Below are 57,671 nucleotides of genomic sequence, written 5' to 3' on the forward strand. Positions count from 1 at the left end.
ACGTTACGGGCATTAACCACCTGCTCCGGTTGAAGCACTTCGTAAATGTCGTCGCCGAACAGTTCGGAGAACTTGTTGAACTCTTCCATGGACAGATCGAGCAGGAATTTACCCTCTTGAATGCAGTAGAGGACCGTCTTGCCGATTACTTCGTGAGCCTGGCGGAACGGCAGTCCTTTGTTAACGAGATAGTCCGCAATGTCCGTGGCGTTGGAAAAATCCTGATTTACCGCCTGACGCATGCGGGCTTTGTTCACTTTCATGGTGGAGATCATCGGTGCGAAGAGCTGTAAGGCGCCTTGAAGGGTGCGGACCGTGTCCAGCATGCCTTCTTTGTCTTCCTGCATGTCCTTGTTATAGGCCAGCGGGAGCGCCTTGAGGACGGTCATGAGACCGAAGAGGTTGCCGTATACGCGGCCGGTTTTGCCGCGGACAAGCTCGGCCACATCCGGGTTTTTCTTCTGCGGCATGATAGAGCTGCCCGTACAGAACGCATCATCCAGTTCGACGAAATTAAATTCGGTGCTGGACCACATAACCAGCTCCTCGCAGAAACGGGACAGATGCATCATGATGAAGGATGCATTGGCGAGAAACTCCAGAATAAAGTCACGGTCGCTGACGGCATCCAGACTGTTCTCGTACACTCCCTCGAAGCCAAGCTGTTCCGCTACGAAATGACGGTCAATCGGGAACGTTGTGCCCGCAAGCGCGCCGGCGCCCAGCGGCAGAACGTTGATCCGCTTGTAGCTATCCTGAAGACGCTCGATATCACGCTGGAACATCGACACGTAGGCCATCAGATGGTGAGCGAACAGGATCGGCTGCGCACGCTGGAGATGCGTGTATCCCGGCACGATTGTATCCAAGTTAGCCTTGGCCTGCGTCAGTAGAGCCTCCTGAAGTTTCTGGAGCAGGCTGACGAATTCCACCACGCGTCCGCGCAGATACAAGTGCATGTCGGTCGCCACCTGGTCGTTACGGCTGCGGCCCGTGTGCAGCTTGCCGCCTACCGGCCCGATCTCATCGATCAGCGTCTTTTCGATATTCATATGAATGTCTTCGTTGGCGATCGTGTATTCCAGCTCGCCGCGGCGGATCATGCCCAGTACGCGATTAAGACCGTCCTTGATCGTTTCGACATCCTCTTGAGGCAGGATGCCGCATTTGCCGAGCATAGTCACGTGGGCAAGACTGCCCTGGATGTCTTCTTCCGCCAGTTCTTTATCGAACGTGATGGAAGCTGTGTATTCTTCTACCAATTGGTCGGTTTGCTTCGTAAACCGGCCGCCCCATAATTTCGACACGTTGCCGCCTCCTTCTATTTTAACGGAACAACGGGCCGCTTCCGGCCCGTTCCCCGTTTCCTGTTTCACAGGTATATAAACAAACGATTGGTTTCCCGCTTATTTCCCGGATTGCTGCTCTACGCCGGAGCTTACTTTCAGACGCAGCGCGTTAAGACGAATGAAACCTGCCGCATCGCCCTGGTCGTAAGCTTGGGTCGGGTCCGCTTCCATCGTCGCGATATTCGGGTTATACAAGCTCACCGGACTCTTCACGCCGGCTGCAATCACGTTGCCTTTGTACAGCTTCATACGAACCGTGCCCGTTACGTTTTTCTGGCTCTCGGTTACAAGCGCTTGAATAGCCAGACGTTCCGGAGCAAACCAGAACCCGTTGTATACGAGTGTGCTGTATTTGGAGATCAGAGAGTCGCGCAGATGCATGACTTCACGGTCCATGGTCAGGGATTCGATGCGGCGGTGAGCCGCAAACAGAATCGTGCCGCCCGGCGTCTCGTACACGCCGCGGCTCTTCATGCCCACGAAACGGTTCTCGACCATGTCGATACGGCCGATGCCGTGCTTGCCGCCAAGCTCATTGAGCGTCTCCATCATTTGCAGCGGGTTCAGCTTCTCGCCGTTGATAGCGACCGCATTGCCCTGCTCAAATTCAAGCTCGATGTATTCCGGCTGATCCGGCGCATCTTCCGGAGATACGCTGAGCACGTACATATCGCGGTTGGAATCGGCGCTTGCGTCGAACCAAGGGTCCTCGAGCATGCCGCTCTCGAAAGAGATGTGCAGCAGGTTGCGGTCCGTCGAATACGGTTTCGACGCGGTCGCCTGCACCTGGATGCCGTGTTTCTCGGCATACGCGATCATTTCGGCGCGGCCCGGGAACTGCTCCCGGAACGCTTCAAGGCGCCATGGGGCGATTACGCTGATTTCCGGCGCAAGCGCAGCGGCCGTCAGCTCAAAGCGCACCTGGTCGTTCCCTTTGCCGGTTGCGCCGTGCGCAATGGCCGTAGCGCCTTCGGCGCGGGCGATCTCGACCATGCGCTTGGCGATCAACGGGCGCGCGATGCTCGTGCCGAGCAGGTACTGCCCTTCGTACAGCGCGCCGGACTGGAACATCGGATAGATGAAGTCGCTCGCGAATTCTTCGCGGAGATCATCGATGTAGACCTTGCTCGCGCCGGTAGCCAGCGCCTTTTCTTCCAGGCCGTCGAGTTCGTCCTTCTGCCCGATATCCGCTGTAAATGCGATAATTTCAGCGTCATATGTTTCTTTAAGCCAAGCCAGAATAACGGACGTATCCAAACCGCCCGAATAGGCCAGCACGATTTTTTCTTTAGCCATGTTTTCCTCACCTTTGCTGCCATAATTTTAGTTACATAATCGAAGCCATAACGGCTTTCTGTGCGTGAAGGCGGTTTTCCGCCTGATCGAATACGAACGAATTCGGTCCGTCGATTACGCCTTCGCTGACCTCTTCTCCCCTGTGTGCGGGGAGGCAGTGCAGGAAGAGGTAATCCTTCTTCGCGTAGCGGGCAAGCTCCTCGTTCACCTGGTAGCCGCTGAAAGCACGCTCGCGCTCCTGCTGCTCCGCTTCGAAGCCCATGCTCGCCCATACGTCCGTATAAATCACGTCCGCATCCGCCACCGCTTCCTTCGGATCCTGAGTAACCAGCACGGAGCCGCCCGCTTGGGAGGCAAATTCCCTGCTGCTGCGGACAAGCTCTTCATCCGGCGTGTACCCTTCCGGAGAAGCGACCGTGATGTTGAGGCCGAGTTTGGCCGCTCCGACAAGCAGGGAGTGGACCATATTGTTGCCGTCGCCGACATAAGCGATTTTAAGCCCTTCCAGGCGGCCTTTATGCTCTTGAATCGTCATATAATCCGTCAGTGCCTGGCATGGATGAGAAAAGTCCGTCAACCCGTTAATAACCGGAATAGTCGCGGCACGCGCCAAATCGACCACATTGCGGTGGGCAAACGTACGGATCATGATGCCGTCCAGGTAGCGGGACAACGTCTGTGCCGTGTCGGAAACCGTTTCTCCGCGTCCGAGCTGGATGTCGTTTTTGCTGAGGAACAAGGCTTGGCCCCCGAGCTGAAACATCCCTACTTCAAAAGAAACACGCGTCCGCGTGGATGATTTCTCGAAAATCATGCCGAGCGTCTTGCCTTTGAGAATCTGATGCGCTTCGCCGGCCTTTTGTTTGGCCTTCAGATCGCGGGCCAGCGTGATCAGGTGATTAAGCTCCGCGGGTGTGTAATCGACCAGCCCCAGGAAATCTCTTCCCTTAAGCTGCTGCTGCAATTCTTCCTGTACCGTGCTGGACATGGGAATCCGTCCTTTCTTCCTGCAAAATGTCGGAGCGTCCGCAGAGCTGCGGGCGACCTTCTTGTCTATTGTACTAAAGCAGAGGCTTTTCTTGCCAGTACGTCGCAAACGACGTCCAGGCCCTTCTGCAAATCTTCTTTCGGAATAACGAGGCTTGGAAGCAGACGCACCACTTGCGGGCCGGCCGATACGACCAGAACGCCCGCTTCATGAATCTCGGCTATAAGCTCCGCTGCGGGATGCTTGCACACGATGCCGATCAAGAGGCCTTCGCCGCGCACTTCTTCGACGATCGGATTGCCCGCAAGCTTCTCACGAAGCGTCTTAACCGTCCATTCGCCAAGCTCCGCCGCACGCTGAGGAATCTTCTCGCTCAGCATATATTCAACCGTTGCTATAGCTGCAGCCGTAGCGATTGGAGTTCCCCCGAACGTGCTGCCGTGGGAACCTGCCGAGAAAGCCGGCGCCACTTTGGCATTCCCCAGCATAGCCCCGATAGGGAAACCGCTGCCGAGGCCTTTGGCCAGAGTAAAGATATCCGGCTCGATGCCGTAATGCTCATAGGCAAACAGCTTGCCGGTGCGGCCCATACCCGTCTGAATTTCATCGACGATGAGAAGCAGGCCGCGCTCCTTGCAAAGTTCGGCCAGAGCCTTCACGAAAGCGGGATCCGCCGGGATTACGCCGCCTTCGGCTTGAACCATTTCGAGCATAACAGCGCACGTACGCTCGCTGATCAGCTTTTCGACGGAAGCAAGGTCGTTATAATCGGCATAGACAAATCCTTCGGGAAGGGGGTGGAAGCCTTCCTGCACCTTCTCTTGTCCGGTTGCGGTCAGGGTAGCCAGCGTACGGCCGTGGAACGACTGATGGAACGTAATGATCTCGTAACGGTTTTCGCCCAGCACCTTCTGCGAATAACGCCGTGCGAGCTTGATAGCCGCCTCGTTGGCTTCGGCACCGGTCGAGCAGAAGAACACGGCGTCCGCACAGCTGTTATCGGTCAGCAGCTTCGCCAGCTTTTCCTGATTCGGGATATGGAACAGATTAGACACGTGCCAAAGCTGATCAAGCTGCGCCACAAGCTTCTCTTTAACAGCTTCCGGAGCATGCCCTAAATTCGTAACGGCAAGACCGGCCATCAAATCGATGTACTCCTTGCCTTGGTCGTCCCACAATCGGCTGCCTTCTCCCTTTACCAGTGTGATTGGAAACCGGGCATATGTCGGAAACAAACTGCTTGCCTGCTGAACCATGTTCTTCACTCCCATCGTTTAATTGTTCAAAATAGCTGCCGCTAGCGGACAATCCGGGTCCCGGCCTGCGCTCCGTCCAGAACGCTGCTGAGAATACCGGGGACGGAACCGTCCACGATCACAACTTCCCGCACGTCCCCTTGGATGCACTGGATCGCCGCCCGTACTTTAGGGATCATGCCCCCGTAGATATCTCCACTCTCGATCATCGCCTCGATATCCGCAATGGTGACGGTCGGAAGCACCCGCTTCACACCGTCCTCCATCTTCATAATACCGGGTACATCGGTCACAACGATGAGCCGGTCCGTACCGATCCGGGATGCGACCGCACCCGCTGCCGTATCGGCATTGATGTTGTAGCGCTGATTCCCGTCGCCGCCGAGACCGATCGGTGCAATAACGGGCATGTAGCCCATCCCGACGACGCCTTGAATCAGCTCCGCGTTCACATCGGTCACGTCGCCTACGAGTCCTACTTCGGAGGCGTTTTCCACCGGGCGAGCCGTAATCAGGCGTCCGTCTACACCGGACAATCCGAGGGCTCTGCCTCCGGACAGCTGGATGCGTCTGACGATTTCTTTATTGATCCGCCCGGCCAGCACCATTTCGACGACGTCGAGGACAGCCTCGCTTGTTTTGCGGAGCCCGCCCACGAACTCACTCGCGATACTGAGCTGATTCAGCGTCTCCGAAATGGCAGGCCCCCCGCCATGCACGATGACAGGGACAATGCCGCGGTCCTGAAGCTGCTTTAAATCCGTGAAAAAAGAATCCGGCAGTGCAGCCAGCGTACTCCCGCCGCACTTCATCACAAAACTTTCCATGTCTCCCCTTGCCTCCGTTCGTCTCCTCAAGCGGGTCCTGGCGGCCTAAGTCCGGTACGCCGCATTGATGCGGACGTAATCATAGGTCAAATCACAGCCCCAAGCAGTCGCTCCGCTCCCGCTCATATTCAAGTGCACGTCAATCTGCACGATATCTCCCTTTAAGTAAGCTTCCGCCCGGTCTTCGTCAAACGCAACCGGTTTGGACTGCTTAAGTACGGCAATGCCTCCAAGACTTACATCCACCGTCTCCGTATTCACCGGCTGGCCCGCGCGTCCGACGGCTGCAATGATCCGCCCCCAGTTGGCATCCGCTCCGAAGCACGCCGTCTTCACAAGACTGGAGCCTACGACGGTTTTGGCAATCGCGCGTGCAGCCTCCTGTGAAACGGCCCCGTGCACGTTGACTTCGATCAGCTTCGTCGCTCCTTCGCCGTCTCTGGCGATCGCTTTCGCCAGATGCTCCGAAACGTAGCGGAAGGCGGCCGCGAAGTCTTCCCAGTCCGCTTGGCCGGGCTGCAGCGCTTCCCCGCCGGCCAGTCCGCTAGCCATCACGACGACCATGTCGTTCGTGCTGGTGTCGCCGTCCACCGTAATCATGTTGAAGGTGGAGTCGGTCGCTTCGCCAAGCAGCTGCTGCAGATGCTTGCTCTCGATGTTCGCGTCGGTGGTGACAAAACCGAGCATCGTCGCCATGTTCGGGTGAATCATCCCCGAACCTTTGGCCGCTCCGGCGATGTGCACCTCGCGCCCGCCGATGTTAACACGCACGCAGATGACTTTCTTCACCAGGTCGGTCGTCAGAATCGCCTGGGAAAAGTCTTCTCCGCCTGCGGCGTGAATCTTCTCCGGCAGCGCTTCTATGCCGGCGAGCACTTTCGGCATCGGCAGCAGTTCGCCGATGACGCCTGTCGAGGTGACGCCGACCAGCTCTTCGGCGATCCCGAGGCGGCGTGCCATGGCATCGCGCATAGCGCGCGCATCCGCGAGTCCCTGCTCGCCCGTGCACGCGTTGGCGTTGCCGCTGTTGACGAGCATCGCCTGGAGCCTGCCGCCTGCGGCTATGCTTTCCTGCGTCACGCGAAGCGGCGCGGCCTGGAACGCGTTAAGCGTGTAAACGGCCGCAACGGCCGCCGGGACGTCGCATACGATCGCTCCGAGATCGTTGCGTTCGGTTTTCTTTAAACCGCAATGCAGGCCGCCAGCGCGGAAGCCTTGAGGTGTAGTCACCGTGCCATCCGGCACGACGGTAAAACGGCCTAGCAGCGTCATGGATGCTCACCTGTCCTTTTTGCCCATTATCCCTGGGATATCTACTATCTGTTAAATCTCTCGTAAGCCGGTAAAATATAACGGCTCCTCAATAGAGCCCCTCTCAATCTATGCAAAGCTGACTATCATTAAAACAGTCGGAACTATTACGGATAAACCGGCGTAAGTTGAAGACCCGTCGTTTCATCCCAGCCAAGCATCAGATTCAAATTCTGCACGGCTTGCCCGGCCGCGCCTTTCATCACGTTGTCGATAACCGAAACGACGGTGACCCGGTTCGTCCTCTCATCTACGGCAAAACCGATATCGCAGTAATTCGAGCCCCATACTTCTTTGGTAGCCGGCCACTTGCCTTCTTCGCGAATCCGTACAAAACGGCGTCCTTCGTAGAAATTACGGTACATTTCAATAAACTCGCGGGTGTCATGCTTTCCGTTCAACTGCGCATAACAGGTCGCCATAATTCCGCGCGTCATCGGCACAAGATGAGTCGAGAAAGTGATGATGACTTCACGTCCCGCGGCATCGCTCAGCACCTGCTCGATTTCGGGAATGTGCTGATGTCGGTTAAGTTTGTATGCCGAGAAATTCTCGTTGGCTTCCGCGTAATGAACGCCGAGGCCCAATCCTCTGCCCGCGCCGGAAATGCCGGATTTGGCATCCACGATAATCGTGGACGGATCGATCCATCCCGCTTTCACAGCCGGAACCAAACCAAGAAGTGTAGCGGTCGGGTAACAGCCTGGGTTGGAAATAAACTCTTTTCCCGGCACCTGCTCTCCGTAAATCTCGCACAAACCGAAAACCGCCTTATCCAAATCTTCCTGGGACGCGCCCTCGCGCTTGTACCACCGGGTATAGATCTCCGGGGTTTTCAAGCGGAAATCTCCGGACAGATCGATCACTTTGAGACCGGCCTCCAGCATTTGAGGCGCCAGCTTGGCAGCCACACCCGCTGGTGTCGCCAGAAAAACGACATCCGCTTTGGACGCGATAAGCGGTACGTCCACAGCATCCAGTGAATCGTGCATAATGCTGTTCAAATGAGGAAATCCGTCCGAAATAGGAGTTCCTGCACTCGAAGAGGAAATTACCGAAGTGATCGCTACAGCAGGATGTCCAAGCAGCAGCCTGATCAGCTCCACTCCTCCGTAACCGGTTGAACCTACAATTGCCGCTCTCACGTGATCCGTCATTGCTTTTTCCCCCAAACGTCCTAAAAATGATATGTATTATTATACAGACACAGGTATAATAATTCAATGACTTTTTTACCTGCCCGAGAGCCTCTCTTCCACAGCATTAAAGCACGCGCAAAAAAACGACTGTCTATAAAGACAGCCGTTCTCTGCTACAGGAGACATGTTTGGAGTTGAGTGTTATTGGAGCGGATCAGTCTCCAAGTCTTTGATCTTTTATGCAGAATGTTTTGTATATATGCAAAGTTATACCGCGCGTTTGAAACCTTCCCCCAGCACCTCGTTCGCATTGCTTAAAATGATAAACGCTTGAGGGTCGATCGACTGTACCAGCGCTTTGAGCTTGCTGACTTCGCTTTGGCTGACGACAACCATAAGCACAAGCCGCGCATCACCCGTGTATCCGCCGGCTCCGGTTAACTGGGTCAGACCACGGTCCAGATCATGAAGAATCGCTTCGCGAAGCTTCTCCGGATCATTAGAAATGATGTAAGCCACCTTCGACGTGTTAAGCCCGACTTGGACGATATCAATGGTTTTCGTGGTCACAAAGAGACCGATCAGCGCGTAAAGAGCTTTTTCGGGACCGAAAAAAAGACCGGCCAGCAAAATGACCATTCCGTCAAAAACGGCAACCGATACACCCAGGCTCAAGCCGGAATACTTATGTAAAATTTGCGAGGAAATGCTGAAGCCTCCGGTTGAACCGCGGCCGCGGAACACAATCCCGATACCAAGTCCCAGCACCATGCCGCCGTAAATCGTTGCAAGCAGAATGTTATGAGTCAGAGTGGGAAGATGACTGGTCAGCATCACGCAGAGCGGCAGAACGATCGAACCCACGACTGCCTTAAGACTGTATGAGCGGTCCAGAAGCCACAAGCCGAGGAGAAATAACGGAATATTCAAGCCCCACTGCGTTAAAGCGGGCTGCCAGCCCAACGTTTGCTGGATAATGGTCGACAGGCCCGATACCCCTCCGGAAGCAACCTGATTGGGATTGAGAAAGACGTTGAAACTGATGGAAATAATCAAACAGCCGATCAGCAGCATCGCATATTCGTACACTTTCTGCTGCGGACTGTTCAGGACAAGACGGGCTTTTCTCCGTTTGCCTTTGGCCATAGCCATGGGCTTTCCTCCTATCTTTTACCGGCTGTTCGCACCGGTTATCTCTAGTTTTGCCTGATGAAGGTCTATTGTTGTATGAGTAAGGTACTGGAATTATTATGGCATCAAAAGAAGAGTTTGCCTACCTCTAATTAACCGTTGGTCAAAAATAATTTCGGAAGCGCTGCAAAGGCTTCCGCAGGGCGCTTTTCGTCAACTGCTGAGGACATACCATATCCCCCGATATACAAAAAATGCGGGGCCGCAGGCACTCGGCCTCCTTCCCCGCACGCTTCTTATTCTTCTTTCTTCTGGATCTGCAGACGAAGATAAGCATCAATGAACGGATCGAGATCGCCGTCCATCACCGCTCCCACATTGCCTGTCTCTTCCGTAGTCCGGTGATCCTTGACCATGCTGTAAGGATGGAAGACGTAGGAACGGATCTGGCTGCCCCACGCAATGTCGGACTGTTCTCCGCGGATTTCCGCGAGATGCTTCTCCTGCTCCTCGATCTTCTTCTCGTAGAGCTTCGATCTCAAGTGCTTCATGGCCCGTTCCCGGTTCTTGATCTGGGAACGTTCCGTCTGGCACGTCACCACGACTCCTGTCGGCAAGTGCGTAATCCGCACGGCCGAATCCGTCGTGTTGATGTGCTGGCCGCCCGCTCCGCTCGCGCGGTACGTGTCGATCTTCAAATCCTCCGTGCGGATATCGACCTCGACGTCGTCTTCGATCTCCGGGACCACGTCGCACGACACGAATGACGTGTGGCGCCGGCCCGAGGCGTCGAACGGCGAGATGCGCACGAGGCGGTGTACGCCCTTCTCCGCTTTAAGGTACCCGTAGGCGTTATGTCCCTTGATGAGGAGCGTAACGCTCTTCACGCCGGCCTCGTCTCCGGGAAGATAATCGAGTACCTCGACCTTGAAGTCCCGTTTCTCGGCCCATCGGCGGTACATCCGCAGCAGCATCTCCGCCCAGTCCTGGGACTCCGTCCCGCCCGCGCCCGGATGCAGCTCGAGAATGGCATTCAGCCGGTCGTACGGCTGATTGAGCAGCAGCTGCAGCTGGAAGTCTTCCAGCTTGCGGAGAACGCCTTTCAGGCCGTCGGCCAGTTCGGCCGCCATGTCCTCATCGTTCTCCTCGTCAGCCAGCTGCGCCATAACTTCCAGGTCTTCATATTCGTTATTCAGCGCCTGGAACTGATCCACAACGCTCTTGATGGCGTTGAGTTCGCCGATAATTTTCTGGGCCTTCTCGTTATCGTCCCAGAAATCCGGCGCCGCCATTTTCACTTCATAATCTCCGATCTCTTCGAGCTTATGATCTAAGTCAAAGAGACCCCCTTAATTCCGTTAGTCGCTTTGCAATTTCGCGCAGGTCTTGTTTTACTTCCGGTTCCAGCATACCAACACCTCGGAGTCCTCATATTTGTTCTAGCAATTAGTTGTACCACCTGGTAGTAAAAAACTGGCCGGTCCCGGCTGCTCTAAGCTTATCATAACCGGACCTGTGCCAGGATATAAGCGAATATGCAAGGCTATGCATGAAAAATGCATGACCTTGCATAAGATACCGCTTATAAAGTCCGGATCGGGTGCGAATTACGCTCCGTGGCACTGCTTATATTTCTTGCCGCTTCCGCAAGGGCAAGGATCGTTGCGGCCGATTTGCTCTTCTTTTACGATCGGCTGTTTGCCTGCGGATTCCACTTTGGGGTCCACGGCTTGGCCTTCGGCCACGGCTTGACGCTCCAGATTGCTTTCGACATGGGCCTTCATGATATAAGTGGCCACTTCTTCCTGGATGCTGTCGACCATTTCGTGGAACATTTCGAAACCTTCGAATTGATACTCACGAAGCGGATCCGTGCCGCCGTATGCACGAAGGTGAATCCCTTGGCGAAGTTGGTCCATCGCGTCGATGTGATCCATCCATTTGGAATCGACCGCACGCAGAACGACGACTTTCTCAAACTCGCGCATAAATTCGGCGCCGATCTGTTCTTCGCGCTCGTTGTATTTTTGTTTGACTTTCTCATCAATAAATTCAATGATTTCGTTGATCTCTTTACCCCAGATATCTTTGCTGACCAGCGCATCTTCGGAAAGGAAGTTGTTATTCACGTAATCGACAACCGCCTGAAGATCCCACTCTTCCGGAATTTGAGATTCGCTGCAGTGGGCGTTCACGATACGCTCAATGCTGGAACGAAGCATCGTTTCGACGATCTCACGGATATTCTCGGACTCCAGCACCTCGCGGCGCTGTTTATAAATAATTTCACGCTGCTGGTTCATAACGTCGTCATATTGGAGGACGACTTTACGCATGTCGAAGTTGTTGCCCTCCACACGCTTCTGAGCGGACTCGATCGCACGCGTGATAAGCTTGCTTTCGATCGGCTGATCCTCTTCCATGCCAAGACGGTCCATCATAGCCATGATGTTCTCGGCGCCGAAACGCTTCATCAGTTCATCGCCAAGCGACAGATAGAACTGGGAGGAACCCGGGTCGCCCTGACGGCCTGCGCGACCGCGAAGCTGGTTATCGATCCGGCGGCTCTCATGGCGCTCCGTACCGATAATATGCAATCCGCCGACTTCGTGGACTTGATCGCCCAGCATAATATCGGTACCGCGGCCCGCCATGTTCGTTGCGATCGTTACCGCGCCGGCTTGTCCCGCGCGGGAGACGATTTCCGCCTCCTCGGCGTGGTACTTCGCGTTAAGCACCTTATGCTGAACGCCTTTTTTCTTCAGCATTTCGGACAGCAGCTCGGAATTCTCGATGGAAACGGTACCGACCAGCACTGGTTGTTTATTTTTATAGCGCTCGACGATTTCTTCCACGACCGCTTTGAATTTACCCATCTCCGTCTTATAAACAACGTCAGGCATATCTTTACGGATCATCGGACGGTTAGTCGGCACAATAATAACGTCCAGACCGTAAATCTTCTTGAACTCTTCTTCCTCCGTCTTCGCCGTACCGGTCATGCCGGCCAGCTTGCGGTACATACGGAAATAGTTCTGGAACGTGATCGTCGCCAGCGTCATGCTTTCGTTCTGCACCTGAAGCTGCTCTTTCGCTTCGATCGCCTGGTGGAGGCCTTCGCTGTAACGGCGGCCTGTCATCAGACGGCCCGTAAATTCGTCGACGATAAGAACTTCATCATCCTGAACGACGTAATCCACGTCACGGCGCATAATGACGCGGGCTTTCAAAGCCTGGGTAACGTGGTGGTTGAGGGTCACGTTCTGATGATCGAACAGGTTCTCGATCCCGAACGCTTTCTCTGCCTTCTCCACACCCTGCTCCGTCAACGATACGGAACGCACCTTGATATCAACGGTATAATCCTTCTCCGCTTCCAGCTTGCTCACAAAACGGTCCGCCGCATAATACAAATCCGTAGATTTGGCAGCTTGTCCCGAAATAATCAGCGGTGTTCTCGCTTCATCGACCAGGATGGAATCCACTTCGTCGATAACGGCAAAATAAAGCGGACGCTGAACCATCTGCTCTTTGTAAAGCACCATATTATCGCGCAAATAGTCAAATCCGTATTCATTGTTCGTGCCGTAGGTTACGTCGCAAGCATAGGCCGCCTGCTTCTGCTCATGCGAAAGATCATGAAGATTGACCCCGACGGTCATCCCCAGGAAATCGTAAATCTGGCCCATTTCGCCGCTGTCACGCTGCGCCAGATAGTCGTTGACGGTAACCACGTGCACGCCTTTGCCCGCCAGCGCATTCAGATAGACGGGAAGCGTACCGACGAGGGTTTTACCTTCACCGGTTCTCATCTCGGCGATTTTGCCTTCGTGGAGCACCATGCCGCCGATTAACTGCACGTCATAGTGACGTTTGCCCAGCACCCGCTTGGAAGCTTCACGCACAACGGCAAATGCTTCCGGCAGCAGGTCGTCCAGGTCTTCGCCCTTGTCCAGACGCTCGCGGAACTCAACTGTTTTGCCTTTTAATTGTTCGTCGGACAGAGCTGAAATTTCCGGCTCCTGCCCATTTATAGCATCGACTGCTTTCAAATATCGCTTGATTTCACGTTCGTTGGAATCACCAAACATTTTTTTGACCAGTCCTAGCATCGGTGAACCCCTTTCCCTTACACTCAGTATCCTTAAATTGTATCAGTTTGCTCGTCAAGCCGCAACAAAACAAGGCTTCAGAGCGGGAACATTTCAGTTTATCAGATGTGCTTCTCTGTAGCAAACCTACTCCTTTACATACGTAAAAGCTCGCGCTTTGTTGCAGTTGTTGTCGGCAAAGCCGCTGAAAAGCCGATTTTCCGTTTCCAAAGTTGGCGAAATTTTACCGGTCGGCTGTCGAACAGACGAGAGCCTTTAGAAGTGTTTTATTATTCGTAAACGAGCGCAAGATCTGTGAGCATCTTTCTACTATTAAAGTGAAGATAACGTAACGGTGGCTTCCACGTCAAACGTTAGCTGTTTTCACCCGATTTTTTGTGCTGGATATTAGCTGTAAACAATTAAAAAGCCTGACCCTGTCGGATCAAGCTTTTGGTTTCATATTTTCAGTTAAAAGTTCGTCTGGCATTTGCGCAATCAGTTGGGGTCAAATAGCCGGTTCGATCAGACCGTATCGGCCATCGTCCCTTTTATAGACCACGTTCACTTGCTCCGTGTCCATGTTGGAAAAAACGAAGAAATCATGACCAACCATGTTCATCTGCAGAATCGCTTCGTCGATATCCATCGGTTTCAGCGTAAACCGCTTCGTCCGGACCAGCTCGTAATCCTCCTCTTCCTCATCCATGGTGAGAACCGGGCTTTCCAGCTTGCTCAATTCGCGTTTGTTGCCTTCCAGGCGGATTTTACGATTCATTTTCGTTTTGTGTTTGCGGATTTGACGTTCCAGCTTGTCGACTACCAGGTCAATTGCCGCATACATGTCTTGATCTTTATTCTCGGCACGGAGCAGGACGCCCTGGAGCGGAATCGTCACTTCCACCGTGTGGATGTTTTTGACTACGCTAAGTGTCACAAATCCTTCCGAGTTGAGGGGGGCTTCAAAGTACTTCTCCAGTCTGCTCAGCTTCTTCTCCACATACTCCCTGAGGGCAGCTGTTATCTCGAGATGATCTCCTCGAACGGTGAATTTCATATAAAACTCCTCCCTTCTGTCTCCATTATACACCAACTATTTTGAATATTCAAAAAATCTTAATATACGTTTTGTGTCCGTTCTGCGGCTAAACCGTGAACTTAGGGCACATGCAAAAAAACACCCCGGATTGCAATCCAGGGTGCTGGTTCAAACATCTTTACCATGTTTTATGAACCGGCCAAAGGGCCGAATAATTACAGCTTGTTTACGTTAGCTGCTTGTGGTCCGCGAGCGCCTTCCACGATGTCAAACTCGACAGCCTGACCTTCTTCTAGTGTTTTGAAACCGTCCGTTTGGATTGCAGAGAAATGTACGAATACGTCTCCGCCGTCCTCGCGCTCAATGAAACCGTAGCCTTTTTCCGCATTGAACCATTTTACTTTACCTTGCATCGGACACATTCCCTTCGTCTTCAAATAAATGTAAGCCTTTGCTTACCTTTTGAATATATCACCACGGAAATAATTGTGTCAATCTGATGACAAGATAATCCTAAATATTTTGAAAATTTAGGTATTCACATTTTCGACAGCATAGGCTTTAAGCCCTAGATCCCTTGTCGAAAGCGGGATTTAAGCACTTATTCACAGAGTTATCAACAAAGTTATACACATTGTCCACAGGGAGAGATTTGTGTTAGTTTTGGAATTCTACCAGAACAAATGGATAAAATTCGAAGGCTGACAGATCCTTTAACGTTGTTTCTACAACTTCGCCTTCTTTGTCCAGCAGCGTGAGACGTGCTCCCCGATTTGTAATTAGATCATTGATCAGATCAAGGAATGGGCCTTCATCCGCTCCAAGCATCGCTTTATTCCATTCGAACGTGATTTTCTTAATCTTCCGGTCTTGTATCAATTTTTTCATCCCCAGAAAAGCATGATACTCTCCGCCCTCGATATCAATCTTAACCAGATCAATCGTATCCAGCTCTTGCAATTCGTTATCTAAGGACACAGCTTCGATGTCCCGGATTGTATAGTGATCGATTAAATTGTCGTCTTTAGGCTTCTCCTTCCACGAAGAATACCCATGAAATCTTTCCGAGCTCCGAAATTGCAGGATCTTATCTTCCGAATAAACCGCTTTGTTTATAACGGTTACGTTCTCCGTAAGCCAGTTCATTGCCAAGTTATCCTTTAAGACAGCAGCCGTGTTAGGGTCCGCTTCATATCCGATAACCTTTCCCGTATTTCCGACTACTTTGGCCGCCAGTACCGTAAAATAACCTATGTTGGCTCCCACATCTACGACCGTATACCCGGGCTTCAGCTGAGTAAGGAAATATTTCGTTAACGGAACTTCAAACATTCCAGTGGTAACTAATGTGGGCATAAGGCTTAGGTCATTAGACGGAATAGTTATTACAGCATTGTAAGCCAGTTTAACCATCATTTTATTGTTCCCTATATAGGTTCCGTGCATCTCATGATCGCTCCCAAAATAATATTATTATCTACCTATAAATTGTTTCTATCAAAAATCCGATGCTCTATATTAGTGAAAAATTCAGGGTATGCAACAGCATCGTCTAATAAAGATATAGCTGTTTGAATCTGAGTTAAATCCTCTTTAGATTTTCCGCTCATCACATTAAGTAAATAATACATATACAAAAGATCACTATTGTCGATACTTCTTTTAAACAAATCATTAAGAATATCTAATGCTTGGGGATCTCTTTGAAGCTCAATCAAGCATAGAACAATCCATTTGACATAAACGCTCTGTGTGCTAATAGAATCAGTTTCATGATAAAATTGAACAAACTGATTTAAAGCTTCCTCATATTGCTCTTCTAGAAAATAAATATAAGCTTGGTAATACGGAAGATGTTGAACACCTCTTCCCTTCACCTTGGTGTAGCATTTCACTTGCTTCAAACCAGAATCATCATTATTCTCATGATTTACACGCTCAGCAGCTATTTCCCACCTCGCAATTTCGTGTCCTTCAATTAGAGGATACAAAACTGGAACTAATATTTCATTTGCAGTTGAATATAAAAGTAGCTTTCGAAATTTTTCCCAATCATCTCTACCTGCAAATTGCTCTTCTCTAAATGAAATGTCCCAGTCAACAAATTCATTATTTGGATGTTGCTCTAGTTTAGCTATATCCTTATAGAACAATAAAAGTTCTGGAATTATTCTATTCCACTTGAAATTACACGCGGTTTCCAAACCATTTAATTTTAATTGCTGATACAAGTCAGGATTGTCTATAAGGCTCTTAATTTTCTGTGCTTGATCATCTGAATCCCCAATTCTCGAAAATAATGAATTCACACTATCAATTGCGTACTCCTTAACCCCCACATTATCAGTAGTTACAAGCGGACACCCACAGGCCATTGCCTCCAAGCCTGGTAAAGAGAAAGACTCATAATGAGAACCCGACACATAAACGAATGCCCCCCTATAAAGCTCAGCAATTTGAGTTTGAGAAGGACTCACGAAAATCCTAGTGATTTCCGGATAATTTCTTGCCGGTTCATAGGGCGTTATCCATATTAGATCTAATTCATAACCAGCATCCTTTAATGTACTATAGGCTTTGATGATATCATTAATTCCCTTGAATTCCTGCTGCTCCCCTCCCATCATTAACAAATACGGAGTATTTGTTTTATAGCTATTTCCATGTAAGGTGAAGATTTCGTCATCCAAAGCGTTGTGAAAAACAACGGAGTCCCGAGAATATACTTTCTTGATATAATCGGCGCTCCTTTCAGAAACGGTTGTTATATACGTGGGTAGCTTAAATAATTTACGTATAGTTTCCAGCTTATCTTCATCGATTTGTGTATGATCAAATAAGTGAAAATCTCCCTGCTCAAAATAAACTACTGGTGCTATTCCTGTATCCATACAGGCTTGAATATGATCCCAGTAAGTAGATACAATAACATCGCAATCAGGGATTCCTTGAGCAGCATCAATCCCGAATGGAACTTTTAAATATTCGGCTTCAATTGGGAACCAATCCGGTTTTACAAAGTGAGAAACGATAGTAACCCGGGCTCCCCATCTTTTTAAGTTATTTGCATGTTCAAAAACAATCTTGGTACCGCCGCACACGCTAACATGAGCCATCACATAAACAATATGAATATTGTCGCTTGGGGTTTGTTCTTTTTCTCTCAAAATCTCCGGAACGGCATATTTCAGATTTCTTATCCTATTTTGATATTCATTAGCGCGAAGTTGTTTAATCATCCCTCTACCCTCTAACTTAAGAAATCTTAATCTTTAACCATTAATGAAATATGAGCTAAGGAATAATAATTATTTCTTTTTAACTCTTCTATTATTGAAGTAATGTAAGTGGCATTATGTTCAATAATCTTAGCAAAAGATTGAATAGTTCTTAAAACAACATCATCATTTAGACCTTGATGTTTACCGGAAACCCCGACAAGATGAACTTTGAGCATAGCATAAATAGTCGAAATGATTGCATAGCCCAGGAACAAAGAGTCATTTTCCTCAGATAACACAGGGAATAATATATTAAATAGATAGTTAACTATATAGTTCTCCATAATATATTCCTTGGTATTCATATATGGAGAATAAAAATTTTTAAAATTTTCTTCATAATTAAATTTGAAAGAGTTTAGTGTGTATTTTTCTTGATCTATTTTCAAGCCTTCCATCATTTCGTTAAATGTTAATTGATATCTTTCACTCGAAATGCCCATTTCTATCCGTGATTTAATTAATTCAAATAATACTTGTAGCTGTAATTCTAAATTAACTTGGATTTTCTCGATAGACCTCAAATAGTCCGTATCTTGCATTTTTTCTTTATACGAATTAATTACATCTGGAATAGTGTCCCCTTTATTTTCATCAATATCTTTTTGTAAGGCGTTTATAAATAACCCCAATAACACCATTCTGTCACCCAGTGATATATGACGATTTTGAACTATTTCAATAGATAACATTCTTATCGGCCAAAAATATTGTGCCAACCCTCTTTCTGAGCTATTCCTTTTTAAAAGTGTCCACTGCTGTTCTATGTCAATCTCAATTTCTTCAAACTCAATTCCTTTGGCTTCAAATAATACTAATCTAGCAATTTCAGGACAAGATACTCTTCCAGATAGCTCATAAACTCCATCCAGTTTGTTCAAGTTTCGGGGATAGGTCGTACATGTTTTGGATAAGGCTTGCTCTCCTATTTCTTTTTGGATCATACACCACTTATCAACTGTAAGCATGGGACAACACAAATCATCTTTTAGAATAAACCTTGCGTAGTACTCCTCTGGGTCTGAATTATCTTTACTTTTAACTCTTTTCATTCCATCTTTTATTTTGTTTCTCAATGTGGGATCAGTGATTTTTTGATAACTTTTAAATGTCTTCTTATCCAATGATACTGTCCAACCTGCGCAACAAGTATCTTCACATTCTCCACCAATACATTTAAATTTCTTCATGTATTCTGGCATTAATGTTATTTGCTTCATCTTTATTACCTCCGCGGATAACCATTTTAAGCTGAAATTATTTTTTCAAGGCGGGCAGCAGCTAACTTGAAATTGTCTGATGCACTAAGACGATATTCAACCACAGCTTTACTTATTTGATGGGTCAACTCATAATATAAGCCCAAATTGTAACGAGCTTTAAAGGAACCTACGCCCTCTACAGTTTCATATTTATTTGAATCAGGTTCGCCCAGTTCAATACACGTCTGAAAGGTTTCTGGAATCAAATACACATATTCCGCTGATTTCATTTCAATGAGTGTACATCCAAATAAATAATACAAGTCCGTATAATCTGGATAAATTTCTATTCCTCTTTGTAGCAAATTAAATAATTCCGAATAATTTTTTTCTTTTAATAATGCCCATCCATAAATTTGAATAACTGTGCTGTAATAAGGCTGATTTAATGGCTCTTCAAGATAAACTTTTTTTAAATAATCAATAGCCTTTTTATTTTCCCCCATTACATAATAAGTTCGGCCAATTTGAAAATTAATATATGAACCATTCCTGGAATTTTTTAGTTCGTTAAATAGCAAAGATAGATTTCGTTCATATTTGTCTTTTGCTATTAAGTTTAAGTTGAGATATCCCTTGTGTTCTAAAGTAATATTCGATTGAAAATAGGTTGTATTGGAGCTTTCACTTTGTATTTGTTCATGAATAGCACCCGCGTAGGAAAAGCCACTACAATTTTTAAAAATTCTAGAGATACTTGATTTTACCGTTTCCTTATTTTCTTGTTCATTTAAAATAATTACCTTGCCAATTTTATCACTATCATCAAATAGCAAATTACATGTATCCCTAAAACACTCTTCTTGATTGGGTAGAACCCGTTCATCTGCATCTATCATCAAAATAATAGGTTGTGTAGCAATTTTAATCATTTCATTTCGTATTATTGAAAAATCATTTTTCCATTCCATGTGATGTACTCGAACATTTTTACTAATGGCTATTTTTACTGTGTCATCTTCAGAACCAGTATCAACTAATATTATTTCTTTCACATAAGGTTTAACCGAATCAATACAAGCACCGATGTTATCTTGTTCATTTTTAGTCATTATGCAAGCGGATATAGGCTGACTCAAGTTGATTCCCCCTGTGATCTAATAAAAAACAGGTGCCTATAAGGCATAGGCACCTGCTCTGACTTACTGATACGTGTACCCACCAGTAAGCGTAACTGTCTGGCCATCAGGATTGATTACTTTAACGTCTACGGGTCCTAGTTTGGCAGAAGAAGGAGCTCTGAATCGGACTTGATTAGCACTTAAAAAAGTAACATCAAATGGAGCTCCATTGTTGAAAGAAACCTTAGCGCCGCTGACAAAATTACTTCCGTTAATATAAGTGAAATCGCCACCTGATTTTGGTCCGCTATTAGGGCTAATCGAGGTTATAGTAGGTGCTGGCTTCATCGGTTTAGGATCAAAAGTAAACCCAGCCTGTAATAATGTCGCTTGTCCATCAGGATTAACTACCTTGATCGAAACAGTCTCAGCTTTACTCCAAACTGGTGCCCTCATTCTAAGTTGTTTGTCGCTTATAAAAGTGGCTACCACTTCCTTATCACCAAAGAAAACCTTAGATCCCGTTTGGAAGTTTGCACCGTCAATTACAACAAACTCATTTGCGTCGATTACCATGTGATTCGGTGTTAAACTCGAAATTATGGCTGGTGGTGGAAGAATATATTCCAGACCGCCTGTACGCGTTACAATTTGTCCATCAACATTCGTTACTGTGATGTCGACTCTTTCTGCTCTAGGCCAAACAGGAACCCGGATTCGAAGCTGCTTGTCTGAGACAAATGTTGTCACAACTTGCTGATTGCCGATTTTAACGACTGACTGAGCTGCAAAGTGTTCTCCGTTGATTGTTACAAAGGTACCGCCAGTTACTAAAACTTGCTCTGGGGTTACACTAGTAATTTCAGGAGCAGGTCCTAGAGCCGGGCGAACATAAGTAAAGGGGCTGCTGACTTCTTGTCCATCCGGATTCACAACTTTAAGATTAATAGTGGCTTCCACTTCCCATTGCGGAGCTCTGACACGCAATTGTGTGGCACCTAGGAAACTAACAGAAACTTCTTTACTTCCAAAAAACACTTTTGCACCATTCTTAAAAGACTGTCCATTAATCGTAACGAAGTACCCGCCTGGCATTTCTCCTGTATCCGGAGATAACGAAGCAATAACCGGGGCTGGGTCAGCAGGTGGATTTATGAAATGAAGGCCCGCTGTCAAGGTACCCGACTGATTATCCGGATTCACTACCTTAACATCGACAAACTCTTCTTTATCCCAACCAGGCGCTCTAAGACGTAATTGCTTGGAATTAATGAAGGAAATAGATGTTATTTTTCTGTCATTTAGCCAAAGAACAGCTCCATCTTGAAAATTGTCCCCGTTTATAAACATAAACTCGCCGCTCGTTCTTACCACTTCTGCTGGATCTACACTGGTGACAACAGGTGCGGGTGGTGGTGGTGGTGCAAGGTATTCATACGCTTCTTTTAACGTAGCCTCACGTTTATACATATCCACAATTTTGACATCGACTTTACCTGTTACCAGTCTTTTTGGTGCAACGATATTAATTTTCTCTGATGAAACCAAAGTAAAGGTAACTTTCGCACCGTCCAGATAAACAGATAGGTTATTATCAAAATTCTTACCTTGGATGCTTATTGTATTTCCTCCTGCAAGTAATCCGCTATTAGGTGCAACAGAAAGCAATTCAAATACTTCAGGGAGGGTATAAGAATAGGCTTCTTTAGCCGTAGCCGATTGGCCATCTGAATTCTTAACAGTAATATCTACTTTCTCTTCTTGCGTCCATTGCGGAGCCCTGACTCTTAAATGCTGCTTGTCTATAAAAGTGAAGGAAACAATTTTATCTTTAAATAGCACTTTGGAATCGGCAAAGAAATTTTCCCCTGTAATATTTACAAAGTCTCCCCCCGCAGCAGGACCCGCATTAGGAGTAACGCTTGTTATTATTGGTGCAGGGTAATTATAGGTGTAGCCTTTACTAAGGACGGCTTCCTGCTTATCTGTATTCATAACCACTACATCAACGTTCTCAGCTTTAGCCCAGGAAGGCGTAGTGATCCTCAGCTCAGTTGCCGACACAAATTCAGTCGGTACCACACTTTGATTAAATTTAACGATAACTCCTGATTTAAAATGTTCCCCTGTAATTGTCACGGTATCTCCACCGGTTGTTAGCCCTGCAGCAGGTTGGATACCAAGCACCACAGGTGCTTCAAGATACTCATAGGCATCCCTGCTGGTTACGCTTGTCCCATCTGGATTAAGAATTGTAACGTCAACAAACCCTGCTGCGGTTCCAGCTGGAGCGGTCACTTTAATTTGTTCATAAGTTGCAGCTTTAACAGTTGCATCGTGCTCACCAAATTTAACACGAGCCCCATTCATGAAGTATTTACCGGTAATCACCACTTCATTGCCGCCAGAAAGCTTGCCTTGTTTAGGGACTATTGAAATAATCTCAGGATTCGCATAGTAATTATAGGAATAATTGGCAAACTGACCATCTGTATTAGTCACCCTAACTTCCGCAATACCCTGTGGTCCAGGAGGAGCAATCACAATTAACTTAGTAGAGTCAATAAATTGCACCGAACTTACTGCAGTATTCCCGAAAGTTACCTTGGGATTAGCCCTAAAATTCGCTCCATGTATAGTTACTGTTTCTCCACCTTGAATCAGGCCCTTATCTTCTACTAGAGAAGTGATCTGGGGTGCTGGATATATCACGTCTATTGAAGGATTGGGTACTTTAGTTTGATGCGGAGTGCCCAAATAGTCTTTGAAGGTAACATCAATATCTGCACTTCCGACGGATAGATGTCCAACTCTCTCTCCAATTTTATGTCTTATCTTGTAATTGAAGGTAAGCGTTTCCTTTTTTAATTCATTAAAGGTCCATGTTAACGTATTTCCGACTACAGTTGGTTGTGGAATATTGTCTTTATAGGATCCCGGAACAATCTCGAATTCAGGGGCAACTGTATCCTTAACGGTAACGTCGTAGGCACTCGCCATCCCTATTTCTTCCACAATAGCCCGATAAATCTCTGCTAATCCTACTGAGCCGAGTACGAAGTGATGATGTTGAGCCGTAGTCGCCATGTCTTTCATTAGCAAATTCGGAGCGCTGGTATTGGGATTCTCGTTCTGTTTTAATAAGGCGATCGTATAAAAAACGATTCCTTCACTTTTTGCCCCATTTGCTTGGTCAAGAGCTAGTTTCCGTGCATTTTCAACTGGGGCCGGTTCAGTAGCTTCTCCGTCTGTAAGTAATAAAATGACCGGTTGTGCCTCGGTTCTATGTCCCCTTAATAATTCACGAGCCTTTTCAATTGCCAGCTTTGTATTGGTACCCCCAGATGCCTTTATCCCATTAATATAACTTTTAACATCTGCCGGGTTTGAGGATAGATCTTTAAATTTCACATCACTCGCAAAGTCTACAACACCCACGCGATGTTTAGTAAAATCCAGTAAATCTATAAATCCAGTAGCAGAATTTTTGGCGTTTGTCATTTTATCTTCGCCATTATTATTCTTAGGATCCATACTACCGGATCTATCAATAATCAAAATGATATCATTGGGCTTAACAACATTAACACTGTCTGATCCTTGTATATTAAGAGTAACCGTCGATTCTCCCCCTTCTAAAATTTGAGTCGGGTTAATTGTTTTCGTTACTCTCACAATCTCATCAGAACTTGCCATTGAACTATAACCAGGCAAAATAGCAAATACTAAGAGTAAAGATAAAAATAAATTGATGGTTCTTACCATCGTTTTTTTCATAGGGCAACCCCCTCGGATTTAGTTTTTAATATCCACAAAAAAAGCATCATTCATGTAAGATGCTTGTTTGATATAAACATTTGAAGCGTTTTTCTTTTTTTCTATCGCCACAATTTGTTTTTCCAGAGTTTTCTTTTCTGATTCTAAGGCTTGCGTAATTTCATCATGCATATTCTTAATTTCTTTCAACTTCAACTTATCTTCGTCCGTGATGCTCCTTTGTTCTAGCGAAGCATATAATTTATTAATTACTTCAGAATATTTTTCATAAACTTCAAAACATGGTGATTTAAGTATGCATGTATAGTTTGCTGAAATTTCCTCAAGTATCTGTCGAGTACTAAGCATTAACATGGCTCCCGCTGGCTTTTAGTGAAAGCATAGCCTGCTTCCATGTATCAACCATTCCTCTAGCGAAATCAAGAACCTCATTTAGCATATTCTCATCTTTTTTAATAATAAATTCAGCAATATACTGATTATAAAACATATACAAACTACTTAAATTTTTAGATATATCATATTTCATATCTAAGGTTACAATTAATTCCCCGAGTATAGTCTTAACCTTATACAAGGACTGGTTCATCTCTTCATACTGATTTTGAGAATACAACTGCTTCGCTTGAAGCAATAATTTGACCATTTCCTGATATAACAGCAAAGTCAATTCTCCCGGGCTTGCCGTCTCAACACGAACTTTCAAATATTGCTGTTGTTTAGCGTTTTGCATTTGTTAACCTCTCTCATCAGTTGTAGTTTGTAAACAATCATTTACCGTAGCTGCGAAGAAATCCACGAACCCTGACTATTTAATTTTTGAAGCGCCTTCTCCATCGCACCAAATTTCTTATAGTATCGATTTTCAACATCTAATAATTTACGTTCTAGATCCGATTCCCTTTTACTAAAATCTTTTAACTGTTTTCCTAGCACACTCTCATCTAATGCTTCGATAGATCCTGAACCAATCTTCTTAGTAAATTTAGTGAGCTGTGCACCTATAGTCTCATACAAACGATCAGCAAAACCTAATTCACTTGTTCGTTTTTTCATATTCTCAGGGGTATCATTGGGCGTATCAGAAGACTTAGTAAACAATACCTTAACTTCATCAAATCTAGTATTAATCGCCTCTTGAAGTTTCTTTTCATCAATCTCAAGCTTACCGTTCTCACGGAAATCATTTATCACATTAATACCAATTTGTGAAAGGAGTCTTAATTGACTATTGGGATCGGATGGGTCAGTAATTCCTTCTAAAGGTATGTTAAGAGCAGATCGCATAGAAGTTAATGTATCTTTGAGTAAACCATCGTTATATAGATCCCCTTCACGGGCCTTTTTCTCCCATAATGTAATCTGGGAATCCGTCATGGCCTCTTTTTCCTCGCTAGTCAACGGTTGATAGGCGCGGTTCTTCTTAGCCGTGGTTGCTTCGGAAAATTTATCAACTATTTCATTGTACTGTTTCACAAAATTTTTTAATTTATCTACTACTGATGAACGATCCGCCATAGCTCCGATAGAAGCCTCACCTTGGCCTCGAAGAGTAACCTGAACTCCATTAATGGTTACACTGTTTGAATTCGCTGTAATATTAGTGCCGTTGACACTATATGCTGAATCTTGCCCTTGTGCATTCAATGGTGTACCTGCTCCGAAAACATTTGCAAATGTACCATTGGCATCTGTGACTTTAACTTTTGAACCAGCGCCAGTTGCCGTAGAATTTAGATACAAAATACCACTGGACCGATCAAAACTAGCCTTTACTCCTGTATTCGCTGATGCATTATTGATATCCTTCACAATAGAATCAATAGTGGAGTCGGCAGTAACTGTAATTTCAACTGACTTAGCCGGATCTGACCCCTCAATAGTAAATGAACCACTAAGGTTTAATTTCTCTGTCGGCAGCTTATTTACTTTTTCGCTAATTATAGAAGCAGAGTTGGCCAGCTGAGTTACCTTAACATTGCTTACGCCGGGATTTGTACCGCTGGATGAAATATCCAGAACAGCTGTATTAGATGATGTTGATTTGACTGTTTCAAATTTACTCTCAAACCTGAGCTCATTCATCGTATTACGCAGAGCAAGCAAAGATGTGTTCATGGAACGATAATCTTCCCTCTGCCATAATGTCATCTGCTTCTTTTTTACCAGATTATTTAGTGGCACTTTCTCAGTATCCATTAATTTTTTGATTATGCCATCTGTATCCAGTTGCCCACTAAAACCTGTTAGCCTTGTTGGTCCGCTGATACCCGCCATTATACCCCTCCATCAAATTTTTCTATCTAAAAAAACTCCCACATTTACACATATGTTATACATCATATCCAACATTTTCTCCGAAGGAATTTCTCTTATAACTTCTTCGGTATCATCATTAACCACAACAACCATAATTGTGTTTGTCTTATCATGAACCTTCACTTTTATGTGTGTATCTGAGTCCGCTAAAACTGTATTTACCTTTTCAACAAGCTGAGGCAGAGTAACGCTTTCTTCTAGCTTGGGATTTGTAGTTGAATCGGCTTCTATCAAGCCGGAGACAGTCGAAGCAGAGATAACGTTTAACAACGGCGCAAGAGAAACAGGTATAGAGCTTTGATTAACCTTCATTTAATACTCTCCTGACGTAAGTATTAAAAAAACCGGCCGGAATCCCGGCCGGCCCTATGCTGGTCTTAACGAAGCAATTGCAGAACGCCTTGCGGCTGTTGGTTAGCCTGAGCAAGCATTGCAGTTGCAGCTTGTTGAAGAATACCATTCTTCGTGAATTCGCTCATTTCTTTAGCCATGTCTACATCACGAATACGGGATTCAGCAGCCTGCAGGTTTTCAGCAGTTGTGCCCAGGTTGTTAATCGTGTGCTCCAGACGGTTCTGAACAGCACCCAGGTTAGAGCGTGTTTCGGATACTTTGTTGATAGCATCTTGTACGGCAGTAACGTTCTTACCTGCGTTTGCGTTGGAATCAAGAGCTGCAAAATCACCCTTGGCTACTTTCAATGTTGCTGCGTCCATTTTCTCTAGAGTCAGAGCAATAGTCTCGCCTTCGTTAGCACCTACTTGGAAGTTTAACGTTGCAGTAGAACCATTCAGCAATTTTTTGGTGTTAAATTGAGTTTGGTCCGCGATGCTAGTAATTTGATCGGACAGAGCGTCTACTTCTGTTTTAATTTTTGCTGTGTCTGCTGTAGTTAAAACTTCGTTAGCTGCTTGTGTAAACAATTCACCCATACGTTGCAACATTGAATGAGTTTCATTCAAAGCGCCCTCAGCTGTTTGAATCAAGGAGATACCATCCAAAGCATTTTTGGAAGCTTGCTCCAGACCACGAATTTGGTTGCGCATTTTCTCAGAGATTGCAAGACCTGCAGCATCATCAGCAGCACGGTTGATACGGAAACCTGAAGACAGTTTCTCCAGAGATTTGCTTTGTGCCGAGTTGTTAGTCGACAGTTGACGTTGTGCATTGTAAGAAGAGATATTGTGGTTAATACGCATAATAAAATTCCTCCTTGAATGTAGGTAGTGATCGCATCCTTGCGTTCACCTAATTGTGGATTCAGCGAGTTTAGTCGGCCGCCAAAGCCCGCTTGCCTCCCATAATATATATATCGGATCACATGGATAGTTACTTTAGAGCTATTTTGATAAAAACGAAAAAAATTATTTGCCTTTAACGGCTTTTAACAAGGATGCCGCATTGAGATCCATTTTAACCGCCGCTTGGTTTTCCGCCTGGATAGCCTTGTAAATCTCTTCACGATGGATCGGAATATCCTTAGGTGCTTCTATTCCGATCCTTACCTGATCTCCGGCAACCTCCAAAACCGTGAGGACGATATCCTGACCGATTATAATTTTCTCACCTTTGAGGCGGGAGAGAATCAGCATATCAGGCTCCCCCCTTGATTAGAGAATATCGGATCGGATAATTCGTGCTTTCCAATATAATCTGGGCCGCTTTATTGCGTTTTTTATTTAAAATGATTGGTGCCTTCAGGTTCATCGTAACATTATCCTTGGCACGCACACTTACAATACCGAATACTTGCGTGTCCCCTTCGTTCTTTAATTCAAGCTGCTCACTGACAGCCTTGGGAAGCTCGAACTCATAGGCAGGCTCAAACAGAAAGGGTTCCGCGATAACAAAGGCCAAATCCGCATCACTCAATGACTGGAGCACGTGGAAAGTGGGATCTTCGTTATCTAATTGCAATAACGCATAGCGGCGGTTAGTCTCAAATCCAAAGATACCTGCTTCAAATGTAATCAACTGTTCATCCGAAACGTCAATTTCACCAAATCTTGTAGATTGTACGATCATTAAATTTTCCTCCTAATAAAAAGAAAGAATAGCTATAAAATTATAGCTATTGTCTCATATGCTTTAAATAGATGCATCCCAATTTCCCCCGACTACTGAAAAAGAAATTGCATTTTTTTGAGTAACATAGGCTTCTAATTTACCGGCTTCATACTGAATACGCGGAGAGTTCAGCTTGGGATCAAATGTAATCTTACCGTCTTGGACGGTTGTATGAATTACACTCGGAGCATAGTTGATATCTACATTATCATAAGAAGGTTCAGCCGTTACCTGCACAAGCCGGTCTTTAAACGCATTTTGACGAGCGATATCCGCAAAGGCGTTGGAATGATTAGTTATCTCCATCATCCGGTCACCGTTCTGGGCAATCTCCGCGATATTCTGCATAGAAATATCAAAAGCGCTTTGTGCGATTAGATCTCTCATTTCAATGAGTTTGGAAGAACCTAAAGCAGACCAAGCCCTTGTGGAGTCAATCTCTAGGTTAGACTTCTCCGTTTCCATGCTAACTTTGGGGTTGTCCTGTTGAAGGTTTAATTCCGCTTTAGGTTGTTCGATAGATAACTTTCCCTCTGTGGTAGAAAGTCCGATTTTGGTGTACTGCTGGCTGATCTGAATACGCGGAATTTGCATATGAGGCTCCTTTTATCTCAGGAAGTCGAGCAAGCTCGGACGAATAATCCGCCCCATCGTATCAAGAGAAGCCTGAAACACGCTCTCCGCAGTCTTTAAATCGGTAATTGTTTTGGGTACATTTACATCTTCGATTTTAGATTGCAGATCGGTGTAGTTTAAAGTTAGATCTTCCAAACGATCGGTTGTAAATTGAAGACGATTTTGGCGGGCACCAACATCTGCTTGTGCGAAGAGAACCTGATCCATAGACGTCTGAATCTCTTTTATACTCTTTTCAATGCCGGCTGTATTATCGCCGTTTAAAGCAGTTTTAAGGTTATCCAGTACTTTAAAAACATTTGCTGCCTTGGTCGGATCAGTCGGGTCTTGAAAAGGACCGAAAACATTCTTTCCCAGAGAATTTACATCGACATAAATTCCTGCACCTATCTGATAACGCATAACGCCTTCGTCAAGGCTGTATGAGGTGTTTGCCGGATCGTCCGAAAATGGCTTCTGATCCGTTGTTTGTCCGTTAAATATATATTTTCCCTTGAATTGAGAATTGCCGATGGCAACCATTTGCTTATAAAGCTCATCAATTTCTTGTCCAAGAATCTTTCTGGCCTCAGGGTTATTGGATTCTGTTGCCCCTTGTACCGCTTTTTCAGAAACCGTCTGTAGGATTTTTACAGCCTCGTTCATCACGGTATCCGAAAAATTCATCCAAGAGTCCGCATCCTTGGCATTTTCGGCAAATTGATCCGTCATGTCAATTTCGCCCCTATAACGAAGCGAGCTGGATATGCCTACGGGATCGTCGGAAGGCCGGTTAATTTTTTGCTGCGTTAACAGCTGTTCCTGATATTTATCCAATCTATTATAGTTCGTTTGGAGATTTTTCATCATCGACGAGCTCATCATATTCTGTGTGATCCGCATTTAGCTATCCCTCCTATCTGCCGACAACGCCGGTCCCGTTAATCAATTTGTCGAGCATTTCGTCTACCACTGTGATAACCCGAGCTGAAGCGTTGTAGGCGTGCTGGAATTTAATTAGGTTGGCTGTTTCCTCATCGGGCGACACGCCGCTGATGGACTGACGCAGGCTGTCTGCATGATCGGTGAGCAGTTCGCCGTTTTCGAGCATTTTCTTGGCATGATCGGTTTGAACGCCCAACTGGCTCATTACCGCTTCATAGTAACCGCCGTACGTAGAGGACGCTGTCAGGGCTGTACCGCCGAAATCAAACGTCTTCTCCGCCAAGCCGCCGATAAGAAGCGCCAGATCGCCGTTGCTTTGCACCACTTTGTTGGTAGGTGCCGCGGGCGGTTTGCTGACGGTTTCAATACGCAGGGAAGCTGCGATCTTCTTCAAATCTTTGGCGATGTCCGGGTTAACCCGGATGTTCTGCGCCGTAAATTTCCCCGATCCGTCGGAAGTAACGAAGAAGTCCTGCCCGTTGGTAGCCGGATCTTCGAGGGTGTATCCGAGCTTATGAAGCCCATTCAAGCCATCGACGGTAACCTTGGCGTCCGCAGCCAGCTTGCGTGGATTGGCCGGATCCATTTTGGCTCCTGCCGGAGGTGTCATGCCATTAGGCAGAATGCTTCCCGCCGGAAGGGTAACCTCGATTTTACCGGTAGCCAGCGTATTGGCCATGAGATCGATTTGTTTGGTATATTCGGCAATGAATGTGTCACGAGACTGTACATAGCCGAAGATCTCACCGGAAGTAACGCCCGCCACATCGGCCTGCACGATAGAATCCGAATTGAGATCGTCGATAACCTGCTTCGTTCCGAACGTGATCTGGTAGGTCTGCGATGTTTCCGTTACTTTCACGTTGCCGAGCTTGGACAATTGATCGACGAGGTAGTCACGTTTATCCCGGAGATCGTTGGCGTTATCTCCACCCGACTCAATGTGCTTAATCTGCTTCGTCAAGTCGGAGATCTCAGACACATAGCTGTTCGCCTCGGATACTTTGATGTTGATTCTTTCCGTGATGTTGTTACCCATCGTCGCAAACTGATTGGCCATGCTGTTAAAAGAATCGGCCATCGCCATCGCCTGCTGAACGACTGCGGAACGGGCGGCCAGATCCTCCGTGCTGGGGTTTTTGCTAAGCGTCTGCCAAGCTTTCCAGAATTCCGTGATGTTCTTAGCCAGACCGTTGTTCGACGGTTCGTTAACGACGCCCTCAATGTTGCCGAGCGTTTCCGAAATAACTTTCGACTCGTTCATCAATGAGTTCTGATTCCGGTATTCCACGTCGAAATAAATGTCCCGGATGCGCTGGATCGCATTGACTTCAACCCCCATGCCCAGCTGGCCGGGAGAGGTGGAGTTGGTCACTGAAGGATATTCGAGCGGACGGGCGGCAACCATTTGAGCTACCTGACGGGAATATCCCGGAGTGTTGGCGTTGGTAATGTTGTGGCCTGTAGTATTCAGCGCGACTTGCTGTGCGATAACACCGCGCTTGCCGAGCTCCAGTCCATGAAATGTAGAACGCATAAATTCACTTCCTTTGCTGTAAGGCCTTAAACGGCCGGAATAGGTGCCGGGCTAAGCCCGTGTATCGAAGTAAGCGTTCTTGCGTTTGGCCTGCCCCTGCTGGGTAGGGTTCGCATAGATCGCGTCCTGCTCGGGTGTTGCCGTTAAGAGATCGAGTGAAAGGTCGATAAATCCCAGTGACTGTTCCACCAGCTGCTGATTTAGAGCATTGAGTTCTTTTAGCTGTCTGATTTCTTTTAAAAGCCGCTCCTGACAATCCATCAGCTGCTGTTTTTCTTCCGCTTTGAACACCAGCTTAACCAATTCTCCGACGGTTATAAAAGGGTTCGTTTTATAGCAGCGTGTTACCATATATTCATTGATCTTGACTACACGGCGCTGATCCAGCTCCTGGATTTCTTTAACGGCCTTGGATTCTTTCTGGACAATAGCCGACAGCTCTTCTATGGAGTTCTGAAGAATCGCTTCTCTCTTCCTTGTCCCAAGTTCCCGAAGTTCCTGGTGGCATTCAATGATGCGATTCAAAACGTTGACGATTTCGGATACGGACACAGCTTTTCACCCGTTTCTGCCGGTCTTATTTAAGGTACGGAAGGAGCTTCTCGGCGATCTTGCCCGCTTCCACATGGTAGGTTCCCGATTTAACCTGCTGCTTCAACTCTTCTATTCTGCGCATTCTATTCTCATCCCCTGCGGCTCCAAGCAGCTCTTTAGCTTCCGTGGAAATTTGAACCTCGTCTTTGGGACGGTTACGTTTATCAGCGGCAGCCGTTTGAAACTGTTCTTTATGCTTGGCATACGGATTTACATTTCCGATACGATGGCTATCATTAATTTTCATAGTTATTCACCTCTTGTTATCTGATGGAGGATCCTCTACTTTCCAAGGCCGCTTTACGGCTCGATTCTACAAAAAAACCGATAATGGTTATTACTATTATCGGCAGAAGGATATGATCTTTTTAGTTAAATAAAGCTTTTCTGATTAGTGCCGGTCTTTTAGGCGGTCCGTAATGCGAAAATGATGAGCGTCTTTTTCCGCGTTTGCGCTGTTTTTGCCCTCATCCATCATCTGATTCACATCTCGTACAAGGCGCTGCCGACAGGAGTCACACATGGTATGTTCACGAATAGGGTTTCCGCAAACTTCGCAGGGATAGGTCAGATTCGGTGAATCCGCTATCGAAATGCGGCCTTCGCGGATAAAACGGATAATCTGGCGCATAGGGACTTCCGTCTCTTCATGCAGCTCCTGAAGATCGCATTTACGATTCTGCCGCAGGTAGTCCGCACATGCAACATACTGAGCCTCGATGTCTTTTACGCAGGCCGGGCAGGTTTCGGCAAATCCTTTCACAAAAAGCTTTCCGCAGCGCGGACAGTTTTGAACGTTCATACTCATTATGATCACCTTATCAAACTTCAAGTATAGTATACGACTAGTGTAACGTATTGGACTTGCGTTGAGAAGGGGCCTTCTGAAAGAGTTGGAAATATGTTTATTTCTCTTCATATCATGCACCTTGGCAGAATTAGCGCGCCCACATCAACCCGTAAACCTCTACCGGTAAAGATTGCGTTATAGTCTGGGCACATTGGTTTAGAGTACTCCCCGTTGTGTAGACATCGTCAAGCAGGAGGACGCGAACCGGCCAGCCTTGACCCGCAATCCCTTCCTGCAGCCGTACAATCGATCCTGCGGCTTCCTCAAGAAGCATGAAGGCTCCCTGCAGATCGTTGAGCCGCTCCCCCCTTGACTTAAAGCTCTGCTTAGCCGTATGCCTTGTCCGCTCGAGCAGGGGCATAACTGGCAGCGAGAGCCGTCTTCCCAGCTCTACGGCCATGGCCTCTGCCTGATTGAAGCCTCTTTCCGCCAGGCGGCTGACATGCATGGGTACGTAACTGATGCAGTGAAAGCCGGAACCTTCGTGCCCCGCCGCCGGCAGTTCTTTGACCAATTGATGATAGGCATGTACCAGCATTCCGGAGAAAAGAGAAAGCAGACGCTCATTGCCCCTGTATTTGTAAGAGGCCAGCCATTCTTTCATCAGGGGGTCATAGCGGACTGCACTTCGGCTGTACCGGAAAAAACACGTCGTTCGTCGGATACAGTCCGGACAATCATCCGGACGGCCGCAAACCGGACAACGTACAGCCATTATCCAAGGAATGGCGTTAAAGCAGGTCATGCAAAGCCCGAGCCCGAGACTCTCTTTGGCGGAGCTTCTGCGCCCGCCGCAGCAAACACAATTAGCCGTTTCTCTATCGCGTTCGTTTATCTCGGCTTCAGGAAGCTGGAACCATCGTTTCACCTTGCTCCACCAGAGCGCAGGCGGCTTGGGGTTGGACAGACCAATCATTCGTTTACCCTTCCTTTCACTAACTTAATTCAATAAATAACCTCTTTTTCGTGCTGTCCGGTTCATTTTTTTGATTTGCCGGATTGCCCCTGTTTGCGAGACGGTATTTTCCAAACCTGCAAAATAGACAAGTCCTCGGGGGTCATCCTTCGATCTTCCGGCGCGGCCTGCCATTTGAACCAAAGCCGCTTCGTTGAACAAACTGGAATCCGCATCGAGGATAAATACGTCCGTTTTAGGAACGGTCACGCCACGCTCCAAAATCGTTGTGGTGACCAGAATGTCCGTAACCTTCCCGCGGAAGTCGGTTACCTTCACCGACCTTTCGTGGTCTTTGGACGATGTGCCGGCGATAGCCTTGTCCGGCCAGAGGCCTTGAAGCAGCCGGACAAGCGGGTCCACCAGCTTGATCTCCGGCACGAACACGAACAGCTGCGCGCCGCGTTCGAGCGAGCCCTCCAGACGCGCACGCAGCGTCTGAGGCAGGGCACCGCTGCGGAGGATACGCCGCAGCGGCGGCACCGGCACCCGCTTGGGCACAGGCAGCGGGTGCCGGTGAAAGCGCACGGGCACGGTGACATGAGGCAGGCGTCCGGACGCCGCCTCGCGCTGCAGTGCCCGCGGGGGCGTCGCCGAGAGGAGGACGTAGCGTCCTCCCGGCGCTAGAGCTTTGCGCGCGGCGAATTCCAGCGCCGCGCTGTTCAGGTACGGGAAAGCGTCGATCTCGTCGATAATCACGGCATCAAAAGCATGCGCGAAGCGCATGAGCTGATGCGTGGTTGCGATCGTGATATCGCCGCTTTCCCAAGTCTGGCTGCCGCCGCCGTACAGCGTCACGATGCTGCAGCCCTCAAATGCGCGCATCAGGCGCGGCTGCAGCTCGAGTACGACGTCCCGGCGGGGTGTGGCAATCGCGATCTTGCGGCCGTGCGCAAGTTCATATTGGAGGAGCGGGAAGATCATTTCGGTCTTTCCCGCTCCCGTGACCGCCCAAATCAGGAAGCTGGGCGCCGTTTTGCCGCCTTTCTCTCCCGCATCCGGGTCTCCGCCGCTTCGCGGCAGCGTAACTTTTCCTGCTGCACCTTTGCTGCCGGGCGAAGTACCGCTTAAAAACGCAAGCGCCTCCTTTGAAGCTGCTGTTTGAGCCGGACTCAGACCCCAAGGGGTTAAATAAACCTCCAAAGTAGGATCGAATGCAGATTCCCTTATGCTATTTTTAGGACAACGGTTCTCCCCTGGGCTTTCTTTTACATCTCCAGGCCACCGGTAAACATCCTCATTGCCCTTGTAGTTTCCCTTAACTCCTTCAATGAGCAAAGTACAGGAGCGCACTCGCCCCATAGTCAGACATTCTTCACAGTAGGCGCAATCCATTCCGCAATGATAACAGGGAGTAAAATGAAGTTTGCCGCTTCCGCATCTTTTGCAGCTATAGGTGGTCTGCCGCCGCCAAAAGGCCGGAAACTTTCTGATCTGGCTGCTCTGTAATCCATTGGTCAAGGTAATATCCCCGTTTAAATAAGCCAATTGGATGTAAGTTTTCCAAACTCCATTTTCCAACAGCTCTGACATTCCAGAATCTTCCAGCAACCGGATGACTTCTTCACTCAAAAGGCTTCTGCCGTTTAGTGCTTCTATAATTCGATCATATGTGATGGAATTGTCAGGAAACGCAGATGGGCCGCAAATAAGCCAGCTGTCATAGTCTATCGAACGGGAAGTAAGCGATTGAACGATTTCCGAAGGAATCGGCGGGGACGTACGCATTAATTTTTCTGGGAGCGTGTTTTTTCTACCGTTAGACGGCGGAGAAGGGTTTAAATCTGCGGTTGATTCCGTTAAGGTTGCTGCTTGTAGGTAGTCATTAAAAGACGCTGATGAAGAAGGTGTAGGATGACTTACATTAGGGGGGTTGAACAGATCGGAATTGGTTTCGGAGGGACTTCTTTTACCTGTAGAATAAGAGTGGGTGATTAAAAAATCGGTCTTCAGCCAATCAGGGTCTTCGCTTGACGAAGAGGGTGTATAAACAGACGGATGAATTTCGGGGAAAACATGGGGGAATCGTTTCTTGCACGAGGGAAAGCTCAACACATCAATCAGGGCGAGAGCTTGTCCAACTGAGACAGGAGGCTCCAGCAGCACAATCCGGACGGAACGTCCGAGCCGCTCGAACCAGTACGCGAAGTCGACGGCCATTGCAAGGGAAATGTGCCATTGCCAACCATTATCGTCGGCAGCAGCGTAAACCTGAACTTTCATGACTCACCTACTTCAACGCTTATTCGATTGTAAACGATTACGTAAACCATGGACGGCACAAAGCCAATGAAGAATCCTAGGTGCTTACTCAAACAACGGAAGTTTAACCAACTGCTTCTGGTTGCTCACATGCATAACCACCAAGTTATCGCGTTCGGATGAAGAAGCCCATTCTTCCCAGGAAGATTCGGGCAAAACCGTTCTGATCTTAAGCTCGTAGGAACGTGAAAGCTTCTCGGCAATCCGCAGCGTATCGTCCGTAGAACCTTCGTCAATTACGGAGACGGACAGAGATTTTCCGCTGAACCTCGCCAGAAAAAACAAAGAACGGATATACCACTCGATATGCAATTGGTTATCCTTGGTCACTAAAAGCAGGTGGTACGAACGTGCCTCTTCATTGGGGCGTTTTAACGCATGGAGCATACATACACAGAAGATGTAGCTCCCTACAAATAACATCAATCCGGTCCACATGACGGCTCCCTCCCTTAGCATACTATATGCCTTGGCGGGAGGGTTGGTTCCTAGAGAGTCACCCAGCCGTTTTTGATGGCGATAATAACGGCCTGTGTACGGTCGTCTACTTCCATCTTTTGCAGAATGCTGCTCACATGGTTCTTTACAGTCTTCTCGCTGATATAAAGGAATTCTCCGATCAGCTTGTTGCTCTTGCCTTCAGCCATCAAACGCAAAACTTCCGCTTCACGCTTGGTCAGCGGGCTTGTCGGAACATGAATATATTTTAGTCCGGATTCTTGAACGCCGTTGCCGGAACCCATAACACCGTTATCATCCAGGTATGTCATACGACGAAGCTGGTTGATCAATTTACCGGTGACTTTCGGGTGAATATAGGCATGTCCGGCTACAACGGAGCGAATCGCATTGATCAGCGCCTCCGCCTCCATATCCTTCAGCAGATATCCGGAAGCACCTTTGCGAAGCGTCTCAAACACATAACTTTCATCGTCGTGAATCGAAAGGATGATCACCTTAACGTCGGGAAAAATAAGCTTTAGCCGCTCAGTAGCGACAACGCCGTTTTCAAGCGGCATATTAATATCCATCAGGACTACGTCCGGCTGCATTTCGTTGCAGAGCTCGATAACCTGGATACCGTCGCCGCACTCCCCGATGACTTCCATATCGTCTTCCATATTAATGATTCGTTTGAGGCCTTCGCGAAACAGCTGATGATCGTCCGCAAGAATGAGTCTTACGTTACGCTTGGGACTCCCCTGGTTGTCCATTACCAATTTCCTCCTTGTTCTCTGCGCGAATGGGAATCAACATCGTAATCTTCGTTCCCACGTCCTTTTCTGAGTAGATGGCCATGTCCCCTTCGAGTAGCTTCAACCGTTCCCGCATCCCGATGATGCCAAAATTGTTGCCCTTGGCTATCTTATGCTCCGTCAAGTCCACATTGAAACCGATTCCGTTGTCATTAATGGAGATACTCACCAAATCCTCCTGGAAAGACAGCTCAAGTGTAACGAACGTTGCGTGGGCATGCTTGAGAATATTGGAGAAGGTTTCCTGAATCAGGCGGAAAATAGCGACCTCCATACCCGATGGAAGTCTAGTTTCTTTGCCCGAAATTTCAAGTTTCGTATGTACCTGGGTTTTATCTTCAAAATCCTGTACGAATTTACGTACGGTCGGAATCAAGCCCAGATCGTCCAGCGCCATTGGCCTGAGATTGAAGATCATTTTGCGAACTTCCTCCAGCCCGCATCGCAGTTGGGACTTAAGATCTATGAGTTCTTCCTTTGCCGCCGCATATTCCTGCTTGGTCACCATTCGCTCCGCAATTTCCGTACGAAGTACGACGTTCGCCATAGTCTGCGCTACCCCGTCATGAATCTCACGGGCCATACGCTTGCGCTCGTCTTCCTGGGCCAAAATTATTTTCAGCCCGAGCAGCTGGCGGTTTTTGGCCGACTCCAGAATGCGGGTGACCTGATTAAGATCACCCGATAAATATTCGAGAACGACATTCATCTGGGAGACGATCATTTCCGCCCGCTCGAGCTGTTTGTCTACATTTTTGATTCTTTGTTGGATGTCGTTGCGTCGTTCTTTAAGGTGATTCTCTTTTTCTCTCGATACCGTAAGCTGCAGTTGGAGCGATATAGCCGCCTCGTAGGCGGTTTTGATGTCATTTTCCCGATATTTGGCAAAGTCACGGCTTACTTCCGTAAGACGGATACGCGCACGTTTGTAGTCACGTTCCAGGTTGTCCACCAGCTCGATCGTCTGGGTAACTTCATCCTTAACTTGACTTAATTCCCTAAGAAGCGACTCTCGTTCGCCCCGGGCACTTTCGCAAATTTCGAATACCTGGTACTTGCTGCTCTCCATGACTTCGATGGCGTTCTTGATGACACGGTCTAATGCATCCACCTGCAAATCGCTCCAAACCCCTTTTCAAAACAAATTGGTCTGCCTTCTATAGTACCATACTTTGTGCTGTTTGAGAGTAAACTAATAGAACTATTTATTGCAGGTTAACGATCTGTTCGGCCTGATTCCACGTGACTTTCCAGCCTAAAGTTTCAGTCAGCAGACGCAGCGGAACCATCGTTAAATTGTTCATGATACGCGGCGGAACTTCGGCGGTAACCCGCTTGCCGTTCGTGATTAAATCGAGCTCATTGTTCCACATATCGACGATATTCCCGTCTTTTACAACCGTTGCCCGGAGTGCCTCCTGATCCCATAGCACTTTCGCTCCCAGAGCTTCCGAAACAAAGCGTGTCGGAACGAGCGTGTTTCCGCGGTCGTTAATCGGAGCTTGCTCCAGCCAGTACGATTTTCCGTTAACGGTTGCCATCTGATTGCCGATTTGCAGCGTTACTTTGTTCAGGCTGCCGGACGGTGTATCATAATTCGGATAGCTGAAAGAGATATCGTCAAGCTCGATCTTGCCTTGCAGCGCACGCTCGTCCTGACCTTGCTCCGGATTAACCACATAGATGCTCCGCAAAGTCAGCGGGTATTTCAGGTTAAGGCCGGACAAGTTGGCCGAGATGGACTTCCAACCCTGCCAGTTGATGTTTTTGGCGAGCTCAACCAGTTCTTTTTTACCATCCGCATCGATCACTTCGGCACGGAGCCAGTTCTGGCTTTCGTCGCCTTTTACCTTGAGGTTGATCGTTTGCGGATAGCCGTACAGCTGCGCACCGGTATTGTTAAAGACCGCGTAAGACGCCTTGTTGCCGGTGCCTTTTGTAAAATCGTAAGCGAGCTGCAGGCTGTTGTTGCCGGACTCGTTCTTCACGATGCTCAGCTTCGTACTGACTTCAGCCGGGAAGCTTTCCGAAGTGGTCAGAATTGATTTGTCATCGAGGTTATACCACATGGACTCATTGCCGAGCGGGATGTTCAACATACTGCTGTATCCGTCATACCGGGCGATAACTTGGGCATTCTTGCTGCCCTCCAGGCTGTCTACTTTCAGGACGCCGTTCTTGACTTCGCCCTTCACACCGAGCACTTCCCACTCAAGCGATGCCGGGGAAATTTCCTTTGTTTTACCGCTCTTGGTCGTCGCGGTTACGCTCAAATTGTAGCTTCCGCCCGCAACAAGGCCTTGTCCGCTCGCTTTCGAAACCTTCATAGAGCTGATATCCGCACGGCGTATTACTTTTACGTCCAAGTTAGACGATCCCGCACCGGTTGTTGCCGTAATTTTACCGCTTCCGAAGCTCGTAGGAATAAAGGCATTTCCGTCGAATTTTCCAAGATTGTTGGAAACGCTCCAGGTCGGCTGAACGCTGTCCGAAACAATCGGGTTGTAATATTCGTCATAACCACTGAAGGTGAACGTCGCTTTCTCGTTCAGGAACAGTTCTGTGTCGCCTTTCATAGTGAAGCCCTTCGGCTGGCCTTTCGGTGCCGTTGAGAAGACTCCCAGGGCATTCACGACAGCCCTCTGCGTGCCATATTCCGTTACATGAGCCAGTTGGATATTGTTCGTGCCAAGCGGACGTTCGACCATTTGCGTGGAACCGCCGCCGTCCAGATTCATCGCTTTGTAAGCACCGATCTCAATCAGAAAACGCTGGAATTCCTGCAGGCTCATTCCTGCGCTGTTGTCGTTCTTATCGGCTGTAACCAGATAGGCCTTCTTCATATCTTGGGAGTATCCTACGCCGGTACGGGAACGGTAACCGCCCAGGGAAGAGACATCGCGGGAGAAGGAGGTGGCTTTAGCTCCGTCTACGAGAATAGAGTGGCCCCCGATCATCGTTTTAAAAGCATCGTTCGCATAGGCCGTTCCCGTACGCTGGTTAATAAACGCATAATCCGCCGTAAGAGGGTCTCCGACTTTTAAATGCTCTTTGACGAATTGAGCGGATTTGCCCGCGGCTCTTAAAATGTACCCGTTCTTAGGCGGCTCGACTTTAATAATCGTATCCGGTGCGATTTGTTTGATAACCCCGTCTTGTACCAAGACCTCGGTCGGTACGGATTTTCCGTCATTGGAACGGTCCACCTGTCCCCAAGCATCGGTATACATGAACAACCCGTCCGTATGGCTGTGAGTGCCGTCATCATACCAATAGTACGTTTTGTTGATGCCTCCGAGTTCGAAAGAAGTGCCGTCCTTGGCTTTTACCGCACCTTGGAAAGCAAACAGGTCAATCACCGGCTTGTTATCCTTTGTTATCCCAAAAGCGTAAAGACCGGACATATTATTGGATGGGGTCGCCATGATTTGACCGTTGGTGATTTGCGGGCCCAAGGGCACGCCCTCCGCCTGCGTATTAAAAAAGTCCCCGTTAACCGCCGCGACTGCACCGGCTGCTTTGGCCATCGTAGCAACCGTCTGTTTGTCGGTAAACTGATTATTTTTCCCCGCGATTACATCCAGTTTTACATATGGATTCGTCAAATCTACCTCTACTACGTTGGCAGTCGCCGAGACCTTTTTATTGCTTCTGGTAAAGTTCCAAACATACTTCTTCATAACGGCACCCGAAGTTAAAATGCTCTCCGACTTCAAAGTAACCGTAGGGTCAGCGGCAAATGTGGGAACAGGCAGGGATACGACTACCTGAAAAGCAACGACGAATGCGAGTGTCGATCTCCACAGCTTGTTGGTAAACCTCATTCTTCTTTCACTTTCCTCTCTCCTGAATAGGTAAAATCAACTAGGACACACAATAGTATAGACTCTTAAACTAGCTAAAAAGTTACGAAATTTATATGATTTTTCCTAGAGTAATTGTGAAAAGAGAGCAAAAGGCTCGGAATTTGGTCCAAACTGGAATATTCGGGTCTAAAATCGGTCTTTTTAAGCTTTTTTGAGGGCGTAAGAAAATTAGATGGGCTTAAGGAGGTAGTGATTCGGAGGCTATTGAGGTGAGCACGGTCGTTGTTCTGCTACGATTTTTTTCACAAATTCTATTCAACATATTTGCCGCTGTTCCCCTGAATATCGCGTCTTCTTGTCCAAATTGCTGTGAACAAACAGCTGCATAACTTAAACCATTCTTCTGCAAATTTTAGCGAACAAAAAAACACGACCCAGTCCCTTAGGACCAAGCCGTGTTCTTCACGTCTTGTCAGACAATTGTTGAAAAGCAAACCTTCTGTTCTACAGAGCTTCCGCTTTGAGCAGTTCAGCTTTGTCTGTACGTTCCCAAGGAACATCCAGATCGTTACGGCCAAAATGACCGTAAGCAGCCGTTTGCTTGTAGATTGGACGACGCAGGTCGAGCTGCTTAATGATACCGGCAGGACGAAGGTCAAAATGTTTGCGGATCAGCTCAACGAGCTTCTCTTCGCTTACTTTGCCTGTGCCGAACGTATCGATGCTGATGGAAACCGGCTTAGCAACGCCGATGGCGTAAGCAAGCTGTACTTCGCATTTTTCTGCGAGTCCTGCAGCAACGAGATTTTTAGCGACGTAACGAGCCGCGTAGGCGCCGGAACGGTCGACTTTTGTCGGATCCTTACCGGAGAACGCGCCGCCGCCGTGACGAGCGTAACCACCGTAAGTATCTACGATAATTTTACGGCCAGTCAGACCGGCATCCCCTTGAGGTCCGCCGATTACGAAACGGCCCGTCGGGTTGATGAAATAGTTCGTGTTCTCATCCAGGAACTGCTCCGGAACGATTGGCTTGATAACGTGTTCTTTGATGTCTCTTTGGATTTGCTCCAAAGTGACTTCTTCACTGTGCTGTGTAGATACAACGATCGCATCAACACGTACAGGCTTATCCCCATCGTACTCAACCGTTACTTGAGTTTTACCGTCCGGACGGAGGTAATCCAGGGTACCGTTCTTGCGGACTTCAGTCAGTCTGCGAGAAAGCTGGTGCGCCATCGAGATTGGCAGCGGCATCAGTTCCGGTGTTTCGTTCGTTGCGTATCCGAACATAAGACCTTGGTCGCCTGCACCGATCGCTTCGATTTCAGCGTCGCTCATTTGGCCTTCACGGGCTTCGAGAGCCTGGTCTACCCCTTGTGCAATGTCAGGGGATTGCTCGTTCAGGGATGTAAGCACAGCACACGTTTGGTAGTCGAAACCATACTTCGCGCGTGTGTAACCGATATCCTTAATTGTTTTTCTGGCAATGGCTTGAATGTCCACATATTCGGAACGGGACGTGATTTCGCCGATGACCAGAACCAAACCGGTAGCCACAGATACCTCGCAAGCTACACGTGCGTTCGGATCGTTCTCCAAAAATGCGTCTAACACCGCATCGGAAATCTGATCGCAAATTTTATCGGGATGACCTTCTGTCACGGACTCGGATGTAAACAAACGTCTGCCGCGTTCTAGTGCCAATGTCATCGACCTCCTACTTGATTTAGTATGTAGAAACAAGTGCGAACTTACACAAAAAATGAACCTTTTCCTCGGTGGAAAAGGTTGCTTCAGGACCTTCTTGAAGTTATGTTACTTCATTTGTCGATGAATGTCAACGAAACAGGTATGAATTATAAAGTGAAAAGAACCTCTTCCGCTTTACGGATTAAACGGCTTGTGATAGCCCCGCCAACCGCCCCGCTGTCCCGTGAACTGATATGCCCCCAGTAGTCCTCTTTTATCGAAGTGGCGGGTATAGAACCGAGCTCCGATGCAAACTCCGTACTTAAATCCAAGCTTCCCAAAGCTTGTTTCCCAACAGGCAGCCCCATCTCTGCAGCGATTTCGTATTTAAGTAGGTCTAAAGCTTTATGCGACTCCGGTACCACCTTATTGTTGTTCTTCGACATCTTTTTCACACTCCTTCACTGGTTGTGCGAATAGTATCACCTTCCGCCCGAGTTCAACCCGTATAAGTTGCTGTTAACTTGGTTAATTTATGGAGGAGACTGCGTTCGCGTTGATCGTTTTAGATGAAACAAAAAACATTTACAAAAACAAAAAATGACAAGGACTCCAGAACTGGAATCCATGCCATCGTTGATGTTATAAAAATGTTCCATTCTAGGATTTTCTTTATTGAGGAACCTTAGAACCATCCGCGTTCCGAACCACATATCCACCACGGACCATTACATACACGTCTGCTGTCTCCTTAAGATCCGGCTTAACTCCACGGCCGTCTCTCGGGAAAATGAGCAGGTGATTGTTTTGTATAACTGTACCAGCAGCTAAGTCTTTACCAGCCGTTACATCCGGAATGCCATTATCGTCATTGCTCACAGCCAGTGTCTTACCATTACGTACAATCAGCTCAGACCCTGCATCGGCCAGAATAGTTTGTCCGGCTTTAAGCGCAACAACTTTCATGGCATTGCCTTGACCTGTGGATGGCGTTCCGCCTCCACCGTTGTTCGTAGGCAGCTTTGCGATTTCTTGCGCAATGATTTCTTTAATTTTGCCCTCTGTTAAGCCATTGCTTCCCCCGTCAGTACCGACAGATCCGCCAAGCCCTTGAACGTATTGTTCCAGATAACTCTTGGTTACGACCGGATCATCTGCTGAGCCGGGTGTGGGAGCGGCAGCATGTGTAAGTGAAAAACCAGAAACCATTGTTACGACAACTAGTGTACTCACTATATACTTTTTCATCAGAACACCTCATTTTATTCAAAAAAAATAAGGGAGCCTAGGCCCCCTTATTTTTCTAGAAACAATTAGTTAGTTACAAGAGTGGATACGGAAGTTCCGTTTGGAGCTGTTGCTTTAACAGTGAACTCTTGAACGTTAGATCCGATGGAGATCGTACCGTTGCTGTTAAGAGTTACGTTGTTATCAGATCCAGTGGAAGACTTAAGTACGATTCCGTTGATGGAGTAACGAATACCCAGGAATGCATCGTACTTAGTGATTTCGTTTACGCCGCTATCATCGTAGGAATACTCGATACCGTAGTTGTCCTTAGCTTTCAGTTCCATCGTAGTGTATACGTTGGTCGTGTAAGCTTTAGACGATTTAGCTGTTAGAGAAGCTACAGATACAACATCGTTCTTAACTTTTACGGAAAGAGTTTGATCTTTAGTTTCGCCGGATGCAGTTTTGAAAGTAACCACTACGCTTGCAGTACCTGCTTTATTACCAACAAGCTTAGCTTTACCAGCATCGTTATAAACAGCTTTCACTACAGTTGCATCGGAAGAAGAAACGCCAGTAACGAAGTTGCTTGGAACTGCTACTGTTTTACCGGAAGCGTCTTTAGCTTCGATTGTAACACCGCGGCCCATGTTGCTTGCATAGATGTCTTGATCGCTACCTTTATCCGGGTTGTTGCTGGTGTTGTCAAGAATTGCATACAGGTCGCTTACAGAAGCAACGTTGTAAGTCAATTTCTCGTCAGCTTTAGCAATTACTACTTCTTTGGATACGGAGTCAACTTCTTTATCGCCAAAGTACAATTTCGCTGTAACTTTAAACGTTCCAGAAGCACCTGTTGCAGAACGGATAGTAAATCCGTCGTTGAACAGTTCAAATCCGTCGTTAGCATAGTTCAGTTGAACCGTTTCTTTATCTTTGTTTACAAGAGAGAAACCGGAACCGCCCTCAGTTGTAACAACAACTTTATACTTGCTGTCAGTTACAGTTTTAACTACTTCACCGTTTTGGTCTTTAACTTTCAGGACCAGATCAGTGTTAGCGCCAGCGATAGCTTTTTGCTTGGAATCAGTAGCAACATAGAGGGATTCTGCTTTACGAGCATCGCTGATTTTGATGTTCTTGTTAACGTAGCTGTTAACGCCTGGAGCTACGATGGATACGCCTACGTTCAGGTAACCGTTAGCAAGGCCAACCGGTACGCTAGCGATTTTGATTTGACCTTTGTGCTCGCCGGAAAGTTGGAGAGACACGCCAGCTACGCTGCTGTTTACTTTGATAACGTCAGCGTTGTCTACGATGTCGTCAGCGGAAAGAAGGTTGCCGGCTTCATCATAAACGTTGATTGGCAGATATTTATCAGTATCGCCAGCTGCAAGTGTTCCGCTGAAATCGCCGAATTCTACTTTCTTAGCGAATTTCGTGGATTTCACAGACAATTTAGCTGTTGCTTGGGAAGCACCTGCATAAATCGTTGCAGTGTATTCACCACTTGCACTTGCTTTCTCAGTCAGGGAGAAAACAACTTTGTCAAATTTCTTCTCCGTTACTTGAAGAGCTTTCTCGTAAGGAGTGATGATTACGTTAGGAACGTTGGAAACATTACCAGTGTCTTCTTCAGCAATCAGGTTGCCGTATTGGTCGTACTGGTAAAGGTTAACTGTTGCAGTTTCGCCAACGGAAGAAAGAGTTTTGTTGGAGTTGGAGTATACGATCTCACCAAGTTCCAGTTTAGTTGCGTAAGGTGCAACGCCTACTTTGAACGTTTTATCGGCAGATACACGGGAATCATTGTTGAAAATGTTAACCGGAACTACACCGATACCAGGGTTAACGCCTGTAGCATTTGCTACATCCAAAGTGAGTACGAGCGTTCCATCTTCGTTCTTCTTCAGGCTGTTGCTCACGTTAGAAGTGAAGACCGTATAGTTACCAGCGGAGAAGGAAGCATTCTCACCGTATTGGTTGCTTGCTTTGAGTTTGATTCCTACTTTTTTACCGAAAGCGATTGTGTCGCCAGCGTTAAGGAATTCGATTTTCGTTACTTTCTCGTCAGTCGCTTTGAACTCAGCTGTAGATTTGTCTACAGTGGAAGCGTCCACGCCGGAAAGAGTAACCGTGTACGTACCGTCAATGACTTTAACGTCTTTCAGAGTAAGTACAGCAGATTTCTTGTCGTCTGCCCATTTAACGTCAGTAGCCAATGCAGCGTTGCCTCTTTTCAGAGCAAGTGTTGCTTTAGTTGTATCAACTTCGCGGTTGAATTTAACCGTTACGTTTTTAACGCCAGTTGCAGCAGCTTCTGTTACGGAAAGCTTCTTGCTAGCGTTATTGATTTGTTGTGCTTGGTATGCGGAAGTTACAAGCAGGTCGCGTGTAGCAGGCGCAGTACCGTTGAAAGGTTGGCCAGCTGGAGTTTCGAACAATTTCAGTTCTTGTGCCAGTTGAACGTAACCTTTAGCCCAAGTGGAAACGGTTTGATCGGAAACACCTGGTTTAGCAAGTGCTTCGTTCTCTTTGCCCAGACCACGGATCAGGAACGTAGCAAGTTCTTCTTTAGTTACGTCGCCAGCTGGAACGTATTTACCTTCTGCTTTACCGTTAGTAAGGCCGGCAACACGAAGAGCTTCGATGTAAGGAAGAGCGTAACCGTTAGCAGGATCGCTGGATTTAACGTCTTCGAAGCTGGAAGTAGTAGCGGAAGATTTCAGTTCGAAAATCAGGGCTGCTACTTTAGCGAATTGAGCGCGGTTCATTTTGTCGTTCAGACCAAAGCGGCCTTCTTCAACACCGTCAAAGATACCAGCTTGAATCATCGAATCGAACTTGGCTTTTGTAGCCGCGTCCAGGTTTTTCAGATCAGAGAAATCGTCAGCTTTAGCTGCGAACGCTACGGAAGAAAATACGGATAATGCCATAGCTGTGGAAAGAATTACGGATAAACTTTTTTTCATAACCTTTTTGTCTCCTCCTTGAATATCTTTCGGGTTTTGAGAGTGATTAGGAATTCTTGAGCTCATATTACTCATCGAATGATTCACCCCCTTTCCAGAGTGGTTGAGCTTAAATGTATAACTAATTCTTCTGCAGCGTTAAACTGCATCGAATCTAGTAACGAGAAATAATAGATATGTAGACATTTAACACCACTTTAAATATTATACATGGGCGCTAATGCTACGTAAAGAAGAATTTTGAGAAATGATTCCAGAAAACCTTGCTTTTTTGGAGCTCTCTTGCTCTTCCAATGTATTAAACGAGCGGTTTCGGAAAAAGTTGCGGATTCCACGATTTTTTTTATTATTTTTTGAAATCTTTTTGTAACTATTTTTATTTCCCTTATGTATTATAGCTTGGGATAAATAGGGATGTCCAATTTTGGAGACTTTGAAAAGAATTACTTTGATTTAATAAGAGAAGACACGACAGCAATCGGCTGCCGTGTCTTTTCTTATGATCAGCTTAGTTTACTTCAGTTTGCCTTGCTGCTTCATGACACGAATCGCAACAATAGCCGCCTCGGCTCTCGTGAAGGTTTCCAGCGGATCGAAACGGACCGTTTCTTTCTTCTGGCCTTCGATCAGAACGTTAGGCTTGCCTTCGATCAATTTAGCCTTTACAACGGCTTCAACAGCCGGTTGGGCATAATAATCGATCGTATTCGCATCGGTAAACGTTTTTTGAAGCCCTGCAAGAATCTTTTTGTTGTCGGTACCCAGTTTCAAATCTGCCGCACGGGCAATCATTACGGACGCATCCTGACGAGTAAGCGAGCTGTCCGGACTAAAGCGGTTGCCCGCAGTACCCCTGACGATACCTGCTCTTGCAGCTGTCTCGATGTACTTGAAGTCATACAACCCGTACAGATTTTCAACCTTAAATACGTCGATAAAGGTCGGCGTGCCGCTGTAATTTAAAGGAAGGTCGAAAATGCGAACGAGCATGGTAGCGAATTCCCCACGGGAAATCGGTTCGTTCGGGCTGAACGAATAGTTTGTTTTGCTGTTCATGATCCCTTTGGAGAACAAGGTTTCCAGTTCATTTCTTGCCCACGGATGGCCTGTTACATCATCGAAACCTTTATCCATGTACATCACTTGATAGTAACCGAATTTCTCGAACGGAACCGTGACTGTGTTGCTCTTCACATCTACAACGCCGCCAAGATTAACCCAACCGCGTCCTGTCAATGTGTTGTACTGCTCATACGTATCAAAGAAGAAGACGGAGATATACTTACCTGCGTCGTCACGGATAGCTTGGTCGAACTTAAGAGTCAGCGTACCGCGTTTGGTAGGAACTACAGTTTGATCAACGGAACGGGTATAGAAGTTGTTTTTAAGATCAAACGGTTCCATCCCTCTTCCCCGGAGAGCGTTTTGCAGATAGTCTTCCGTCGATTGTCCGCTTGCTTTCTCGGGAATCGTACCGGAATCGATGTAGAATAACTTGCTCGCTGCGCTAAAGTTATCGCCTTTACCTTTTCTGGCAAGCAAAGACTTGGCATAGTCGCTGCTGAACGGATTGCCGATCTTGTCTACACGGCCGTCAACGGTATCTGCAATACCGAAGTAAACTTTGCGGTCTGCAGTAATGTATTGATTGTTATCGAAAGTCGGTTTAAAGCGCATAAGTTTGGTGTCTTTATCGAACTTCAGTTTAACGTCACCGTTAAATACGTTGAAGTTGCTGGTCATGTCGTCCAGATATTCCGCTCCGACAACCGGCGTATTTGTGTTGTAAAGCACGATAGTACCGTTTGTTTTCGAGGTTCCACGGTTGACCGTGAACTTGATCGTGTTTTTGCCCGGCTTGAGATCTCTCACTTCATAAGAGAAACGATCGACATCGAGGCCGTTTTCGTTCAAGGTTTGCTTGCTTGCCGTCTCTTTACCGAAAGTAACGCTGTCCGCTTTCTCGGCATCGATCACAATCGTGTAGAAGTTGCTGTTGATGTTCGCTTGGTACTCATGCTTTTCGTTCTCGATAAGTACCGGCTTTTTCACGACATACGGAAGCGGTTCGCGTGCAATGGTAACCGTTTTGGAGACACTCATGTTAGCTTGGTTAGTAACCGTGAACTGGAACGTCATTTCGCCTTTTTCAGGAAGCTTAATGGCATTCGTTCTGAATTCAACGCCGGAGCTAGGCATACCGGTGAAGAATCCTCCGCTTACGTTCGTACTGGAACCCGAGACGCTGTTCCACACGTGATAGTCGGCGTGCGGATTGCCGTCTTTATCTTTGGAGTACACATTCAGGGAAACCGTAACGTTGCCTGCGTTAGTTGTGTTAAAGAATTTTCCGTTCAATTGAACGGTACGTTCATTCGTGGCATACATATCCGGCTTTTGAGCTTTCGGATACTTGCTCTTGCCGACCGAATCTTCATTCGGTACGAAAAGAACGATTTCCGGCGCTTCAGCCGTGATCAGGTTTACGTTATAAATCGCCTTGCTGATCAGAGAGTTGTTTACGTACATAAAGAATTTGATCTGGTTAGCGCCTTCGCTGAACAGTTGGGCAGGCGTAATGCCGTATTTCGTTCCCAGTCTGGCCAGATCAAACTTAAATTGACGGTTGGCGTCAAAGTCGCTCGCTTGGAGCTCAATCATTTTATCGTTAACATAAAGCTCAACTTTGTTACCGGCGCCCGTAGGCAGGTAGTTAACTGCTTTACCCGAAAGACAAGCGACAGTGGATCCGCAAGTCAATTCTTTAACATCACGGAGCGTGATGCCCGTGTTGCCCGGGCTTGCGATTTGATTCGCGATAATATACGGTGCGTTGTTAATTTGGATCGTATACTGGCGGCTTCCGTTCTCAACTAGCGTGCCAGAAGCATCAACCGGAACAAACTTGATGTTTTTTTGGCCGTCCGTGATGTTTTCCAGTTTGTAGATAAATTCATTATTGGACGGATTACCAACCTCTGCGATTTCTTTGCCATCCAGGAAAACTTTGATCTTAGTTGTGTGTCCGTTAGCTTTAATCTTCATTTCTACCGGCAGTTCGTTAACCTCGGTCGTTGCAGACTCGGTCAAAGAAGTGTAAATGTTCGTATTCGTAGCGGCATCTTTGCCCGTTACCATCGAAACATCGAGAATGCCGGCTTCGTTCGGGTTGGTGTAGTTAAAAGTATACGAAGACTCCCCTTGTCCAGCCGAACCTGTTGCATCCTTGAAAATAAATTGAATCGTTTGCGGATTCCGTGCCGCTGTCCAATCGGTCAGACCGGCAACGTTCAGATCCAGAACAAGATCATAAGCCGCATATTCATTGGCACGCGTGAACGTCGAGTTTGGAGTAAATTTCTTGACTGCGCCCCCTACGGAGCTGCTTGGCGTATTCAGGTCAAGGCCTGCGGCCACCTGCTGTCCGTTGATCAGAACGTCAACACGGTTCTGACGCAGAGCGCCGGTCGAATCATAGTCAACTTTAAGGCTTGTTTTAAGCGTCAGTTCTTTTACATCGAAGTTTGGCTTGTCCAGCAGAGACTGTGTAGTACCTGCGCTCGTAACGCCCATCTCTACCCCGAATGCAAACGGCTGGCCGTTATCGTACACGAACCGTTTTTCCGTCTGGTAGGAGTTCGAATCGTTGCTGGAATCGAAAACAATCCGGTTATCCCCGGCTTTCAAACAAATTTCACCCGTGGAACCGCAGCCTGCGGCGGCATCTCCCCCACGGAAATAAACCATGCCTTCGGTCCGGTTCAGGATACCGATTTTAGGAACCGTACTCCCGGTTTCATAAGCCTTTACTTCATTGGCGTTGGAAGATTTGGCTTTAATATCGACAGCCGTAACACCCAGCTTGATGTTGCCGCGGTCAACCGGATAAATTTTGCCGTCCACCAGACCGGCGTTATTTACCGTAAAATCGGTCAGGTTGGTCGTCGGGGTGTAGTAAATCCAGCCCGGTGCGGAAGACAGCGTGTTGGTGTCCCCCATTTTAACGATAATGCGGTTTAAGCCTTCGGACAGCGTGATGTTCGAGAATGTAATCTCGTTCGCGCCCGTTTGTGTAGGTTTGTGGGATTTCTCCACCGTAACCTGCTTTGTATTCACATTCATGATCTCATAGTAGATCGAGCTGATCTGCGAGTCGCTGATGTTGGAAATGCTCGCCTTCAGTGTGAACGGATTGCGTGTTACGCGTGTAACGTTGTTGTAATCCTGTGGAGCTTCCTTGTCCGTACCGAAGTTTACGGTCTGGTTGTACATGTTTGTGATGGAAATGGTGGAAGCCGCGTAAGCCGTAAGAGGCGGAAGCAGGCTAATCAGCATCGAAAAGAGCACGAGAACGCTGAACCATTTACGGGTATGCTTTTTCAAAACAAAACTCCTCCTTATATAAATGGATGAAATCTACAAATGGAAACGTACAATCTTGCTGCCTGCGGGCCCCCTTCCGATATTAGGCGAAGCTAATCATGGTGTCCTTTAAACAGTTGTATTTTAAATATCGGCCCGGATCGCCGAAATGTTTAGCCATTTCTCATTTTTTGGAATAAAAAAGGCACAAAAAAACCATTCCATGGATGGAATGGTTAGGTATTTATTTTATAAGTTCAGTAAAACTATTGTCGAAATACGTGCCGTTATTTGGGTAAACGGCTGTTCACGGAAGGTTTGAAGAGCAGCTTCTGGAGAAAACGGATAACCGGCTTCTGACTGCTGCTGATGATGCCGATCGCTTCAGCGCCGACTACAAGTACAAAGAGCAGAATGACAACGATCAATACCGTCAACCAGGCGGAATCCGTGTAGTTATTCAAAATGATAGCTACCGCGCCGAACATGGCCGCAATTCCGTAAATTATCAGCACCGTGGTGCGGTGGCTGAAACCCAGCTGAAGCAGGCAGTGATGCAGATGATTCTTATCCGCTTCCGAGATCGGTTTCTTATTGAGAAAACGTCTCATGATCGCAAAGAATGTATCGGACAACGGAACACCCAGAATCATGATAGGTGTCAGCAAGGAGAGAACGACGGATACTTTGAACCCGAGTATCGACAGTGTAGCCAAGGCAAAACCGAGGAACAAGGCTCCCGAATCTCCCATAAAAATCTTGGCCGGATGAAAGTTGTAGAACAGAAATCCGGAAATGCTTCCAAGAAGTATCGTACAAAGCAAGATTACGGTAAAAGCATCGCTGAACGGTGTCAGCAGCGCAAGAACCAGAATAGTACCCGTACCGATTCCGGATACACCGGCAGACAGACCATCCAAACCGTCGATCAGGTTCACCGCGTTGGAAACCCCGACGATCCAGAGAACGGTCAGAGGCATGCTCACGTAATCAGGCAGGGAGAAGTGTCCGCCGAACGGGACATTGAATTCATTGATCTTCAGTCCGCATGCCACTACGATACAGGCCGCAACGAATTGTCCGAGAAGCTTCCATCTGGGAGAAAGCTCGAAACGGTCATCCAAAGCGCCGGTGAGCACAATAACAAATCCTCCGAGCACCAACGCCAGCGCCGCGTTTCCGTTAACATCGGATAAGGCCGGTGAGATGACAAAGTATGCTCCGACAAAAGCCAAGAAAATCGCAACTCCACCCATACGCGCCATGATTCTCGTATGTACCTTGCGGTGATTCGGTTTATCGATGGCGCCTACCCAGAAGGCAAAACGTTTGACCAGCGGGGTCAACAACAGTGCAAACAGGCAGGATACAACAAAGCCCAGCACATATAATCCATACATAATCGGTTTTTCAACCCCTCTTGTCGCTAGTAACTTGTACCGCCGACAAAATTATACTGCTACTTTATAAACATTACCAGTCTTATTTTACACCCAAACAGACGGACAACGCCAATTTTCAATGGTTTTCATCGGTTTTTAACACATTTTCTTTGTCGCGAATCACTTTCCACGCAAATTTAGGCAGCGCCAGCATGCGTCCGAAGCGGGAAGGTTCCTGAAGCAAGCGGTAAAACCACTCCAGCTTAAGCTTTTGAAAAATCTTGGGTGCACGCTTCAGCTTACCGGCCAAAACGTCAAAGCTTCCGCCTACGCCCATTATAACAGGAACGTCCAGGTCCCGCTTGTATTTCGAAATCCAGGGTTCCTGCGTCGAGGATGAACGGCCGACGAGAAGGATGTCCGGCTGCAGCTGCCGAATGCTGTCCACAACCTGCCGGTCTTCCGCTTCTCCGAAATAACCGTCCCTGAAACCGACGATATCAATGAGAGGATAATCACGTGCCAGTTTAGCCGCAGCCGCCTGGATCGTATCCGCAGTCGTGCCTAACAGGTAAACTTTCCATCGGCGCGGCTCTCCCGCTCTCATCAGCTCATGAATGAGGTCGATACCCGGAACGCGTTCGGCGACAGGCTGTCCGACGTAGCCGGCGGCCCAAACCAGTCCGGCGCCATCCGGGACAATCAGCTCCACTCTGCGCATCATCTCCATATAGGCCGGGTCCTCGAGAGCCGACATGATCATAATCGGATTGGCGGTTATGATCTGATGCGGAATACGGGACTCGATCGCTCCCGTCAAGTACGTGACGGTATCCTTCATGTTCATTTTGGAAACGGGAACGCCGTAAATCCGGACAATCGGCACGCTTGCCTTTGCATTAGCAGTCATTGGTCTTCATCCCTCTTAACGGTAAAATTGCATGATTTGTTGCGCCGGCAGCTGCGCCTCTTTTTTAAGCCGGCCGATGGCGGCTTGCTTGTCGTCCGCCCACTCGCGGCGGCCGTCCAGCAGCCGCCCGATTTCGGCGGCTACCGCCGCGGCGTCGAAGCTCTGCGTCGATGCCGCGGCTTTCATTCCGAGCCGGGCGAGGAATTGGTCGATCTTCGGGTCGTAGGACACGCCGACCATGGGCACAAACTGCGAGGCGGCATAGATCAGCGAGTGCAGTCTCATGCCGACGAGCACATCGCAGGCGCTCACCTCGGCGAGCATGTCCTGCGGATGAGTGACGCCGCGCACGATGCGGACGTCGCCGCCTTCTCCCGAGGAAGAGAGACGCTCCGCCACATAGGCGGAAGCTTCCTCGTCCGAAGGGAGATGGAACGGCAGAAGCCGCACCTCAATGCGGCGTCTGTCCATCACGGCGCGCAGCGCCTCGGCGAGCGCGTCCAGCTCGGAGCGGTCCGCGTTCCAGAAGCGGACGGATACGCCCACGACGGGAACGCGGCCGGTTTCGCCGCTCTCATCGGCGGCGGTTCCGGCTTTGCCGGAGGCTGCCTCCCCGCGCAGCGGGAGCCCCATAACCGGGTCCGGCACCACGCTGACCGAAGAGGCCGGTACACCCATGCGCCCGATGAGATCCGCGGATTCCTGGTCGCGGACCGTGATCATGGCGCATTTTTTGAAAGTGGAACGGATCCAGGAAAAGAAGCGCGGATTGTTCACCGGACCGATTCCTTGCGAGTAAATAAAGGTCGGTTTGCGCATCCACTGGGCCAGTTTGAGGACCAGCAGATAATAAGGAATGGTGCGGGAGCTGGTCGCATCCTGCAGCAGACTTCCGCCCCCGCTGATCAGTCCGTCGGACGATTTGATCGCCCGGAACAAATCCGGCACCTTCATCCGGTGGCAGGCCTCCACTCCGTACATCTCCCGTGTACGCCGGGGATTCGCGGATAGAACGACAGGCTCGATGTGGATGCCTGCCGCCTCCCCCTGTTCTTTTAGCGCAAAAAGAATCGATTGCAGAACGGCCTCGTCCCCGCTGTTGTCAAAACCGTAATAGCCCGAAACAACTAACCGTTTGCTCTTGTGCGCGATTTCGCGGCCCATGCTTTCCAACTCCTTGATGCAATTTCCCAGACGGCGATCAGCACGAGTCCGATCATGGCGCCGAATACGATTCCGTACGTAATCCGGATGCCCGAGATCTCAAGCGGCGTGTGCAGATGCGCGAATGTATCCACGATGGACAACTGTCCGACCACACCGATCAGCAGCAAATAAACGGCATTCCGGTATTTGACCGACAGATAAGCTCCAAGCAGGAAGAGCGGGTGCGCCAACATAAATTCTTTATTCCGCGGTCGAACACCCAGCGTATTTTCCAAGAAGGAACGGAGATAACGTTCAATCGCTGAAGTTTGACCTTCATTGCCCGTACGCGACAGGTAGTAGTAGATCACTCCGGCCCCCGCGGCTGCAGCAATTATCCAAAGCACGCTGATGTTAGTGAAAAGAAGCTTCTTTACCCGGTCTCCGCGTTCCCGATAGTTTAAACTTTCCCGGAAGAACAGCAGGTAGAGACCGACGATGGCGATTGGCAGCAGGTGCAGAAGGCTGACGCCGCGGAACTGCTGAAGTACCAAGAAGTACGAAATATGATTGAGCAAACCGACGAGGTAAACGACTCCGATTAAAGAGATCAGTGTCGTTTTAATCAGCAGGCCCAAAGCATAAAGGACTGCCGATTTCGCCTTAGCCGCCCGCCCCGATTGAATGGAGCGGATCGCCTCGATGACTGCGATGCTCGGCGCCGATATCGCACAAGCGAGCGCAAGTCCCTGCGCGTACAGTTCCGGCGATTTAAAGTACAACCCCGCCCCTCCTAACAGGCCGATGATAAACAGCGCCAGTACGGCTTCGGGAATGAAGTAACCGACCAACAGAACAATGAGGCTCACTCCACCGATCAGCGTGAAGATCCGGGCGATATTCTGATAGTTGTTATACTTGTAGTCGAACTGCTTGGCAGGCTCCACTTTGAAACCGGCGTCTTCGATCCTTTTGATCGCCCCGTCCTTGCCGTTCAAGCTCTCGTACAGTCCATCCAGCGGAGTGAGGATCGCTGCCTTGTCCAGATTCTTGACGGCGCGTCCGTTAAGGAAGATCATCCGAATATTCCGGTCTTTAACCGCCAGCACAAACCGGTCCGCCGTTTGTTGAATACGGGCTTCCTGATCCTCTTTGGTCAGATTCTCCGTCAGTTTCTCGCCGTCTTTCTCCGTAAAGGAGTGCAGGCGGACGACGTTATAGTCGGTATCTTTGGCCAAAGAGCCGAAGCCTTTTTGCGGTTGTTTCAACATCTCGATATTGGCCAGGCCCATATCGTACTTTTTGAGCAGAATCCCCATCTTGTGAAGAGTGACCTGTTCAGGATCATCCGAGTATCCCGGGGCATAATCTCCGTCAATGATGATACGACGGGCACCCATTTTGTATAATTTAGCGAGCAGCGCATCCATCTCGTTCGTGACGAATTCACGTTTGTTGCCGAGACGAACCACGATACGGAAACCTTCATCCTTCATCATTTGAAGTGTAATAGGATCCGGGTCCATCGGCTTCATATTGGCTTCTTCCATGTTCATTTCGATAATCATACCCGACTGGTTCTTGAAGCTCCATGGGCTTGTCTTAACACCGAGCTTGCTAAAAGCCGTCTCGATCATCGGTTTAATCTGGGATTCCGATGCCGGGTCGGTGAACAGGATATACGTAAAATTTTCGTTCGGCGAGATCGGCTTTTGCGTAAGAGAAGTCGCATCCTTGGAGGAAAACACTTCAATACGACGGCTCAATCTCAATTCGGAAAGCGTCGATTCGTACACGGCAAGCGATCCGATGCCGGCTTTTTTCATCGCCTGAAGCTGTTCCGATACAAATCCTTGCGGATTCGGCCGCACGTCGGCCATCTCCAATAAGTCACGATAATCAAACACAAACTCCACTTGATTTGCGGACTTCTCCGTCTGTTCGCGGAAGAAGGCAAGCGGCAGGGAAGCCAGAAGGCCAATAATGACAAGCCACCATAAAAGCTTGCGCAGCATCCGGTTTGCCGCAGTATACCTGTGTACCAATCTGTTCAACTCCGTTTCTTGAATCATGCGTCATTTGTACCCGAAAACCTCTCGGCCCCGGCACCGTATGGATGCAGGGGCCTTGGAGAGGTTCGGCTGTTACTTCTCTACCCTGTCCAGAACGAAGCGAACGAGACTATCCAGCTGCTTCGCCGCCTCGTCGCCTGTCGTTCCTTTTACCGCAAAGTAGAATTTGATCTTCGGTTCCGTTCCGGAAGGACGGAGGCAGAACCAGGAGCCGTCTTTGAGCTTGAATTTCAATACATTTTCTTTGGGCAGCCCGTTAATGCCGCGGCTGTAATCTTCCACTTCCGCAACTTCCACGCCTTCAATGGAAGCCGGCGGGTTGTTTCTCCAGTCTTCCATCATCCGGCCGATCTGCTCCACACCGTCTTTGCCCTTTAGCGTCTTGGACTCCAGCTTCTCCAAGAAGAAGCCGTGCTGACGGTAAAGCTCCTGCAGAACGTCGTAAAGCGTCTTGCCCTGACTCTTGTAGTAAGCAGCCGCTTCGCAAATCAGCATGGCCGCTACGACTGCGTCTTTATCCCGGGCATAGGTTCCCGCCAGGTAGCCGTAGCTCTCCTCATACCCGAACAAGAATTGGTGCTCACCGGTCGACTCGAATTCGGTCATTTTCTCCCCGATGTACTTGAATCCCGTCAAGGTGTTCATGACTTTCGCCCCGTAGCTTTCGGCAATAACGGCTCCCATCTCGCTCGTTACGATGGTCTTGATCACAACGCCGTTAGAAGGCAGCTGTCCGCGTTCTTTTAACGAACCCAACAAATAATTGACGATTATAGCGCCCGATTGGTTTCCCGTGAGTACGAAATATTCGCCTTTATCGTCTTTCACAACTGCGCCCATCCGGTCGGCATCCGGGTCCGTTCCCACGATGATGTCGGCGCCCCACTCTTT

46 protein-coding genes (2 of these 46 only partly in view) are annotated in these 57,671 nt (G+C 47.9%); all 46 read right to left on the bottom strand.

The window, feature by feature from the left end; translation table 11 throughout:
• Window positions 1–1,307, bottom strand: partial view of an argininosuccinate lyase gene (gene argH, locus ACI48J_RS25785; RefSeq protein ID WP_326050685.1) — the 5' portion only. It extends 109 nt beyond the left edge of the window; 1,307 of the gene's 1,416 nt are visible here — the first part of the coding sequence; its start codon is at window positions 1,305–1,307; its stop codon lies off the left edge, out of view.
• A 99-nt stretch (window positions 1,308–1,406) separates the two neighbouring features.
• On the bottom strand, window positions 1,407–2,645 hold the full coding sequence (locus tag ACI48J_RS25790) for an argininosuccinate synthase (RefSeq protein WP_103996858.1): 1,239 nt from the start codon (window positions 2,643–2,645) through the stop codon (window positions 1,407–1,409).
• A 31-nt stretch (window positions 2,646–2,676) separates the two neighbouring features.
• The gene (argF, locus tag ACI48J_RS25795; RefSeq protein ID WP_405080860.1) at window positions 2,677–3,633 is read right to left on the bottom strand and encodes an ornithine carbamoyltransferase; all 957 of its coding nucleotides are present in this window, start codon (window positions 3,631–3,633) and stop codon (window positions 2,677–2,679) included.
• A 65-nt stretch (window positions 3,634–3,698) separates the two neighbouring features.
• Complete coding sequence (locus ACI48J_RS25800) at window positions 3,699–4,889, bottom strand: acetylornithine transaminase (protein ID WP_405080861.1); 1,191 nt, start codon at window positions 4,887–4,889, stop codon at window positions 3,699–3,701.
• 41 nt (window positions 4,890–4,930) lie between these two features.
• Window positions 4,931–5,716, bottom strand: coding sequence for an acetylglutamate kinase (gene argB / locus ACI48J_RS25805; protein ID WP_405080862.1), 786 nt, complete (start codon window positions 5,714–5,716; stop codon window positions 4,931–4,933).
• Between the two features lie 45 nt (window positions 5,717–5,761).
• Window positions 5,762–6,988, bottom strand: a complete 1,227-nt coding sequence (gene argJ / locus ACI48J_RS25810; RefSeq protein ID WP_326050680.1) for a bifunctional glutamate N-acetyltransferase/amino-acid acetyltransferase ArgJ — start codon at window positions 6,986–6,988, stop codon at window positions 5,762–5,764.
• A gap of 146 nt (window positions 6,989–7,134) precedes the next feature.
• Window positions 7,135–8,184, bottom strand: a complete 1,050-nt coding sequence (gene argC / locus ACI48J_RS25815) for an N-acetyl-gamma-glutamyl-phosphate reductase (RefSeq protein ID WP_405080864.1) — start codon at window positions 8,182–8,184, stop codon at window positions 7,135–7,137.
• Between the two features lie 249 nt (window positions 8,185–8,433).
• Window positions 8,434–9,318 carry a YitT family protein gene (locus ACI48J_RS25820; protein ID WP_009676976.1) on the bottom strand — a complete coding sequence of 295 codons (885 nt, stop codon included), beginning with the start codon at window positions 9,316–9,318 and terminating at the stop codon, window positions 8,434–8,436.
• Between the two features lie 275 nt (window positions 9,319–9,593).
• Window positions 9,594–10,707 (bottom strand): peptide chain release factor 2 gene (gene prfB / locus ACI48J_RS25825; RefSeq protein ID WP_405080866.1). Its coding sequence is split into 2 segments (ribosomal slippage): window positions 9,594–10,634 and window positions 10,636–10,707, totalling 1,113 coding nucleotides; the frame shifts between segments, so codons are not numbered across the junction.
• Between the two features lie 197 nt (window positions 10,708–10,904).
• Entirely contained in the window at window positions 10,905–13,409 is a 2,505-nt protein-coding gene (secA, locus tag ACI48J_RS25830; RefSeq protein ID WP_405080868.1) for a preprotein translocase subunit SecA, read from the bottom strand.
• A 487-nt stretch (window positions 13,410–13,896) separates the two neighbouring features.
• Window positions 13,897–14,445 carry a ribosome hibernation-promoting factor, HPF/YfiA family gene (gene hpf / locus ACI48J_RS25835; protein WP_103996867.1) on the bottom strand — a complete coding sequence of 183 codons (549 nt, stop codon included), beginning with the start codon at window positions 14,443–14,445 and terminating at the stop codon, window positions 13,897–13,899.
• A gap of 197 nt (window positions 14,446–14,642) precedes the next feature.
• Window positions 14,643–14,840 carry a cold shock domain-containing protein gene (locus ACI48J_RS25840; RefSeq protein ID WP_009677088.1) on the bottom strand — a complete coding sequence of 66 codons (198 nt, stop codon included), beginning with the start codon at window positions 14,838–14,840 and terminating at the stop codon, window positions 14,643–14,645.
• 244 nt (window positions 14,841–15,084) lie between these two features.
• A complete protein-coding gene (locus tag ACI48J_RS25845; RefSeq protein WP_405080869.1) occupies window positions 15,085–15,873 on the bottom strand; it encodes an FkbM family methyltransferase in 789 nt (262 codons plus the stop codon).
• A 35-nt stretch (window positions 15,874–15,908) separates the two neighbouring features.
• Window positions 15,909–17,666: a glycosyltransferase family 4 protein gene (locus ACI48J_RS25850; RefSeq protein WP_405080870.1), complete on the bottom strand. Its 1,758-nt coding sequence runs from the start codon at window positions 17,664–17,666 to the stop codon at window positions 15,909–15,911.
• 26 nt (window positions 17,667–17,692) lie between these two features.
• Complete coding sequence (gene fliB / locus ACI48J_RS25855) at window positions 17,693–18,928, bottom strand: flagellin lysine-N-methylase (protein WP_326050673.1); 1,236 nt, start codon at window positions 18,926–18,928, stop codon at window positions 17,693–17,695.
• Between the two features lie 26 nt (window positions 18,929–18,954).
• Window positions 18,955–20,049 carry a glycosyltransferase gene (locus tag ACI48J_RS25860; RefSeq protein ID WP_405080872.1) on the bottom strand — a complete coding sequence of 365 codons (1,095 nt, stop codon included), beginning with the start codon at window positions 20,047–20,049 and terminating at the stop codon, window positions 18,955–18,957.
• A 63-nt stretch (window positions 20,050–20,112) separates the two neighbouring features.
• On the bottom strand, window positions 20,113–23,808 hold the full coding sequence (locus ACI48J_RS25865) for an IPT/TIG domain-containing protein (protein WP_405080873.1): 3,696 nt from the start codon (window positions 23,806–23,808) through the stop codon (window positions 20,113–20,115).
• 18 nt (window positions 23,809–23,826) lie between these two features.
• Window positions 23,827–24,156 (bottom strand): hypothetical protein, encoded by a 330-nt coding sequence (locus tag ACI48J_RS25870; RefSeq protein ID WP_326050670.1) that lies wholly within the window; start codon window positions 24,154–24,156, stop codon window positions 23,827–23,829.
• A complete protein-coding gene (gene fliS / locus ACI48J_RS25875) occupies window positions 24,149–24,541 on the bottom strand; it encodes a flagellar export chaperone FliS (protein ID WP_405080874.1) in 393 nt (130 codons plus the stop codon). The genes ACI48J_RS25870 and fliS overlap by 8 nt, the downstream gene beginning before the upstream one ends.
• 41 nt (window positions 24,542–24,582) lie before the next feature.
• Window positions 24,583–26,085: a flagellar filament capping protein FliD gene (gene fliD / locus ACI48J_RS25880; protein ID WP_326050668.1), complete on the bottom strand. Its 1,503-nt coding sequence runs from the start codon at window positions 26,083–26,085 to the stop codon at window positions 24,583–24,585.
• A 12-nt stretch (window positions 26,086–26,097) separates the two neighbouring features.
• Window positions 26,098–26,439 carry a flagellar protein FlaG gene (locus ACI48J_RS25885; protein ID WP_326050667.1) on the bottom strand — a complete coding sequence of 114 codons (342 nt, stop codon included), beginning with the start codon at window positions 26,437–26,439 and terminating at the stop codon, window positions 26,098–26,100.
• Window positions 26,440–26,504: 65 nt separating this feature from the next.
• Window positions 26,505–27,326: a flagellin gene (locus ACI48J_RS25890; protein WP_405080875.1), complete on the bottom strand. Its 822-nt coding sequence runs from the start codon at window positions 27,324–27,326 to the stop codon at window positions 26,505–26,507.
• Between the two features lie 165 nt (window positions 27,327–27,491).
• Window positions 27,492–27,719, bottom strand: coding sequence for a carbon storage regulator CsrA (gene csrA, locus ACI48J_RS25895; RefSeq protein WP_405080876.1), 228 nt, complete (start codon window positions 27,717–27,719; stop codon window positions 27,492–27,494).
• A gap of 1 nt (window position 27,720) precedes the next feature.
• Window positions 27,721–28,152 (bottom strand): flagellar assembly protein FliW, encoded by a 432-nt coding sequence (gene fliW / locus ACI48J_RS25900; protein WP_405080877.1) that lies wholly within the window; start codon window positions 28,150–28,152, stop codon window positions 27,721–27,723.
• Window positions 28,153–28,215: 63 nt separating this feature from the next.
• Complete coding sequence (locus tag ACI48J_RS25905; protein WP_405080879.1) at window positions 28,216–28,788, bottom strand: DUF6470 family protein; 573 nt, start codon at window positions 28,786–28,788, stop codon at window positions 28,216–28,218.
• Window positions 28,789–28,800: 12 nt separating this feature from the next.
• Window positions 28,801–29,712 (bottom strand): flagellar hook-associated protein FlgL, encoded by a 912-nt coding sequence (flgL, locus tag ACI48J_RS25910; RefSeq protein ID WP_405080881.1) that lies wholly within the window; start codon window positions 29,710–29,712, stop codon window positions 28,801–28,803.
• Window positions 29,713–29,725: 13 nt separating this feature from the next.
• Window positions 29,726–31,291, bottom strand: a complete 1,566-nt coding sequence (flgK, locus tag ACI48J_RS25915) for a flagellar hook-associated protein FlgK (RefSeq protein ID WP_326050660.1) — start codon at window positions 31,289–31,291, stop codon at window positions 29,726–29,728.
• Window positions 31,292–31,342: 51 nt separating this feature from the next.
• Complete coding sequence (locus tag ACI48J_RS25920; protein ID WP_326050658.1) at window positions 31,343–31,843, bottom strand: flagellar protein FlgN; 501 nt, start codon at window positions 31,841–31,843, stop codon at window positions 31,343–31,345.
• Between the two features lie 25 nt (window positions 31,844–31,868).
• Window positions 31,869–32,132, bottom strand: coding sequence for a flagellar biosynthesis anti-sigma factor FlgM (flgM, locus tag ACI48J_RS25925; protein ID WP_326050656.1), 264 nt, complete (start codon window positions 32,130–32,132; stop codon window positions 31,869–31,871).
• 144 nt (window positions 32,133–32,276) lie between these two features.
• The gene (locus ACI48J_RS25930; protein WP_009676992.1) at window positions 32,277–32,693 is read right to left on the bottom strand and encodes a flagellar protein; all 417 of its coding nucleotides are present in this window, start codon (window positions 32,691–32,693) and stop codon (window positions 32,277–32,279) included.
• A 130-nt stretch (window positions 32,694–32,823) separates the two neighbouring features.
• Complete coding sequence (locus ACI48J_RS25935) at window positions 32,824–33,651, bottom strand: ComF family protein (RefSeq protein WP_405080882.1); 828 nt, start codon at window positions 33,649–33,651, stop codon at window positions 32,824–32,826.
• A 24-nt stretch (window positions 33,652–33,675) separates the two neighbouring features.
• Window positions 33,676–35,913, bottom strand: a complete 2,238-nt coding sequence (locus ACI48J_RS25940; protein WP_405080883.1) for a DEAD/DEAH box helicase — start codon at window positions 35,911–35,913, stop codon at window positions 33,676–33,678.
• Between the two features lie 84 nt (window positions 35,914–35,997).
• Complete coding sequence (locus tag ACI48J_RS25945; protein WP_326050650.1) at window positions 35,998–36,390, bottom strand: hypothetical protein; 393 nt, start codon at window positions 36,388–36,390, stop codon at window positions 35,998–36,000.
• A gap of 50 nt (window positions 36,391–36,440) precedes the next feature.
• Window positions 36,441–37,166 (bottom strand): response regulator transcription factor, encoded by a 726-nt coding sequence (locus ACI48J_RS25950; RefSeq protein ID WP_009677083.1) that lies wholly within the window; start codon window positions 37,164–37,166, stop codon window positions 36,441–36,443.
• Window positions 37,138–38,325, bottom strand: a complete 1,188-nt coding sequence (locus tag ACI48J_RS25955; protein WP_326050648.1) for a sensor histidine kinase — start codon at window positions 38,323–38,325, stop codon at window positions 37,138–37,140. Before ACI48J_RS25955 ends, ACI48J_RS25950 begins: the two co-directional genes overlap by 29 nt.
• A gap of 88 nt (window positions 38,326–38,413) precedes the next feature.
• A complete protein-coding gene (locus tag ACI48J_RS25960) occupies window positions 38,414–41,032 on the bottom strand; it encodes a stalk domain-containing protein (protein ID WP_405080884.1) in 2,619 nt (872 codons plus the stop codon).
• 486 nt (window positions 41,033–41,518) lie between these two features.
• Window positions 41,519–42,727 carry a methionine adenosyltransferase gene (metK, locus tag ACI48J_RS25965; RefSeq protein ID WP_405080886.1) on the bottom strand — a complete coding sequence of 403 codons (1,209 nt, stop codon included), beginning with the start codon at window positions 42,725–42,727 and terminating at the stop codon, window positions 41,519–41,521.
• A 146-nt stretch (window positions 42,728–42,873) separates the two neighbouring features.
• On the bottom strand, window positions 42,874–43,152 hold the full coding sequence (locus ACI48J_RS25970; RefSeq protein WP_009677087.1) for an alpha/beta-type small acid-soluble spore protein: 279 nt from the start codon (window positions 43,150–43,152) through the stop codon (window positions 42,874–42,876).
• A 226-nt stretch (window positions 43,153–43,378) separates the two neighbouring features.
• On the bottom strand, window positions 43,379–43,954 hold the full coding sequence (locus ACI48J_RS25975) for a hypothetical protein (protein WP_405080887.1): 576 nt from the start codon (window positions 43,952–43,954) through the stop codon (window positions 43,379–43,381).
• 65 nt (window positions 43,955–44,019) lie between these two features.
• Complete coding sequence (locus tag ACI48J_RS25980; RefSeq protein ID WP_405080889.1) at window positions 44,020–46,983, bottom strand: S-layer homology domain-containing protein; 2,964 nt, start codon at window positions 46,981–46,983, stop codon at window positions 44,020–44,022.
• 438 nt (window positions 46,984–47,421) lie between these two features.
• Complete coding sequence (locus ACI48J_RS25985; RefSeq protein WP_405080890.1) at window positions 47,422–51,291, bottom strand: S-layer homology domain-containing protein; 3,870 nt, start codon at window positions 51,289–51,291, stop codon at window positions 47,422–47,424.
• A 266-nt stretch (window positions 51,292–51,557) separates the two neighbouring features.
• Entirely contained in the window at window positions 51,558–52,670 is a 1,113-nt protein-coding gene (locus tag ACI48J_RS25990) for a glycosyltransferase family 4 protein (protein ID WP_009677093.1), read from the bottom strand.
• 118 nt (window positions 52,671–52,788) lie between these two features.
• Complete coding sequence (locus ACI48J_RS25995; protein WP_405080892.1) at window positions 52,789–53,562, bottom strand: WecB/TagA/CpsF family glycosyltransferase; 774 nt, start codon at window positions 53,560–53,562, stop codon at window positions 52,789–52,791.
• A gap of 15 nt (window positions 53,563–53,577) precedes the next feature.
• Window positions 53,578–54,726, bottom strand: a complete 1,149-nt coding sequence (gene csaB, locus ACI48J_RS26000; protein WP_405080894.1) for a polysaccharide pyruvyl transferase CsaB — start codon at window positions 54,724–54,726, stop codon at window positions 53,578–53,580.
• Window positions 54,690–56,753 carry a DUF5693 family protein gene (locus ACI48J_RS26005; protein WP_405080895.1) on the bottom strand — a complete coding sequence of 688 codons (2,064 nt, stop codon included), beginning with the start codon at window positions 56,751–56,753 and terminating at the stop codon, window positions 54,690–54,692. Before ACI48J_RS26005 ends, csaB begins: the two co-directional genes overlap by 37 nt.
• A gap of 99 nt (window positions 56,754–56,852) precedes the next feature.
• Window positions 56,853–57,671 carry the 3' portion of a phospho-sugar mutase gene (locus ACI48J_RS26010; protein ID WP_405080897.1) on the bottom strand. 876 nt of this gene lie beyond the right edge of the window, so 819 of the gene's 1,695 nt are visible here — the last part of the coding sequence; the start codon falls outside the window, past its right edge — the gene reads right to left on this strand; it ends in the stop codon at window positions 56,853–56,855.

Origin of the sequence: Paenibacillus chitinolyticus (assembly GCF_045038035.1) — a bacterium.
GTDB classification, from domain to species: Bacteria; Bacillota; Bacilli; order Paenibacillales; family NBRC-103111; genus Paenibacillus_F; species Paenibacillus_F chitinolyticus_A.

Bases quoted from the DNA above. Each gene is read 5' to 3' on its own strand.
- ACI48J_RS25950 (WP_009677083.1), bottom strand. From the start codon at position 37,166: ATGGACAACCAGGGGAGTCCCAAGCGTAACGTAAGACTCATTCTTGCG.
- argC (WP_405080864.1), bottom strand. From the start codon at position 8,184: ATGACGGATCACGTGAGAGCGGCAATTGTAGGTTCAACCGGTTACGGA.
- ACI48J_RS25790 (WP_103996858.1), bottom strand. From the start codon at position 2,645: ATGGCTAAAGAAAAAATCGTGCTGGCCTATTCGGGCGGTTTGGATACG.
- ACI48J_RS25980 (WP_405080889.1), bottom strand. From the start codon at position 46,983: ATGAGTAATATGAGCTCAAGAATTCCTAATCACTCTCAAAACCCGAAA.
- ACI48J_RS25870 (WP_326050670.1), bottom strand. From the start codon at position 24,156: ATGCTTAGTACTCGACAGATACTTGAGGAAATTTCAGCAAACTATACA.
- ACI48J_RS25930 (WP_009676992.1), bottom strand. From the start codon at position 32,693: ATGAGTATGAACGTTCAAAACTGTCCGCGCTGCGGAAAGCTTTTTGTG.
- ACI48J_RS25940 (WP_405080883.1), bottom strand. From the start codon at position 35,913: ATGAAAGTTCAGGTTTACGCTGCTGCCGACGATAATGGTTGGCAATGG.
- ACI48J_RS25820 (WP_009676976.1), bottom strand. From the start codon at position 9,318: ATGGCTATGGCCAAAGGCAAACGGAGAAAAGCCCGTCTTGTCCTGAAC.
- ACI48J_RS25865 (WP_405080873.1), bottom strand. From the start codon at position 23,808: ATGAAAAAAACGATGGTAAGAACCATCAATTTATTTTTATCTTTACTC.
- fliD (WP_326050668.1), bottom strand. From the start codon at position 26,085: ATGGCGGGTATCAGCGGACCAACAAGGCTAACAGGTTTTAGTGGGCAA.
- ACI48J_RS25970 (WP_009677087.1), bottom strand. From the start codon at position 43,152: ATGTCGAAGAACAACAATAAGGTGGTACCGGAGTCGCATAAAGCTTTA.
- csaB (WP_405080894.1), bottom strand. From the start codon at position 54,726: ATGGGCCGCGAAATCGCGCACAAGAGCAAACGGTTAGTTGTTTCGGGC.
- ACI48J_RS25990 (WP_009677093.1), bottom strand. From the start codon at position 52,670: ATGTATGGATTATATGTGCTGGGCTTTGTTGTATCCTGCCTGTTTGCA.
- secA (WP_405080868.1), bottom strand. From the start codon at position 13,409: ATGCTAGGACTGGTCAAAAAAATGTTTGGTGATTCCAACGAACGTGAA.
- argB (WP_405080862.1), bottom strand. From the start codon at position 5,716: ATGGAAAGTTTTGTGATGAAGTGCGGCGGGAGTACGCTGGCTGCACTG.
- ACI48J_RS25975 (WP_405080887.1), bottom strand. From the start codon at position 43,954: ATGAAAAAGTATATAGTGAGTACACTAGTTGTCGTAACAATGGTTTCT.
- ACI48J_RS25935 (WP_405080882.1), bottom strand. From the start codon at position 33,651: ATGATTGGTCTGTCCAACCCCAAGCCGCCTGCGCTCTGGTGGAGCAAG.
- hpf (WP_103996867.1), bottom strand. From the start codon at position 14,445: ATGAAATTCACCGTTCGAGGAGATCATCTCGAGATAACAGCTGCCCTC.
- ACI48J_RS25845 (WP_405080869.1), bottom strand. From the start codon at position 15,873: ATGCACGGAACCTATATAGGGAACAATAAAATGATGGTTAAACTGGCT.
- ACI48J_RS25840 (WP_009677088.1), bottom strand. From the start codon at position 14,840: ATGCAAGGTAAAGTAAAATGGTTCAATGCGGAAAAAGGCTACGGTTTC.
- argJ (WP_326050680.1), bottom strand. From the start codon at position 6,988: ATGACGCTGCTAGGCCGTTTTACCGTCGTGCCGGATGGCACGGTGACT.
- ACI48J_RS25800 (WP_405080861.1), bottom strand. From the start codon at position 4,889: ATGGTTCAGCAGGCAAGCAGTTTGTTTCCGACATATGCCCGGTTTCCA.
- fliB (WP_326050673.1), bottom strand. From the start codon at position 18,928: ATGAAGCAAATAACATTAATGCCAGAATACATGAAGAAATTTAAATGT.
- ACI48J_RS25960 (WP_405080884.1), bottom strand. From the start codon at position 41,032: ATGAGGTTTACCAACAAGCTGTGGAGATCGACACTCGCATTCGTCGTT.
- ACI48J_RS25890 (WP_405080875.1), bottom strand. From the start codon at position 27,326: ATGCGTATTAACCACAATATCTCTTCTTACAATGCACAACGTCAACTG.
- flgK (WP_326050660.1), bottom strand. From the start codon at position 31,291: ATGCGTTCTACATTTCATGGACTGGAGCTCGGCAAGCGCGGTGTTATC.
- ACI48J_RS25995 (WP_405080892.1), bottom strand. From the start codon at position 53,562: ATGACTGCTAATGCAAAGGCAAGCGTGCCGATTGTCCGGATTTACGGC.
- flgM (WP_326050656.1), bottom strand. From the start codon at position 32,132: ATGAAAATTAATGATAGCCATCGTATCGGAAATGTAAATCCGTATGCC.
- metK (WP_405080886.1), bottom strand. From the start codon at position 42,727: ATGACATTGGCACTAGAACGCGGCAGACGTTTGTTTACATCCGAGTCC.
- ACI48J_RS25905 (WP_405080879.1), bottom strand. From the start codon at position 28,788: ATGCAAATTCCGCGTATTCAGATCAGCCAGCAGTACACCAAAATCGGA.
- flgL (WP_405080881.1), bottom strand. From the start codon at position 29,712: ATGCGGATCACACAGAATATGATGAGCTCGTCGATGATGAAAAATCTC.
- ACI48J_RS25885 (WP_326050667.1), bottom strand. From the start codon at position 26,439: ATGAAGGTTAATCAAAGCTCTATACCTGTTTCTCTTGCGCCGTTGTTA.
- fliS (WP_405080874.1), bottom strand. From the start codon at position 24,541: ATGCAAAACGCTAAACAACAGCAATATTTGAAAGTTCGTGTTGAGACG.
- csrA (WP_405080876.1), bottom strand. From the start codon at position 27,719: ATGCTGATTCTCTCCCGCCTCAAAGGTGAGAAAATTATAATCGGTCAG.
- argF (WP_405080860.1), bottom strand. From the start codon at position 3,633: ATGTCCAGCACGGTACAGGAAGAATTGCAGCAGCAGCTTAAGGGAAGA.
- fliW (WP_405080877.1), bottom strand. From the start codon at position 28,152: ATGATCGTACAATCTACAAGATTTGGTGAAATTGACGTTTCGGATGAA.
- ACI48J_RS25945 (WP_326050650.1), bottom strand. From the start codon at position 36,390: ATGTGGACCGGATTGATGTTATTTGTAGGGAGCTACATCTTCTGTGTA.
- ACI48J_RS25850 (WP_405080870.1), bottom strand. From the start codon at position 17,666: ATGATTAAACAACTTCGCGCTAATGAATATCAAAATAGGATAAGAAAT.